Raw genomic sequence first — 57,671 nt, 5'->3', positions numbered from 1 at the left:
CATGGTCGGCTCGGTCATCGCCGCCCAGTCGGGGGTGCACTCCGCCTGGGCCCGCCCGAGGCGGCGGGCCAGCGCGACCAGCTCCCGGCCGGTGGATCCCCGGGCCGCCTGGTAGGCGCCCAGCAGATCCGCCCAGGAGTCGGCCTGCCGCCAGGCGGTCTCGAACGCGGCGGCGTCCTGCAGCGCCTTGGCCGCGCCGCTGGTGTTGTGCGGCCGGACCACCGAGGCGGCGTCACCGGCGAGCAGCAGCCGCTCCCCGACGGTGAGTTCGGTCTCCAGGTCGTAGATCGGCTGCACCGAGGTACGCTCCGGCGGGGTCAGCCCGATCACCCCGGCCCAGTACGGCGGGAGCCAACGCTGCGCCAACTCGGCCAGCCGGTCGGCCAGTTCCCCCGACACCCCGCCCGGCGGGAGGCTGGTCGGGTCATCCAGCCGGGGGCCGGTCGCCGGCGGGGCGCCGTAGAACACCCAGTTCACCATCGGCCCGTCCGGCCCGGGGATGTGGTAGACCACGCAACTGCCGCCCGGGATGCCGAGGGTGATCGCGTCGGTGTCCCGCCAGTCGGTCCCGCCGCCGGCCGGCCCGCCCAAGGCGGCCAGCCGCTCGGCGGGGTAGCTGCCGCGCCAGCAGACGTACCCGGCGTAGCTCGGCCGGGCCCCGGGCGAGACCGCTTCGCGGACCACCGACCGGTAGCCGTCGGCCCCCACCACCAGGTCGAACCGCTCCACCGACCCGTCGGCCAGCCGCACTTCGGCGCCGTCGGCGTACCCCCGCACGCCCTCCACCGCCGCGCCCTGCCGGTACTCCACCGCGGGCGGGGTGGCCGCGCGCAGCCCGCGCCAGAGCAGGCCCCAGTGGTAGGAGTGGAACGGGAAGGGCTGGTCCCACATCACCCGCCCGGTCCGGGAGTCGCCGTCCTGGACCAGCCACTTGCGCCGGGTCAGCCGGTGCGCGGCGATGCCCGGGGCGAGCGCCCCGGTGGCCAGCAGCTCGGCGGCCCGGTCGTCGTGGATCGCCAGACCCACCCCGCGATCGGCCAGTTGGCCACCGGTGCGTTCCAGCACCACCACCTCGGCGGCACCCGCCCGGGCCGCCGCCGAGGCGAACGCACACCCCGCGATGCTCCCACCGACCACCGCGACCCGACCACCGCGCATTGCCGCTCCTCCTTCGGGTGACTTACCGTCAGCCACCCTACCGGCCTTCCCCCGTACGGCACTTGTGCATCGGCCCGGACGGACGCCACCGGGGCGGGCCGGTGCGCGGGGTCAGCGGCCCTGGTTGCGCGGGTGCTGCCGCGCCGTGCGTTCGTTGCCGTGCTTGTAGTGGCCGGTCCACCGGGCCATCACCAGCTGGGGGTCGCCCGCCTCGATCTCGGCCAGGAACTCCGCCGCCCGGGGGCCGCGCAGGGTGCCGGCGGGCTTGCGGTGGTGGATGATCACCACCGTTCCGTCAGGGCGTTGGCTGTACTCGAATCCCGAGGGTGCGGGCATCTGCTGACTGCTCGTTTCGTGGTGTGCTGCGACGGCGGTGCGGACCGGCACAGCGTGCCCTGCGACCCTGGGCCGGGCAAGCGGTTTTCGCTCCCACCAGGGCGGTAGGGTCGAAGCATGGCAACCGACGAGTCGAGCGTACGGGTGGACGCCTGGATCTGGTCCGTCCGGCTCACCAAGACCCGGTCCCTGGCCGCCGCCGAGTGCCGGGCCGGGCACGTGCGGATCAACGACGAGCGGGTGAAGCCCGCCCAGGCCGTCCGCGAGGGTGACGTGGTCCGGCTGTTCCACGCCGGGGTGGAGCGGATCGTCACGGTCCGCAAACTGATCCGCAAGCGGGTCGGCGCCGAGGTCGCGGCCGAGTGCTACCGGGACGACACCCCGCCCCCGCCGCCACGGGCGGAGGCCGAGATGGCGGGCATCCGGGACCGGGGCGCCGGGCGGCCGACCAAGCGCGACCGCCGCGAGCTGGAGCGGCTGCGCGGGCTCTGACCGGCCGGACAGCCTGGCGGGTCCTGGCAGGCCGCAGAATAGGGGCATGTCACGACGCACCAAGCCCTCGCCGCGCCCCACCGCCACCACCGCCTGCCCCTGCGGCCTGCCCGCCGGCTACCGGGAGTGCTGCGGCCGCCTGCACCGGGGCGAGCTCGCCGCCACCACCGCCGAGCAGCTGATGCGCTCGCGGTACAGCGCGTTCGTGGTCGGCGACGAGCCGTACCTGCTGCGCACCTGGGCCGCCGCCACCAGGCCGCCGTCGGTCGACTTCGACCTGGAGCTGCGCTGGCAGCGGCTGGAGGTGCTGGCGAGCACCGAGGGCGGGGCGTTCCACACCGAGGGGACGGTCACCTTCCGGGCGCACTTCGTGCACCAGGGCGAGGAGGGCGTGATGAGCGAGCGCAGCGGCTTCGTCCGGGAGGACGGCGCCTGGGTGTACCGGGACGCACTCGAACTGAGCTGACGCCACCGGGCCTCGGCGGCACCGGCCGGGGGTGGCGGCCGGTGTCCGCCGCGTGAGGTGCGAGGATGGCGGTCCCGCCAGCCGTGGGCGGGCCTCTCAGCCGACCGGCCGGGTGCTCATCCAGCACCGGTATCAGGGGCGATGCGAGCAGGCCCGATCCGCTGCGTACCCCGGCAGCCGGCAGCGGTGACCGAGTCTCCACTTCTTCCCTCCCTCAGGAAGTTGCACCCTCATGCACCTCTGCGCCATGCCCACGCGCGCCCTCGCGGCCGTGGGCTGCCTGACGCTGGCCGCCTGCGGCAGCGTCGGCTCCGCCACCCCGGGCTCGAAGGTCGACCTGCGTTCTCGGCTCCCCCAGTCGGTCCGGGACGCCGGTGTCCTGAAGATCGCCTCCGACCTCAACTACCCGCCCGTCGACTTCAAGGCCGCCGACGGGACCGCCACCGGGCTCGACCCGGACCTGGCCGCCGCCCTCGGCGGCTACCTCGGGCTGCGGGTCCAGTTCGTCGACCTGCCGTTCGCCGAGGTGCTGCCCGCCGTCCAGGACGGCAAGGTCGACCTGGCGATGTCCGCGGTGATCGACACCCGCCGACGGCAACTGGGCACCGACGCGAACGACAAGCCGGTCGACCCCGGGGTCGACTTCGTCGACTACTTCGTCACCGGCACCTCGATCCTGGTCCGGCAGGGCAACCCGCTGGGCATCGGCTCGCTGGACGACCTGTGCGGCCGGACCGTCGCCCTCCAGCGCGGCACCGTGCAGGACGAGATCGCCGAGCTGCAGACCGGTGCCTGCACCAGGACCGGCAAGCCGCTGCGCATCCACCGGCTGGACACCGACGACCAGGCCCTCGCCGAACTCGCCTCCGGCGCGGCGGTGGCCGACCTGAACGACTACCCGGTCGCCGACTACAACACCCGCACCGGCCGGGGCAAGGGCGCCTTCCAGGTGACCGGCGGCCAGTTCCAGACCAGCCCGTTCGGGATCACCGTCCGCAAGGACCGCAGCGCCCTGCGCGACGTGCTGGCCAGGACCCTGGACCAGCTGATCCGCAACGGTGAGTACGACAAGATCCTGGCGAAGTGGAACATCTCCGGCGGCGCGGTCACCAGCGCCGTGGTCAACGGGGGACGCTGACCCGCAGGACGCGGTCGTCCCCGTCCCGGGGGCGGCCGCGCCCGTCGGTGTTGCTGGTGGTCACCAGCAGCGTGCCGGCCGGCTCGGCCAGCACCGTCCGCAACCGCCCGTACTCGTCGACCAGTCGGGCCGTCGGCGCACTGCCGTCCAACGGCACCTGCCACAGCCGGGTGCCGCGCAGGGCCGCCATCCAGATCGCACCGTCGGCGTAGGCGATCCCGGACGGCGACGCCTCGGCGGTGGTCCACTGCGCGAACGGATCGACGTACCCGGACCGCCCCGCCTTCCCCTCCACCACCGGCCAGCCGTAGTTGCCGCCCGGCGCTATCAGGTTGAGCTCGTCCCAGGTGTTCTGCCCGAACTCGGCCGCCCACAGCCGCCCTTGGGGATCCCACGCCAGTCCCTGCACGTTGCGGTGCCCGAGGCTGTAGACCACCGAGCCGGGGAACGGATTGCCGGGCGCGGGCGCCCCGTCCGGGGTCATCCGGAGGATCTTGCCGCCCAGCGAAGCCCGGTCCTGGGCGAGCGCGGTCCGGCCCGCCTCGCCGGTCCCGGCGTACAGCATGCCGTCCGGGCCGAACGCGATCCGGCCGCCGTCGTGGTTGCTGCCCTTCGGTATCCCGGTCAACACCGTTCGCGGATCGGTGAGTTGGTCGTCCTGATAACGCAGCCGGACGATCCGGTTGTCCTCCTCGGCGGTGAAGTACGCATAGACCGCCCGGTCCTCGGCGAACCCCGGCGACAACGCCAGCCCGAGCAATCCACCCTCCCCACCGGGCCGCACCCCGGGCACCGTCCCGACCTCCACCCGCGCACCACCCGTCAGCGACACCCGGGTGACCCGCCCCTGGTCCCGCGACCCGACCAGCAACTCCCCGTCCGGCAACCGGGCCACACCCCAGGGGGTGTCCAGCCCGTCGGCCACCGTGCCTACCGGCGACGGGCTCTCCACGGGTGTGCTCTCTGCCACCGGCCGGGCCGCCTCGCAGCCGGTCAGCAGCAGGGCGGCGAGCAGAACGGCGACGGGTGCGACTCTCACGGCGACCTCCGGTGACGGCTTCCCTCCAGCACACCACGCCGGGGCCCGGCCCCGCTCCCCCTTCGGTCGGGCGCCATTTCCATCACAACCAGAGCGTCGTCGGTCAGTCTCCCCGGCATGGTGAGCTGTTCATCGAGTCCAGCAGGCGCAAGGAGGGGAGTCTCCGCTTGCGCATGAAGGTCCGCTCGCCCGGCTCACGTCGAACTGCGGTGAACGGTGCGCTTCGCCACAGAACAGACGCACGGGCCGAGCTTCACAACGGCTTGAACGGGATTAGCGAGTTACTTTTCAAAGCCGCGCCACCCTTTCCGACCACGCCAGTCCATTCTCGACTTCCACTGCAGTTCATACCTGCAACTGGCGATGTTGGCTTCCGAGGATGACCTCGGAAGCCAACATCACGAGGGTGTTCGATCGACTACAGCATCAAGTCTCCAGCACTTCATGGCCATCACCCGCCCCCATGACGGACGCAATGGGATCGAGAGATTCCCTGACCCTTCAGCCGTGCCCAGATTACGCCAGGCAAATATTATCCAGATCGCCTATGATTCAATCATATGAGAGTAACGCTGGCGAATATAGACCCCTGCACCTTGAATCTCAGAGTCCGCGCTCGCCAACGCGTCAGATGAAACCATAGCCAATGCATCACCAGAGCCAAGTGCGGCCAGGAGGGATGCCAGTTGCAGATAGTCCTCCACATCAGGCTTAGGCAGGTACTCGATTGCATGGCGGGCCACCTTGGAGGCCACCTCCTCGCGGGGGCCGGCCACCAGCACCTCGCGAGCCTCGACTTCCCACTTTCCTCCGACTGCAAAGCGAAAGAGCTGTGGAACAAATTCAGGAACATCTCGAGTGAACAGCCTCAGAAAATTCAAGGCCGCTCCTTGGTCCCATACGGGTGCTTCCACGCTCAACGCAGCCGCCAAAATATCGATCCGCATATTTGAGCCATTTACAGCAGCCCGAAGCTTTGCGATATTTTGCTCTGCGGCAACCAAGGACTCCCACAGAATTACATTATCGGCAGTCATATATTCACGCCCCCTTGCTGAATAATTGTCTTCTCGACGCCATATCAGGCCGCTCGCGGCTGGACCTGACACTAAGGAGTTTTCTTTCCAGTATTGCTCCAACCACCATCGATCAGCAGCTGGTCAAACTCACTCCTCGGCATTACGCGTGTGGGAAATAGGGTCACATGCCCTGGGGCCATCTTCCCTCCGACATCTATACCATCCGCTATTGAACCGACGCCATCAGGGACTCCAGGGAAGGAGCGGATCTGCTGCCCAGGCGAGAGCCCTGCAACCATAATATCTTCAATACTGGAGTAAGCAGACTTGCCATGGACGGCTAGATTGGCCAGCTCTTCCGGCGTGGGGGGATGAACATTGCCGTCAACATCCACAGGAAGGTCATCTGGGCGAGCTTTTGCCGCCCCCGCAAAGAAGCACTTCTCATCGTCATTATGTACCAGCACCGGAGTGCTCCCCGCCAGCACATAGTATGTATGGAGATCGCTGATCGTAAGGTTGTATGCGTTGCGGGGCTGGGTGACGAAGCTGCGGACGCTGGTGATTCCGATCAACGTGCCATCGGGTTGGCGGAGAGTTTCCCCGGGGTGAAGGTCCCGCGCATCGACCCAGCGCTCAGTCGTTGCGTTCCAGTATGGGTGCTGCTGGGTTGAGGTGAGCTTCTGCTCTCCCCCACTGGATGCGATGGTGATCTCAGTGAAGTCCCGGTCGTCGGTTCCGATGACCGTCCCGATGACAGGTTGAGCCTCGGTGATGCCGCTCTCAGGATCGGTTGCGATGACCTGATCAGATGTCGTTATCTGATCGATTTCCTTGGTTGTACCGTCCGCAAGGAGAACCAAGATACCAGCGGGAAAACTGTTCCTCTTGCAGGCGATAAATTGCATTACACGCTCGAATATACTACCCGACCTGGAAGCTGTGGACGCTGCCTTTACTCCTCGACCTCCACCTCCCCCTTCGAACTGCAGGAACAAGAACGCGAGCTGCCCGGATGCCTCTCCCGCTCGACCTTCACTGAACCCCTCGTAGATTTCTGCAACATCTGATGCCACCCCCAGGACCATGTTCGGTCCGACTGGTGAGAGGGCGGGATTGGTCTGCAGTTGAGTCAGCGCGACATTTTTACAGGAATCCCATGATCCACCGACGCAATGGTAAGCATCGGTGGCTGAACTAGCCACAAAATCGGCCCCGCCCTTGACCGCACTTATGCCCTTGTCTGCGAACCCGTGCACTGCGTCTGAGAAGAAGCTCCCGATACTGGAGCCACCCTTCTTTTTCCAGACCCGGAACGTTGGCGTACTGAAGTCCTGACCCCCGGGTGTCTGTCCGCCGAGCTTGTTGTCCGTCGGGCAGCTTGGGGCGAATCCGCTGCCGCAATCGAGTTTCAGGCCGCTGGGGTCGCTGAAGTTGATGGGGTTGTTGTTGCTGTAGGCGTAGCCGTTCCACTGTTGTGGGTCGGTTGTGTCGAGGATGGGGTCAGGGTTGATGAAGCGGCCGGTGGTGGGTTGGTACTGGCGGGCGCCGAGGTTGGTGAGGCCCGTGGTGTTGTCCTTGGTGCCGTTGATGTAGCCCTTGTCTCCGGCCCAGGCGGAGGCGGCGAGGAGGGTGTCACGGGGGTTGCCGAAGGGGTCAGTGGGTCGCCTAGTGGTGGCGAGTGTGGTGAGGTCGATGCTGAGGGTGTTGGTGCCGTGGTGGTCGGCCAGTTGGGCGACGAAGGTGCCTGGGGCGGTGCCGGCTCCGGTGCGGACGATGGTGAGTCCGCCGGGGATCGGGTAGTAGCGAGTGCCGGTGGATGTCTTGGTGGTGGTGTCGTAGACGAGTTCGTCTGCGCCGAGGTTGATGGTGGTCTTGCCGGGGTTGCGGCGGATCAGCTGGTTGCCGTCGGCGTCGTAGACGTAGGTGGTGGTGGCGGTGCCCTGGGTGACGGAGGCGAGCTTGCCTTCGGTGTTCCAGGTGAGGGTGGCGCCGGCTGCGGCGTCGATGGCGTTCCAGCTGCCGCTGGACCACTTGGACTGGTAGCCGGGCGCGTAGATGAGGAACAGGCCGTCGTCCTGGACAGCGGCGAAGTAGCCGCTGCCCGCGCCGACGTAGGTGTTGGACGACCAGAGCGCCACGCGGGCGGTGTCGTAGACGACGAAGTTGCCGTCGTCCTGCATGGTCGCCCAGGCACCGGGGTGGTTCGCAGTGTTGCTGGACCACAGCTTGTTGCCGGTACGCAGGGAGGTGAGGACGAGGTTGCCGTCCGCCTGCATCGCGAGCTGGGTGCTGCTGGTGCGGAGGTTCTCGCCGGACTTGAGAATGTAGCCGGCCCTCAGGGTGCGGCTGGACTTGGGGTTGGCGATCTTGGTGGTGTTCCCGGTCGCGTCGAACTCGTTGGTGGTGGTCTGCGCGCCGGAGTTGTTGCCGGCGACCTTACTGGTGAGCAGGGCGTGCGGTCCGCCGGTGCCGCCGCCGGATGTGAGCGGCTGAGTGGGTGTGTTGAGTGTGCCGGGGGTTCCGAAGGTCTGGGTGGTGGTGGAGTCCTTGGCAGTGTCACCGACGGGATCGTGCTGGGTGAGGGTCTTGCGGTTGCCGGTGAGGTCGTAGGTGTAGTCCTGCCAGTAGGCGTTGGCGCCGCCGACGGTGGTCTTCGCAGGCGCGATCGCTCCGCTGGTGGGGGTGGTGTTGGTGCAGGATCCCTGGTCCTGGGTCTTGTGCTGGAGCGGGTCGGGCGTGCTGAGGGTGCCGGTGTCGGTCCAGGCGGTGGTGAGGCGGCCGAGGGTGTCGTAGGTGAAGCACTGGCGGGAGGTGGCCGCCGGGTTGTTGTCGGGGGTGTCGGTGATGGAGGTGATGGTGCCGGACGGGTTGTAGGTGTATCTGGTCTGCTGGACCGCACCGGTGGTGGAGGTCTGCTTGTCCAGGAACTGTGAGCGCACCCGTCCGGTGGCCTGGTCGTAGTCGGTGGTGGTCACCACCTGCGAAGCCCACGGGTTGACAGTGGACCGGATCGGGCGGCCGAACGCATCGTACGCCGTCTGCGCGTCGTAAGTCGTCGCGCCGCCGTAAGCGAACATCAGCCCGTAGTCGTTGTACGAGTAGCCGATCTCCTCGTACGGCAGGCCACCGAGCGCCGGCGCAGTCACCTCGTTCGCGTTGCCGGTCACCGGGTCGTAACTTGCGCCGGCGGTGTAGCTGTAGGTGGTACCTGCGGCCTGGCCGACCTCGGTGCCAGGGATGGTGGTGGTGCTGCCGGTGGTGCGGTAGCCGTTGTCGTAGCCATTGACCGTGGTGGTGTACGCCTGGCCGGTGCTACCGCCGATGTAGCGGGTGGAGGAGGTGGGCTTGCCCTTGGCGACGGTGTCGAAGGTCCAGGCAGCGAGTTGCTTGGCAGCTGTCACCGTCCCGTCGTACAGGCCCGTCTTACGTCCCATCAGGTCGTAGGTGTAGGCCAGGACCTGCTGCTTGGCGTCAGTGGTGGTGGCCAGGCGTGACGCCGCGTCGTAGGTCTGGGCGGTGGTCCCGGTGTCGGGGTCGGTTGCGGTGATCTGGCGTCCGCGCAGGTCGTAGCCGTAGCTCCAGGCATTGCCCATCGCGTCAACCCGCGTGGCCTGCTGACCGGCCGGCGCGTAGGTGTAGCGGGTCACAGCCGCGTCGGCGGCCAAACCCGTTGCGGTGGAGGTGGTGTACTGCCAGAACTCGCTCGTGCGTCCCCGACTGTCGGTCAGGGTCGTGGTGGGCCATGACCCTTGCGGCGGGATGACGTCGGTGCGGTCCACTCCGGGGTAGGCCGTGACCGTCTGGGTCTGCTGGACTCCCAGTGACCAGAGCGCCGTGGCGACCGGGCGGCTGAGGCCATCGAAGGTGGTACGGGTCTGAGCAGGGATGTCGCTGTCCACAACCGAGAGCAGCGTTCCCGAGGGTGCGGCCTCGCCGTTGTACCAAGGCGCGGTTCCGGAGCGGGCGCGGCCCTGGGAGTCGTAGCGTGTATCGGTGACCATGCGGCCCTGATAGCCGGGGCTGGCCGGTGTGGACTGGGTCTGCCGAGTCCGTCCGAATCCGTCGAACAGCGCCACCTGGCGCATGTACACCGGTGAGGAACCGTCGACCGTGAGGGAGGCGGTGGTGACTGTGGATGGTACACCGGTCTGATTGGAGACGGTGTAGGTAAAGGTCCGGTTCGCGTTGGGCTTCGACGCCGGAGTGCGCCCCGGTGACCAGACCGCCGTCGTACGTCCCAGCGCGTCGTATGTGACGGTGACCGTCTTGCCATTGGGGTCGGTCGTGGTGAGGGGCAGTGACCGGCGGGTGTCGAGAGTGCTGACGGTGTCCCAGGTTGCGGCCGTTGCCGAGCCGGGGATCGGAGCTGCCAGGGTGATGGTGGTGGGCAGTTCACCTGCTGCGGCGGAGGCGAAGGTGGTGGTGGAGGTGGCGCCGTTCGGGTGCTGGGCGTCGGTACTGTTGATGTCTGTCACCGATCGCACTCGGCCGTAGGCATCGAATGCTGTGCTGGCAACGGACACAAACACGGGTACGCCTGTGGCGTCGTAGCGGTCCAGGACCTGCTGTCCGGTCGAGTTGGCCGTTTTCGCGGCCTGACCGTACGGCAGGCTGTCGTAGAGCACCCGGCTGCGGGAGGTGGTGTTGGCCGCTGAGGGCGTTGCGGTGCAGGCTCCGGCTCCGGAGACGGTCACCGTTTCTGCGAGCAGGTCGGTGCGCTGAGCGTCCGGTCCCGTCGCATAGTCGGTCCGGGTGCACTGGTCGGGCTGACCGTCGGCTTGCTCGAGTGCGGTGAGCAGTCGGTTGCCGTGGTCGGGGTCGGTGGTATTGGTCTTGGTGGTGGTGCGCCAGGTGCCGTCGCTCTTGCGGGCGCGGTTGACGGTGGTGCTGGTGGTGGCGTTGTAGCGGGCCACCAGGTTGGGCAGGCCGCTACCTCTAACGTGGGTTGCGGTCGGCTTGTCGACGCTGGACTGGTTGACGGTCTGTGAGACGACAACGGCGCTGGAGACGCTTTCGAAGGTCTCGGTCTTCAGGGCCTGGCCGGTCAGCCAGTCGACGTCGTCGCCGAGTCCGTCTGGGAGAGGTACGGAGCGGGTGCCGCCAGCGATGCGGGCGTCGCCGTGCATGCCCTGGCGGTAGGTGGTGGTGGTTTTGCTCTTGGGGCCGTCGTTGCCGTCGCCGGTGGTGACGGTCACGGTGGCGAAGCCGCGGAAGTCGCCCCACGTGCGGGCCTTGGGGTCGGTGAACTCACTGTCGTCGCGGTGCCAGCCAGCGGGGCCGTACTTGTAGGCGATGATCTTGGCGGGGGATCCGGTGGCGACGTCGTTCTCCGTGAGGGAGGCGACTGTGTAGTGCAGGAACCAGTCGAGTACCGGTTCAGCATCTGGGCGCGAGCCGGGCGGGGACCAGCGCACCGGGAAGCAGGACCTGGTGTTGTCGTCCTCGGCGGTTGGCATCACGTGGTTGATGCGTGAGCAGTCGGGGAGGTTGTAGTCGATGTTGAGAACGCCGCCCATCTCGTTCTTGATCTGCTGGATCCGGGGGCGGTTCATCAGCGGCGGTGCCGGTAGCAAGTCGGTTCCGTCCACCCGGTTGCGCAGCATCACCGGGACAAAGGTGACTGGCGGGGTGGGGATGCTGGGGGTAGCGGTCTTGCCGGTGCGCTGCACGGAGTCCAGCCACAGAGACTTTTGGCTGGGGGCGGGGCTGGGGGGATCCTCGGGGTCGGGGCTGGGGATGTTCTTGGGGTCGGGGAAGGAGTGTGCCAGGGCGTAGCTGTCGACGTCCTGCCAGGCGTTGTTGACCCGGACCTGGGTGGCGATGGCGGTCAGGCGCTTGGTGGTGAAGTAGGTGGGGCCGTACTTGGTGCAGGTTCCGGTGGACTTGCACTCCTGGTCGACGGGTACGTCCGGCCAGTTGTCCTTGTTCGCGACGGTGCGGTTGGCGATGTCGCAAGCCGTGCCGGCGGCCAGGCAGCGTTCGGCGATGGTGAAGTTGACCCGGGCGGCGGGCTGAAGGGTGCCCTTGGCCGTGATCTGGGCGTCGAGGAGCTGGCCGTAGTCGATGCGCTTGAGGGTGGTTGCGCGGGTGTAGGAGCTGAGAGCGCCGTTGCCGTTGTTCTGGCCGCCGCCGCGGGAGTAGAAGTTGGCCTCCGGCTCCCAGGTGTAGGTGGTGAGGTTGCCATGGGCGTCGACCACGTAGTCCAGCGACAGGCGCTGCCACATCTGGCACCACGACGCCTTGCCCTTGGCCGGGTCGTAGCAGCGGTCACCGCTGTTGGGCGCGTAAACGGGCACCGTGGAGGCCGACTTGGTCTCCGGGTCGCTCTTGTCGCCACCGGGAAGGTGGTTGAGACCGAAGTAGTACACCGTGCCGGAGCTGTCGGTCACCTTGGCGTAGGCACCGTTGTCGGTGCCGTTGGCCGCGCCGGTGCCGAACTCGACCTTCGTCCCGTCGTCACCCTGGAGGTGCCAGATACCGGTGGCATCGTCCGAGGCGGCTGAGCCGTCTGTGGCACGAACCAGCGGGCCGGAGTGCGAGCCGAGGGAGAGGGTGGCGTTGAAGCCGCCCCAGCACAGGTCACTTGACCCGGTGATACCGCTCTTGTCGCACGGCTTGTAACTGCGTTCGATGAAGCCGGGATTGAAGTCCCAGCCGTCACCGATCCAGGAAGCCTGCGCGTTGGTGGCCGAGGTCCTGCCGTCCACAGCGGAGGAGTTGTAGCCCAGCGAGACGCCAGGGGCAGACCCACCGAGGGCCGGGGGTACCTGGATGCCGTAGCTGTAGGTCATGTTGCCGGACGAGTTGCCGGCAGCCCAGCCCGACGATGCCGACAGGCTGGTGGCGCTGTAGGTGCCACCGCCACCCGAGGGGCCCGTCTCCGCACTCAGCAGCACCGGCGCGGGCACCAAAGCCGTGGCAGGGGCTGCCAACGACGCCTTCACCACCCCCGAGCCTGCCGCAGCGGTTGGGCCGGTCGGCAACGCAACATCGGCGATCACCCGCTTGGCGGCCGCGTCATAATGCGTGGTAACCGGAGTGCGGACCAGGCAGGAGCCGACCTGAGGGGTGGTCAGGGCGCAGGCCGGAAGGGACACCAGACGGCCGCGTGCAGCGAACTGCCCACTGGTCGCGGCATCCAGCGCGGTGAGGTCCAGGCCTACCTGCACCAGGGCAACCGCGGCGCTGGCGTCCGTACGAGCATCGGGAGCCGCGCTTGCCGAGGCGGACCCACTAGCGGACAGAGACAGCAGAAGGCCGTCGACACCCGCGGCCGTCGCTGCCGACTCGTCGGACTGCACCACCGTGACCGAGGAAGCTGAAGCACCCAGCCCTTCAGCCTTGCCCTGGGCGTGCAGCGGTGGAGGGGTGTTCACCCAGACCGGGAGACTTCCGGCCCTGACCGGGGCTGCACCCAGCTGTGCCGCCGCGCTTTCGCGCTTTGCAGGAGCCTTGTGCACCAACGGGACTGACGCTTTGGGCACTGGATAGTGTGGTGTGCCCTCAACAGGCTTAGCCGCATTGGTCACAGGAACAGAAATCGTACCTGGCAACGGGGTACCGGTCGGTGCCCAGATCCGGGAGAAATCCGGGGTGGTCGCAGCCGCCTGGGTGACCATGGGCCCCAGGAGCGAGGCCAACACTGCCAACCCCAAGGGCCCGGCTATTCGCCTCCGAAATCCGACTTCCTTGCGGAAACTGCTACGAACTGGCACCTACATCTCCAGACCTGGCAAACGATTATGACGCACCGTCACCTTCTTGGGTGACCATGGAGCGGATCCTATGGCAACGGACACTGACCCTGCAGGCAGATATAACTTGACCGTCCACTGCAACCCGGACTACCTGGATACTTAGGGAACTTCCTCCCAATCAAGGCATTTGCCGATTAATGCCGTTGACTCACTGTCAATTCCCTGGAAGCGTACAGAAACCCTCTGCGATGCCAGCGTCAGAGGAACGGAAGGATTGCGAGGATCGCGTGCGCCCTACCAAATTCACTTATTTGACAGACGGTCAGCAAATGTCCGACTTTCACCCCCGTCCGGTGAAGAGGCGGGCGCAGGTGGGCTCCCTCGCAGCCCTACTGTCCTTGTCAGCAGGCGTGCTCGCTCTCAACCCGATGTCAGCCCAGGCAGGCACCGGAGTCGACTTCCAGCACGCAGTCCGCGCCAGCGACGCCGTGCACGCGAGCGAGACCCTGAACCTCCGACCGGCGGATGCAGCCATTGCTGAGGCGAAGCGGACCGGCAAGGACGTGCCGATCCCCACGCTGACCGACGAGTACAGCACCTCAGTTGCCACTCCCACCGGCAAGATCCGCCGGAACCAGAACCTGGAGGCGCAGCGCACGAAGCGGTCTGACGGTTCGTGGGGCCCTTTGGATGACACGCTGGTGCAGGGCGCGGACGGCTCGCTCGCACCGGCAGCTGCGAGCGAGAAGCTCGTGATCTCCAGCGGTGGCAGCGGGCCCCTGGCAACGATGATCACCAGGGACGGCAAGCAGCTCGCGGTGGGCTCACCGTTCCCCGGTGCCCTGCCAACGCCGGTGGTCAGTGGCAACAGCGCGCTCTTCACGGCGGTGGCACCGGATGTCGATCTGAAGGTGACAGCGACCAAGTTCGGCGGCTACACCACCGTGTTGGTGCTGCACACGCCTGCCGCCGCCGCGAACCCGGCCGTACGGGCGCTCAGCTTCCCCACCGTGTCCAAGGGCCTCGACCTGTCCTCGTCCGCAGACGGGGATCTGCGGGCTACCAGCGGTGGCGAGACGGTGTTTACCGCGCCCACGCCGAAGATGTGGTCTGCCGCAGCGCCCACCAGCGAGGGTGCAGCGAAGGCCCTGAAGGGTACTGCCCTCGCTGAGAAGGCCCCAACTTCCACTCCTGGTATGTCTGGAGCAGCACAGTCGACGGAAAATGTTCCAAGCAGCGCCGACGGGCCTGGATCGACGGCAACGGTAACTGCCGTCCCTACGTCGGCTAGCACGGATGCGAAGGGCAACGGGATGATCCGGTTGTACCCGAGCCCGGAACTGCTGGACGGGGCGGACACCAGGTATCCGATCTATGTCGATCCCGTGTGGTCGAACGACGCTCGGAGCAAGAGCCACCATGCCTGGGTACAGCAGGCCATCCCCACCACGGGCAACTTCGACAGCACGGGCTCACAGAACCGTAATCACCCTGGAGTCGGTTATCAGGGCTGGGAGTCACCCTCAGGGATCGAACGGTCTCTGTTCGAGTTCAGCCTCGGCGGCTACCTGAGCACCACCGTCATCAACTCCGCGACCCTGCACGTGCCGCAGTACAGCTCCTCCAACTCGTCCTGCGTCAACGGCTATCCGATGAACCTCTACCGGGCGGCTGCCTTCAGCGACACCGTCAGCTGGAACAACTACACCACCTACGAGTGGGTCGACGGCAAGACCAGTGTGCCGGGCAACGGCAGTTCGGGCTGCCCCGGCGAACTCAGCATCGACTTCAACGTCACCGCCCCCCTGCGCAACGCCCTGACCAACCCTGGGGTCCCGTTGGCCTTCGCCGTGCTCGGCAATGAAGGCACCGGCGACAGGGTGAGCTTCAAGCGCCTCGGCTACAACGCCATCCTGTCCACCGAGTACGACCACGTCCCGCTGACCCCCACCGACCCCGCGGCACTCCCGAGCCCGCGCCGCCTCACTGCCGTGAACACGGACGCCTGCTGGAACGCGCCCCTGTCCGAGTACGGCTGGGTGACCGACACCGGCACCACCCTCACCTCCGTGGTCAGCAGCTACAACCAGTCCCAGCTCACCGAGTACGCGGCCATCTGGGACAACGCCCTGCCCGGCAGCCCCGTCGCCAGCGCCGGCTGGTCGGGCTTCGTCCCGAGCGGCAGCCGCGCTTCCTACACCGTGCCCCGCGGCACCCTCCAGGACGGCCACCACTACGGCTGGCAGGCCCACGGCGACGACGGCATCATCAGCGGCCCCAACACCGCCGCATGCCACTTCGCCGTCGACACCACCCCGCCCGTCGCCGCGTTCGGCGCCTTCACCGACCCCGCCACCCAGTACCCGCCCTCCGGCAACGGCCAGACCACCAACCTGCGCCTGGGCGACACCGGACACATCCCCTTCGCTGCCTCCGACCCCAACCCGTCGGGCCTGCTGACCTCGGGCCTGGCCTGCGTGCGGTGGGGCTACGACCCGCAACTTGCCACCTACGACCAGATCTGCGGCACCGGCGGTGCCCCGCTGAGCGTCACCGACATCACCACCAAGCCCACCCGCTGGGGCACCAACACCCTGTACGCGCAGGTGTACGACTACGCCGGGAACAGCTCCCAGACCCTCTCGTACTCCTTCTACGTCCCCTGGACACCCGGCCCGGTCGCCTTCGGTGACACCACCGGCGACGCCCGACCCGACATCCTCGTCCCCGACGCCGCCGGCAACCTCATCACCCACGGTCGCGCCACCGACCCCGGCAACACAAGCGTCCCGCCCACCGGCACCGCCGCCCCCGCCGTGCAGGCGCCCGAGCTCGACAGCACCTGGAAGGACTTCCACACCACCCACCGCGGCTCCCGCAACCCCGGTGACAACGCCGACGACCTCTTCGTGCACCGCGACGGCGGCGACAAGCTCTACTACTACGCCAACGACAAGAGCAACCTGGGCCGCTTCGCTCCCGACTTCAAAACCTCGCTGCCCCGGCCCAACTGCACTGGGACGTGCACCGGGTACCACCAGGACAGCGACTGGCGGTACACCTCCCAGATCACCCCGATCGGCTCCACCAGCACCACCCGCACCCCCAGCGGCAAGTTCACCGACGCCACCGGAATCCTCACCGTCGAGTCCGGCAACCTCTGGTACTACCCGCCGAAGAACAGCGTCTCACTGCGCGCGCCCGCCCTGGTGGCCACCGGCGGCTGGGACAACCGCGACCTGATGGTCCCCGGAAACACCCTCAACATCGGCACCGACACCGCTCCGTCCCTGTGGGCCAGGGACCGCGCCACCGGCAACATCTACCAGTACGCCCTGACCACCGCGGCCCGCAGCGACGCCCTGGGCAACTACACCGTTGTCACCGCCGTCACCGCCAGCCCGGCCAGCCCCATCGGCACCGGCTTCACCACCGCTTCCTTCCCCACCGCCGCGTACACCACGATCGGCGCCGACGGCGACCAGACCGACGACGGCATCCCCGACCTCTGGGCCCTCGACACCAACGGCAAGCTCCACGTGTGGCCCGGCATCGCCACCAACAAGGTCGTCACGGGCTTCACCCCCGACCACTACCGCGGCGACACCCGCGCCCCCGCCGTCCAGTGGAAGCTCAACGACAACACCGGCAGCACCTCAGCCGCAGCCACCCCCGCCTCCACCACCACCAAACCCAACAACTACAGCGCCACCAACAAGAACGTCACCTACACCGCGGACACCGTCGACGGACGAACCACCAACGTCGCCATGTTCAACGGCACCGACTCGGCCCTGAACTCCGGCGCACCGGGGGTGGACACCAAAAAGAGTTTCACCGTCAGCGCCTGGGCCAAGTCCGGCCCCCAGGGCGGCATCGTCGCCAGCCAGGACCTCACCCGCGCCAGCAGCTTCCTCCTGTGGAGCGAGGGCGAAGGCACCGGAAAAGCCTGGCGCTTCTCCCTCGCCAACGCCGACAACGACGCGTGGCCCTACGACACCACCGGCACGGTGAACGGCTCCGCCCTCGTCAAGGCCGGCAAATGGACGCAGCTGACAGCCAGTTACAACGCCGCCACCGGCCAGACGAGCCTGTACGTCGACGGCACCCTCGCCGGCAGCGGCTACCACGACTCGGCCACCAGCCCGACGCCCAGCGGAAAGTTCGCCATCGGCCGCTACCAGTCCCAAGGCGGCCCCAGCATCAGCTTCAAGGGCAGCATCAGCAACGTCGCCGTCTACGACGGAGCCTCCGCCACCGCCCCCACCACCGCAGCCATTCGCCACGCCGCCAGCGACAACTGCCTCGACGTCCCGTTCAACGACACCACCCAAGGCGTCCAGATCTACCCCTGCAACACCACCCCCGCGCAGCAGTTCACCCTCAACCCCGCCAACGGCACCATCACCGCCAGCGGCAAATGCCTCGACATCACCGCCGACGCGACCGTCAACGGCAGCGCCGTCAGCCTGTGGACCTGCGCCCCCGGTGCCCAGAACCAGATCTGGCTCCCCCGCGCCGACGGCAGCATCTACAACCCCCGCTCCAAGCGCTGCCTCGACCTCCCCGGCAACTCCACCACCCCCGGCACCCGCCCCACCATCTACGACTGCAACACCACCCCCGCCCAGACCTGGAGCATCCCCACCACCAAGACCCCCGCGCTCCCCACCAACCCCTGATCATCGTCGATGACCCCGAGTGGCAGGTCGCTCGGATGAGCAGTGGGCCGGCCCCGCAGCACGGTTTGAAGTGTGCTGCGGAGCCGGCCCACTGCTGTTCACGGTGCGGGAGCGGCGTTTTCCCTCGACCAGGCCGCCGCCGATGGCGCCACGGGCCCGGGCCCGGGCGCGCGCACGTGGTTGCCGGTGCCGACCAGCCCCACGGGTTCTCCATGCGATTCCGAAGCCCGTTCGAACCTTCACACCGTCACATCGGCAGCGAACGCAGCCGCACCGCCCCCTCCGGCCACTCGACACCCTCCCGCAACGGCATCCACAGCGTGCACAACGGCATCACCACCACCCCGCCCGGCTGCCGCACCTCCACCTCCCCCGCCACCGACCGCCAACCGAGCCGCCGATAGAGCGGAACGAGCTGCGGCCGACAGAACAACACCCCGAACGACGGCCCCAACGTCCGGGCATGCTCCAGAGCCGCCCCCACGACGGCACGGGCCAGCCCCCCGGCCCCGCACATCGGGAGCGACGGCGACGCCACCGACGCCCATCACCTCCGTCTCCAACTCCCCGATGGTGACTGGCAGTCGGAGCAGCCCGGTGTGGGCGACCAGGCGGCCGGCCAGGCGGATGCCGAAGTGCTCGTCCTTCGGCAGCCAGGTCAGCCCGAGGGCGGCCACCCCGAAGGGGTCGGTGAGGTCGCCGAGGATCTCGGCCTTGTCGTCGTCCGTGTACCGGGCGATCCGCTCCGGGGCGGGCAGCAGGTGATGATCGGTCATCCCGACATGATCCGGTCCGCCCCGCAGCCCGACAACCAGGTCGCGCCGACACCCCCGATAAGGTGGCCGGATGTCCCTGCTCAGCCTGCACGACAAGGCCGTTCTGGCGGCGCGCTTCGAGCGTGACCCGGCGCTGCATCAGATGGAACTCGGCGACCTCGACGACCTGTTATGGCCGCACACCTCCTGGTACACGGCCGGCGATGACGGCCCGGTGGCGCTGCTGTACAGCGTCGGCGACCCGCCCACCCTGCTCGCGCTCGGCCGCCCCGAGGAGGACGCCGCCTGGCGGGAGCTGCTGCACGCGCTGCTGCCGGTGCTGCCGCGCCGCTTCCTCGGGCACCTCTCGGCAGACGCCCTCGACCTGTTCTCCGGCAGCTACGCGGTGCGGCGCCACGGCACCCTGCGCCGGATGGCCCTCACCGATCCCGCCCTGGCCGACCGGCACCCGGCCGGGCCGTGGAAGCCCCGGCCGCTGAGCCGGGCCGACCTGCCGGAGCTGACCGCCCTGTTCGCGGCGGGCTACCCGGGCAACTGGTTCGACGACCGGATGCTCGACAGCGGCCGGTACGTCGGGGCCAGGGACGACTCCGGCAGCCTGGTCGCCGTCGCCGGGGTGCACGTCCACTCCCCCGCCCACCGGGTGGCCGCCCTCGGCAACGTGACCACCCACCCGGCCGTCCGTGGACGCGGTGCGGCCGCCGCCTGCGTGGCCGAGCTCTGCCGCCTGCTGGCCGACACCGTCGACCACGTCGGCCTCAACGTCCGCGCCGACAACGCCACCGCGGTACGGCTCTACGAGCGCCTCGGCTTCACCCACATCCTGGACTTCGAGGAGGCCACCTTCACCGCCCGCTGACCCGTCGCCGCGCCTGGCCGTCGGCGACCACCGAGCGCCCCGAGGCGGCCGCCCGGCCGAAGCCCTCGCGGGATCCCCGGCCCCGCCGGGGGCTCCTCCTCGGCGAAACCCGTGAGGCGCGTGGGGCCGCTCCCGCCGGGGCAGCCCGGCGCGCGGGCCACGGCCCGGGGCGGCCGCCGGCGACCGCGCACCCTACGACGGTTCGGACCCCTCCACCGGCTCCGGGAACCGCTCGGCCAATCCCTGCAGCAACCGCGCGTATGCTTCGCGCTGGGGCGTCCGGGGCTCGACCCGCCCCTTCTCCCAGGTCCAAATGGTCTCGCGCTTCACCCGCAGGGCGTCCGCGATCTGCTGTTGGGTCAACCGGGCGGCCCTGCGCAGGCGGGCCCGCTCCGTCGGCGGGGGAAGTTCCTCGGTACGGGCCAGCAACGCGTCCACCGCTCGGAACAACGCCCCTGGTTCCGTCATTACGCCACCTCCGCGCAGTACCCTAGCCTCGATGTCACTACGGATCTAACACCCACGCCGGTGCCGCCGGTGTAGTCCATTCGGCCATTGGGCGCAATACCGTGGCCCACGTCACGTAATTCGATCCGTAACGGATCGACCTGCCCCGCGATGAACGGGGAGGTGTTGTCGCGCGGGAACGAGTTCCCGTACCGCGTTGTCCCACTCCCCCTTGTGAGAGGCTCCTCGTGTCGCTCAGCTCGACCAGCAGGGTTTCCGTCGCCGAGAAGAAGCGTCCCGCCAAGCGGGCGGCCAAGGCCGCCGTGGCCGCTCCGCAGCCCGCAGCGTCCACCGAGGACGCCGGCGGCGACTGGGAGGACGACAAGGAGCAGGCCGCCGCCGAGCCGGAGGAGCAGGAGGGCGGGGTCTTCGTGCTGTCCGACCGGGACGACGACGACGCTCCCGCCCAGCAGGTGTCCACGGCCGGTGCCACCGCCGACCCGGTCAAGGACTACCTGAAGCAGATCGGCAAGGTCCCGCTGCTCAACGCCGAGCAGGAGGTCGAGCTCGCCAAGCGGATCGAGGCCGGCCTGTTCGCCGAGGACCGGCTCGACGTCGACGACAGCCTGACCCCGCAGTTCCGCCGCGAGCTGGAGCTGCTGGCCGAGGACGGCCGCCGGGCCAAGAACCACCTGCTGGAGGCCAACCTCCGCCTGGTGGTCTCGCTGGCCAAGCGCTACACCGGCCGCGGCATGCTCTTCCTGGACCTGATCCAGGAGGGCAACGTCGGTCTGATCCGTGCGGTGGAGAAGTTCGACTACACCAAGGGCTTCAAGTTCTCCACGTACGCGACCTGGTGGATCCGGCAGGCGATCACCCGCGCGATGGCCGACCAGGCCCGCACCATCCGCATCCCGGTGCACATGGTCGAGGTCATCAACAAGCTGGCCCGCGTCCAGCGCCAGATGCTCCAGGACCTGGGCCGCGAGCCCACCCCGGAGGAGCTGGGCAGAGAGCTGGACATGACCCCCGAGAAGGTGGTCGAGGTCCAGAAGTACGGCCGCGAGCCGATCTCCCTGCACACCCCGCTCGGCGACGAGGGCGACAGCGAGTTCGGTGACCTGATCGAGGACTCCGAGGCGGTCGTCCCGGCCGACGCGGTCTCCTTCACCCTGCTCCAGGAGCAGCTGCACTCCGTCCTGGACACCCTGGCCGAGCGCGAGGCGGGCGTGGTCTCGATGCGCTTCGGCCTGACGGACGGTCAGCCGAAGACGCTGGACGAGATCGGCAAGGTCTACGGCGTGACCCGTGAGCGGATCCGCCAGATCGAGTCCAAGACCATGTCCAAGCTGCGCCACCCGTCCCGCTCCCAGGTGCTGCGCGACTACCTGGACTGAGCCTCCCCGGCCCGGGCCAGCAGCGCCTCGCTGCGGGTCAGGTCCAGCAGGTGGCCGATCCCGCGTTGGAGTCCGGCGGCCTGTTCGGCGAGTACCACCGCGCCGGCCGGGTCGCCCTGGTGCAGCCGGGCGGTGGCGGTCACCAGCAGGGCCCGGGCCTCCAGCGGGCGGTAGCCGCCGGCCCGGCAGAGCTCGGCCACCTGCCCGGCGAGCCGGGCGGCTTCGGCCGGGCGGTGCTCCAGCAGCTCGACCTCGGCCAGCCCGAGGGTGGCCCGCAGCTCCGGCAGCCGTACGCCGCTGGCCACCGCGAGCCGGCGCGCCCGTCGCAGGTGCAGGGCGGCCAGGTGGGTGTGGCCCGTCGCCAGCCGGTACCCGCCCAGCGCGACCAGCGCGCCGCACTCGGCGAACGGGTCCCCCGTCCGCAGCACCAGCGCGAGCGCCGTACGGGCGTCCCGCAGCGCCTCCTCGGGGCGTCCCGCCGAGAGCGCCACCCCCGACCGTTCGACCAGTGCGGCGGCCTCGCCGTCCAGGTGACCGAGGTCACGGTCGATCAGGTGGGCCGTGGTCAGGTCCCGGTGCGCGGCCTCCAGCGCGCCCCGGCGGTGCCGCAGCACCCCGAGGTTGATCAGCGCCGCGGCCTCGCCGCGCCGGGCCCCGGCGGCCCGGTGGATCTCCAGCGCCTCGGTCAGGTGGGCCTCGGCCTCGGTCAGCCGGCCCGACAGCAGGTAGCCGGCGCCCAGGTTGTTGTGGTTGATCGCGATGCCGGTCCGCCAGCCGAGCCGCTGGTGCACGGCCAGTGCCGCCGACATGTACTCCACCGCCTGGTCGGCCCGGCCGAGGATCGAGCAGGCCACCCCGATCCGCTCCAGCGCCGAGGCCCGGAACCGCTCCAGCTCGGCCGGCCCGTCGGTGGTGCGGTCGGCCACCCGGACGATCCAGCGGTTGTAGCCGACCGCGCGCCGGTAGTCGCCGGTGCAGTGGTGGGCCATCGCCAGGCTGGTGAGCGAGGCGATCACGCCGGCCCGGTCGTCCCGGGCCAGTGCGGCGGCCAGCGCCGTCCGGGCCACCGGGAGCCAGTGCGGGTTGCCCCGCCGGGCGGTGTAGTGCGGGCGCAGCGCGTCGGAGAGCAGCCAGGCCATCTCCGGTGCGCCCTGCGCCACCGCCGCGCCCTGGGCCAGCACCACGGCCCCCTCGTACCGGGCGATCCAGGCGGCGGCCGCCCGGGAGTCGGTGAACGGTTCGCCGGGCAGCCGGAGCGCCTCCGGTATCGGCAGCCGGACGAACTGCGGGAACAGCGTCCGGGCGGCCGCGTCGGCCAGGTGCAGGTACAGCGCGTACAGCCGTCGGGAGGCGGCCAGCCGTTCGGCCTCCGGGTCGCCCTCCAGGCCGAGCAGCTGGGCGTAGCGGCGGAGCAGGTCGTGCACCGTCCAGCGGTCGGCGGCCAGCTGGGTGATCAGGTGCGCGTCCAGCAGCCGGCGCAGCAGCGGGGCGGTCCGCTCGGGGGTGGAGCCGATCAGCGCGGCCGCCCCCTGCGGGCCGAACTCCGGGACGGGCAGCAGGCCGAGGCGGCGGAACAGCAGCTGCTGGTCGGGGGTCAGCGCCTGGTACGAGTAGTCGAAGGCGGTCCGGATCGCGGCCTGCTCGTCCCCCAGCACCTCCAGCTCGGCCAGCGCGCTGGCGCCGGACAGGGCGGCGGCCCGCTCCGCCAGCGTCGGGTAGTCGGTGCCGGCCAGTCCGGCGGTGGCGATCCGGATCGCCAGCGGCAGCTGGCCGCAGGTGCGGGCGATCTCGGCGGCGGCCTCCGGTTCGTCGGCGACCCGGTCGGAGCCGACCAGCCGGGCGATCAGGGTGACCGCCTGATCAGGGGTCAGCAGGCCGAGCCGCAGGTCCCGGGCGCCGTCCCGGGCGACCAGGCCGGTGAGCCGCTCCCGGGAGGTCACCAGCACGCAGCTCTGCGGTCCGGCGGGCAGCAGCGGGCGGACCTGCTGGGCGGTGCGGGCGTTGTCGAGCAGCAGCAGCACCCGGCGCTCGGCCAGCACCGAACGGTAGAGCCCGACCGCCTGCTGCTCGTCGGCGGGGATCTGCTCGGGCCGGACGCCCAGGGCGCCGAGCAGTTGGGCCAGTGCCTCGCCCGGCGTCATCGGCTCGCCGGGGCCGTGGCCGCGCAGGTCGAGGTGCAGTTGACCGTCCGGGAAGTGGCTCCGGGCCTGGTTCGCCCACCAGGTGGTGAGCGCGGTCTTGCCGACGCCCGCCATGCCGGAGACCAGCACCAGCGCGGGCAGGCCGTCCGGGAGCAGCGCGTCCAGCTCGGTTAGCTCGCCCCGGCGGCCGGTCAGTTCCCGTACCACTGGCGGGAGTTGACGTGGGATCAGCAGCGGCGGCGGGCCCGGCCTGGGCGCGGGCCGGCCGCCGGTGGGCCGGTCGCCGGCGAGCAGGCGGCGGTGGGCGTCGGCGAGCGCCGCGCCGGGGTCGGAGCCCAGCTCCTCGCGCAGCCTGGCCCTGGTCCGCTCGTAGAGCTCCAGGGCCTCGGCGGACCGGCCGCCCTGCCGCAGGGCCAGCAGCAGGAGGGCCACCAGCGGTTCGGCCAGCGGGTGTTCGGCCACCAGCGCGGAGAGCTCGGCGGCCACCAGGGCGTGCCGGTCCAGCTCGAGTTCGGTCCGGTAGCGGCTGGTCTGGATCTCCAGGTACTCCCTGGTCAGGGTCTCCCGCATCCGGTCCGCCCAGGCACCGGACACGCCCGCCAGCGGATCGGCCCACAACCGGGCCGCCCTGCCGAGGAGTTCGGCCGAGCCGGGCCGGTCACCGCGCTGCTCGGCCCGCTGGGCGTCGGCGGCCAGCCGGCGCAGCCGGTGCACGTCGATCTGCCCGGGCTCGGCGGTCAGCGTGTAGCCCGCGCCGTCCCGGAGCAGTTCCAGCCCGGGCCAGGGCGCCAGCACCCGGCGCAGCCGGGCCAGGTACGCGTAGAGGGTGCTCCGGGCGGTGGGCGGCGGCTGTTCGTCCCAGACCCGGTCGATCAGGTGGTCCACGCCCACCTGGCGGCCCGGCGTCATCGCGAGCACGGCCAGCACGGCGCTCTGCTTCGCCGTCCCGGCGGGGACGAAACCGTCCGCCGTCTCGACCCCGACCCGACCGAGCAGTCTGACCAGCACGTGCACCCCGTTCTTCGTTCCTGCGGTCCCTCGCGGTGGAGGGCGTCCTGCGTGCGGCCTTCCGCCGGGCCGGTCCCGCCCTCCGGAGTGTCCACCCCATCGGGCCGTCCGGCGGGGTGTGCCGTCGACCCGTGCAAGATTCTTGCAATCGGGCCGGGCGAGACTGTCCCCGACCCCGGAGTTCCGGGGTCCGTCGGCCCGGCGGGGGCCGGTTGGGCGCGCGCGGGGGCGTGCTGCAGCCGGCGAGTCCGGTCGGGGCGACGAGTGGTACGGGCAGGTGGTCCGTTGACATGCGGTGGCTCCGCGTGGACAGGTGCCCGCCCGACGCGGGCTCCATACACCCGCGTCGGTGCCCTGTCGCTGTGCCTCGGAGCTTCCGTGTCCGCGGTTCCCGGTCGTGCTCACCGGTGACCGCGGCACGGACCACCTCACCCCACCGACAGCCGATCGGGCGGCGCTGCACCGCAGACCGATCGGCTGTCCCACAGACACCGCGCGTGCCGGCACCCCCAGCGCCGGCACGCGCGGTCTCCACCCCCACGGGGCGTCGGTACGCCTACCGGGGCGGCGGGTAGCGCGCGACCAGCTCTGCTCCCAGCCTGGCCAGCTCCTGCCGGGCGGCCGGCGGGTCGAGCACCTCCACCCGGGCGCCCAGTCCGGCCAGTTGGGCCGCCACCACCTCCGCCGACGGGCCGTCGAGCTCCACCTCCAGCCCGCCGTCGGCCAGTTGACCGACCGTCCGGAGCCGCCCGTCGAACAGCCGGTGCAGCACCGCCGAGGCGTCCGGCGCCGCCCGCACCCGGACGGTGGCGGCGTGCAGCCGCTCCTCCATCCGGGCGGCCAGCGCGCGCCAGGCCACCGCCAGGTCGAACCCGTCCGGCCGGGCGACCGGATCGCCGGTGGCCACCGCCGAGACGACCCGGCTGAGCCGGAACGATCGCAGGCCCTCGGCCGTCTCCGCGACCAGGTAGCCGACCCCCGCCTTGGTGGCCAGGCCGAGCGGGTGGACGATCCGCTCCCCCGCCGCCCGCCCGGGGGTCGCGTAGCCGAGCCGCACCTGCACCCCCGCCACCACCGCCCGCTGGAGCGCGTCCAGGTGTGGTTCGGCCGCCGTGCTGGTGGCCCGCGACCAGTCGGTGGGATCGGTGAACCCGGCCCGGGCGGCGGCCTCGGCGGCCGGTCGCAGCGGCGCGGGCAGCGCTCGCACCAGCTTGCGCAGGACGGTCCTGGTCTCCGGCGAGGTGGCGGCGGGACCGGCGGTCAGGAAGAGCGAGCGGGTCTCGTCGGCGGTCAGGCCGGTCAGGTTGGTCCGCGCCCCGCCGACCAGTGACCAGCCGCCGTTCCGGCCGCGCTGCGCGTGCACCGGGATGCCGGCCATCGCCAGCGCCTCCAGGTCCCGCCGGGCGGTGCGCTCGGACACCTCCAGCTCGGCGGCGACCTGGGCCACCGTCACCTGCCCGCGCTCCTGGAGGAACAGCAGGGCGGCCACCAGGCGATCGGCTCTCATCGGACCTCCGGTAAATGTGGCCAGAAGGTGGCCACTTTACCGTCCAGAGTGGAGTCATCGCCGCGAACGAGCGCGGTACACCGAACAGTTGGAGCTGACCATGATCGTGGTGACCGGAGCGACCGGGAACGTCGGACGTCCGCTGGTGCAGGCCCTGGCCGGGGCCGGGGCCAAGGTGACCGCCGTCTCCCGGACGGCGGCCGAACTGCCGCCGGGCGTACCGCACCTGACGGCCGACCTGGCCGACCCGGCGAGCCTGCGGGCCGCCCTCACCGGCGCCGACGCGCTGTTCCTGCTGATCGCGGGCTCGGGCCTGGAGCTCGACCCGGAGGCCCTGTTGGGCGCGGCGAAGGCGGCCGGGGTCGGCCGGGTGGTGCTGCAGTCCTCGCAGGTCGTCGGCACCCGGCCCGGCGTCCCCTCGCACGCCGGGCTGCACGCCTTCGAGCAGGCCGTCCAGCGGTCGGGGCTGGACTGGACGGTGCTGCGGCCCGGCGGCTTCGCCTCGAACGCCCTGCTGTGGGCCGAACCGGTCCGGGCGCACCGGACGGTGGCCGCGCCGTTCGGCGACGTCGGGCTGCCGGTGGTCGACCCGGCCGACATCGCCGAGGTGGCGGCGGCCGTACTGCTCGGCGACGGGCACGCCGGGCGGACGTACGAACTCACCGGCCCCGCCTCGGTCTCGCCGCGCGAGCAGGCGGCGGCGATCGGCGCCGCGCTCGGCGAGCCGGTCCGCTTTCTGGCGCAGAGCGCCGCCGAGGCCCGGGCCCAGCTGCTGCGCTTCATGCCCGAGCCGGTGGTGGACGGCACGCTGGACATCCTGGGCCGCCCGACGGCCGCCGAACAGCGGGTCGGCCCGGACGTCGAGCGGGTGCTCGGCCGGGCCGCCCGGCCGTTCGCCGACTGGGCGCAGCGCCATGCGGCGGCCTTCCGCTGAGCCGCCGCGCCCGGTCAGGCGACGGGCTGGGGCACCGCCCCGGCGCTCGCCTCGGCCGGGGCGGCCTGCGCGCCGGGCCGGTCCAGGGCCCAGGAGACGGCGGCGATCAGGAAGCCGATCGCCGCCAGTACCGCCCCGACCAGGGCCGGTGAGACCCAGCCGAGCCCGGCGCTGAGCGCGAGACCGCCGAAGAACGCCCCCTGGGCGTTGGCCAGGTTGAACGCGCCCTGGACGGTGGCCGAGGCCAGCGTCGGGGCGCGTCGGGCCTTCTGCAGCACCAGGGTCTGCACGGTCGGCACCGTCGCGAAGCCGAACAGCCCGATCAGCACCACGGTGATCGCCGCCGACCACTCGGTCCGGGCGGTGACCGAGAACGCCGCCAGCGCCAGTGCCATCAGCAGGAAGGCCGCGCAGATGGCGGGCCGCAGCGCGCGGTCGGCGGCGTACCCGCCGATCACGTTGCCGAGCGTCATGCCGACACCGAACAGCGCGAGCACCACGGTGACCGAGCCCTCCGAGAAGCCGGCCACCTCGGTCAGGATCGGGGTGATGTAGCTGTAGCAGGCGAACAGCCCGGCGCAGCCGAACACCACCGTGCCGAGGGCGAGCCAGAGTTGGCCGCTGCGGAAGGTGGAGAGCTCGCGGCGCAGCCCGGCGCCGGGATGGCTCGGCAGGGTGGGCACCAGCCGGGCGATGGCGAAGGTGCCGAGCCCGCCGATGCCGACCACCACCAGCATCGCGGCCCGCCAGCCGAGCTGCTGGCCGAGCAGGGTGGCCACCGGCACCCCGACGATGTTGGCCACCGTCAGACCGGAGAACATCACCGAGACCGCGCGGGCCCGCAGGTGCGGGGCGACCAGTTCGGCGGCGGCCACCGCGCCGGCGCCGAAGAACGCGCCGTGCGGCAGCCCGGCCACCAGCCGGGCGGCGGCGAGCAGCGCGAAGTTCGGCGCCACCGCGCAGAGCAGGTTGCCGACGGTGAACAGCGCGGCCAGCCCGATCAGTACGCCCTTGCGGGGCAGCCGGGCACAGGCTCCGGTGAGCAGCGGGGCGCCGATCACCACCCCGATCGCGTACGTCGAGATCAGCCAGCCGGCCTGCGGGATGGACACCTCCAGGTCACCGGCGATCTGCGGCAGCAGGCCCATCGCGGCGAACTCGGTGGTGCCGATCGCGAAGGCGGTGACGGCGAGGGCGACGAGCGCCAGCGGCATGAGGGTTCAACTCCAGGACAGGGGTGGGGGCGGTCGCCGCTGACCGCCGTACGAGGGATCGAGGCAGTCTAACGAGCACCGGTGAGCGCCCGGATCCGGTGCAGTTCGTCCACGATGTCGCTCAGCGTGCGGCAGTCCGCCGGGGCGGTGGCCGGGGTGCGGGTGGCCGGGGTCAGGCCGTCGAGGGTGTCGGCCAGGGCGGTCAGTTCGGTGCTGATCAAGGCGGCGGTCGGGACGGTCGGGACCGGGCGGCCGTGGTCGAGGCGGACGGCGCAGGCGGTGGTGGCGTCGACGATCCGTTCGGCCCCGGTGGTGACGGGCAGCCAGTTCCGGTCGGCGTGCAGTTCGGCGGCGCCGGTCTCGGCGGCGGCCCTGGCCTCGGCCAGCGCCCGGTAGGCGGCGCGGCGCAGGGCGGCCCGTTCGGGCCCCTCGGGGGCGCCGGACAGCACGTGGTCCAGGTAGTGCCGGGCGTGCCGCAGGGCGACCGCGAACCGGTGGCCGACGCTGGTACGGGTCGAGGCCAGCCGGGGCAGGTGGCCGATCACCAGGACGATCGCGCAGGCCAGCGCGGTGTCGGCGAGCCTGGTGCCGGCCGCCCTGGTGTCCCCGCCGAGCGAGACGAAGGACAGCGCGGTGACGGTGATCACCGCCGTCTGGGCGGCGAAGTGCCGGGCCGCCAGCGGGATCAGCGCCCCGGCCACCGTGACGGCGACCGGCTCCGCCCCGGCGGTCGGCAGCGTGGCGAACAGCAGCACCCCGAGCGCGGTGCCGGCGAACCGGTTGACCACCCGGGAGAACAGCGGCCCGATGTCGGGCTTGACCAGGAACGCCGCGGTGACCGGCAGCCAGTACCAGTAGTCGGCGCTCAGCAGCAGCGCGGCGGCGGTGCTGGCGCCGACGCAGACCGCGACCCGCAGCCCGTTCTCCCGTCCGGCGGGTCCGAGCGGCCGGGCGCCCGGGCGGCTGCGCGGCGGTACGGCGGCCGGGCCGCCCGGGTCGGCGAACGCGAGGGTGGCGTCCAGGACGGCGCGGTCGAAGGCGCTCCGGGCGGCGGTGTCCGGGACCGGCGCGGCCAGCGCGCCCGGCGCCGTGCCCGCCCGGACGGCGGCGGCCAGCCGACGCGGGCCCTCGGCCACCCGGGGCGACAGCGGGGCGCCCTCCCACAGCAGGGCGACGCTCGCCTCGCAGAGCGCGGCGGCCGCGGCGAACCGTCCGAGCAACCGCCGGTGCTCGGCCTCCCGCCCGGCCGGCACCGCCCACCCCCGCGGCGTGGCGGCCGCCGCCGCAACCTCCCGGAGCCGCCGACCGCCGGGCCCCCATCGCCGCAGCGCCTCGTCGGCCTGGTCGAGCACCCGGGTCAGCCTGCGCCGGGCGGCCTCGGCGCCCGGGGTGCCCACCGCGTCCAGCGCGTCGGCCAGGGCGTCGAAGACGGCGGCCACCGCGTGCCGCTCGCCGTCCCCGCCGACGCCGTCGGACGGGCTGACGGTCAGTCGGAGCAGCAGCGGCCAGAGCGCCCCGGCCAGGAAGCACAGCGCGGTGACCCACGGCGGCGCCGCGAGCGGCATGCCCGCGCCGACCGCCGTCAGCACCAGCAGCTGGACGGCGGCGGCCGCGCAGACCGGTCCCGCCACGCTGACCGCGCCCGAGACCAGCCCGACCAGGGTGAGCAGCGGCAGCGCCCACCAGCCGGGCAGCAGGCCGCCGAAGAAGCCGGCCGCCCCGGCCAGGGCCGGAACGGCGATCCGGACCGTGGCCACCCGGCGGGTGCCAGGGCGGTCGTTGAGGGTGGCGAACATCGCGCCCAGCCCCGCCGCGACCGCCGCCGAGCGGTGCCCGGTGGCCAGGCCGACGGCCAGCGCCGGGCCCATCCCGAGCCCGCCCCGGAGCAGCGCGGGCCAGGGGACGGGGCCCCGCTGCCAGCGGAACGGGTGGGCGAGCCAGGCCGGCGGCTGGGGCACGGTCCTCCTCCTCGTAGGGGGGTCCGACCTGCGCGGCGGACCGGTGAGTGCCGGGCCGGCCGGAACGGTCGGACCGGCCCCGGGTCGATGCCGGCAGCCTACGAGCGCCAGTTGTCGGTCCCGCTGCGTCGCCGTTACGGGAACGTGACCGTTCGCCCGCGCCGGGCCGGGTGCCAGAATGGCCAACCGGCGCGCCGTACCCGATCGCGTGCCGGGAGGAGAACCACCGTGTCGGACGCCCTGCTCGCCGCCCTGGACATCGGCGGGACCAAGATCGCGGCAGCGCTGGTCTCCCCCGACGGCTCGGTGCTGGCCAGGACCCGGCGGCCCACCCCGGCGGACCGGGACGCCGAGGCGGTGCTCGCGGCGGCCGCCGAGGCGCTGGCCGAGCTCGCCGAGTCGGTGCACTGGCCGCAGGTGGCCGCGCTGGGCATCGGCAGCGCGGGCCCGGTGGACATCGCCCGGGGCACCGTCAGCCCGGTCAACATCCCCGGCTGGCGCGGGTTCCCGATCGTCGAACGGGTCGCCGAGCTCCCCGCCGTCAAGGGTCTGCCGGTGACGCTCGCCGGTGACGGCATCGCGATCGCGGCGGCCGAGCACCGCTACGGCGCGGCGCAGCCGTACCGGAACGCGCTCTGCCTGGTGGTCTCCACCGGTGTCGGCGGCGGGCTGGTGCTGAACAACGAGCTGCACACCGGCACCACCGGCAACGCCGGGCACATCGGCCACATCTCGGTGGCCTTCGACGGCGAGTCCTGCCCCTGCGGCGGCCGGGGCTGCCTGGAGCGCTACGCCAGCGGCACCGCGATCGCCCGCCGCGCGCTGGCCACCGGCTGGCGCCCGCCCGCCGACGACGCGTCGGCGGTGGCGGTCGCCGAATCGGCCCGGGCCGGCGACCCGGTCGCGCTGGCCGCCTTCGACCGGGCCGCCCGCGCCCTGGCCGCCGGTATCGCCGCCACCGCCACCCTGGTGGAGCTGGACGCCGTGGTGGTCGGCGGCGGCGTCGCGGAGACCGGCGACCTGCTGTTCGCCCCGCTCCGCACCCACCTCACCACCTACGCCGCCCTCCCGTTCGCCGCCTCCGTCCGGCTCCACCGGGCCCGGCTCGGCACCGACGCCGGCCTGGTCGGCGCGGCGGCGGTGGCTGCGGCGGCACTGACGCGCTGACCGCCCTCCCTGTGATCGACTACGCCTGGCACGGCCCAGCGGGAAGACCGGTGCCAAGCGGGTCAACCGGCTGCGCGGCGCCGAGGTCGACGCCCGCTTCCCCAGCCCGCTGGCCCTGGTGCTGCGCCCTGAGCCCCCCGCCCGACCAGGCCGCCCGCACTCCCCGGCGGGCCCCCGGACCGCGTGGGACGATGGCAGGACCGTAGTCCGACCTCCGGGCGGTGGTGCGATCCATGCGAACCGACGAGCCGGGCCCCGATCCCCTCCCGTCCGACCTCACGGACGGTGAGCCGGACCAGGGCGGCCTGCTGATGGTCCCGATCGCCACGGCGCTGATCGCGGCCGACGGCTGCATCCTGCACTGGAGCGCGGACGCCCAGAGCCTGCTCGGCTACTCGCCGGACGAAGCGGTCGGCGCCAAGGCCGCCCAGCTGCTGGTCACCGAGGCGCAGCGCCCCGAGGTGCAGGCGCTGTTCCGGGGCATCCTGGAGGGCCGGGCCTGGTCCGGCATCTTCCCGGTGCTGCACCGCAACGGCCACCACGTGAACCTGGAGTTCCGCACCCACCCCGTGCTCGGCCCGGAGGGCCGCCCGCTGGTGCTCGCGGTCGCCTCGGACGTGACGGCGGTGCACCGGCTGCGGGCCGACCTGGCGGTTCTGGACGGCTTCTTCACCCAGTCCCCGGTCGGCATGGCGGTGTACGACCCCGAGCTGCGCTTCGTCCGGCTGAACGAGGCGCTGGCCCGCACCAACGGTCTGCCGGTCGACGCCCAGCTTGGCCGCCGGGTCACCGAGGTGCTGCCGGGCATCAACGGCACCGAGATCGAGGCGGTGATGCGGCGGGTGCTGGAGACCGGCGAGGCGGTGATCGACGCCCGCTCGCACGGCCGCACGCCCGGCGACCCGGGCCAGGACCGCGCCTGGTCCGCCTCCTACTTCCGGCTGGAACGTCCCGGCGGCGGGGTGCTCGGGGTGAGCTCCACCATCGTGGACGTCACCGCGCGCTACCGGGCCGAGTCCGAGGCGGCCCGGTACCAGCAGCGGCTGGCGCTGCTCAACGAGGCCAGCACCCGGATCGGCACCACCCTCGACCTGGCCCGCACCGCGCAGGAGTTGGCCGAGGTGGCGGCCCCCGGCCTGGCCGACACGGTGGTGGTGGAGGTGCTGGATTCGCTGGCCCGCGGCGAGTCGGCCGCGCCGCCCAGCCCGGCGGACCGCTCGGCGGTGCTGCGCCGGATGGCCTTCCACACCGTGCCGGGCTCGGCGATGACCCCGCTCGCCGCCGTCGACAGCGTGCACCGCTACCCGCCGTCGGCGCCGTACGCCTGGGCGCTGGCGCACCGGCGCCCGGTGCTGCTGCCGGCCGTCGAGGGTTCGGCGATGCACTGGTTCAGCGACACCCCGCAGCTGACCGAGCGGATGCGCGCCGAGGGAGTCCGCTCCCTGATGGTGGTGCCGCTGATCGCGCGCGGGGCCGCCGTCGGGGTGGCCGCTTTCTACCGGAACCTGACGGAGCGTCGTTACGACGCGGAGGACCTCGCGCTGGCCGGCGAGCTGGCCGCCCGGGCCGCGGTCGCGGTCGACAACGCGCTGCTCTACACCCGCGAGCGGGACGCGGCCCGGCAGCGGCAGCAGGCACTGGAGGAGGCGCACGCCGCCCAGCAGCGGCTGCTGTTGCTGAACGAGGCCAGCACCCGGATCGGCACCACCCTCGATCTGCACCGCACCGCCCGGGAGTTGGTGGAGGTGGTGCTCCCCCGGTTCGCCGACTTCGTCACCGTCGACCTGCTGGAGTCGGTGCTGGAGGGTGAGGAGCCGGCCCCGCCGCCGGACGACGGGCCCGCGATGCTGCGCGCGGTCGCGGTGGGCGAGGTGCAGGGGTCGGTGGTGATGGCCGGGGCGGCCGACCCGGTCGGCGAGGCGAGCAAGTCCGCGCAGCTGTACGCGGAGAGCCTGCGCACCCGGCGCTCGATCCTGGTGACCCAGGTGGACGAGGCCGCGCTGCACCGGATCGTCGCCGCGCCCGACCGGGTCGCCCCGAGCCTGGCGGCCGGCGTGCACTCGTACCTGATGGTGCCGCTGCTGGCCCGCGGGGTGGTGCTGGGCGGTGCGGAGTTCATCCGGACCGGCACCACCCCGGAGCCGTTCACCGAGGACGACGTGGCGCTGGCCGAGGAGTTGGCGGCCCGGGCGGCGGTCTGCATGGACAACGCCCGGCTGTACCGGCGCGAGCGGGAGACCGCGCTCACCCTGCAGCGCAGCCTGCTGCCGCAGGAGGTGCACCGCACGCTCGGGCTCGAACTGGCCCACCGCTACCTGCCGAGCAGCGCGATCAGCGAGGTCGGCGGCGACTGGTTCGACGTGGTGCCGCTCTCCGGCGGCCGGGTCGCCCTGATCGTCGGCGACGTGATGGGCCACGGCATCCGGGCGGCCGCCACGATGGGCCAACTCCGCACCGTGGCACGGACCCTGGCCACCCTGGAGCTGGAGCCCTCCCGGGTGCTGCGGCGCCTGGACGAGGCCGCCGCGGCCCTCGGCGAGGGCCAGTTCGCCACCTGCGTCTGTGTCCTCTACGACCCGCTGGACCGCTCCTGCAGCGCCGCGTCGGCCGGCCACCTGCCACCGGTGATCGCCACCCCGGACGGCACGGCCGAACTCCTCGAACTCCCCTCCGGCGCACCGCTGGGCGTCGGCGGCGTGCCGTTCGAGAGCCGGTCCTTCACGCTCCCCGAGGACGGCATCCTGGTGCTCTACACCGACGGCCTGGTGGAGCGGCGCGGACGCGACCTGGACGCCGGCCTGGACCTGCTGCGGCGGACGGTGGCCGACCGGCGGCCCACCCTGGAGGAGACCTGCGACGCCGTGCTGACCGCACTGGACGCCCCCGCCGGACAGGACGACGTGGCCGTGCTGATGGCCCAGGTCCGCCCGCTCGGCGCGGACCGGTTCGCCGTGCTGCCGCTGGCCGAGGACCACGCGATGGTCGGCCACGCCCGCCGGTTCGTCCGCCGCACCCTCACCGACTGGGGCCTGCCCGCCCTGGTCGACCCGGCCGAACTGCTGACCAGCGAGCTGATCACCAACGCCCTGGTGCACGCCGGCTCACCGGTCGAGCTGCGCATCCTCCGCGACCACCTGCTCACCATCGAGGTGGCCGACGTGGACAGCCGCCCGCCCCGGCTCCGGCACGCCCGCGAGGCGGACGAGGGCGGCCGGGGCATGTACCTGGTCAACGAGCTGGCCCACCGCTGGGGCAGCCGGGCCACCGACGAAGGCAAGGTCGTCTGGTACGAGCTGGAGCCGCCACCCGGCTGACGACCCGTCCGATCCCGATCCGGAGGACCCCATGTCCATCCGCAGACTGACCGCCCTGCCGTGCGGACGGCGCGGCAAGTGGGTCGTGCTGGTGATCCTGGCCGGGCTGCTGCGGGCGGTGACCGCCCCGCTGGTGCTGATCGCCACCGTGGTGCTCAGCTACGCGGCGGCGCTCGGACTGAGCGCGCTGGCCTTCGAGCACCTCTTCCGCTTCGAGGGCTCGGACCAGTCGTTCCCACTGTTCGTCTTCGTCTTCCTGGTCGCGCTGGGCATCGACTACAACATCTTCCTGACGACCCGGGTCCGCGAGGAGGCCCTGCACCGGGGCAGCAAGGCGGGCGCGGCGGCCGGCCTGGCCGCGACCGGCGGGGTGATCACCTCCGCCGGCCTGATCCTGGCCGCCACCTTCGCCGTCCTCGGCACCCTCCCGGTCGTCGGGCCGGCGGAGATCGGCTTCGCGGTCGCCCTGGGCGTCCTGCTGGACGCCCAGGTGGTCCGCTCCGTCCTGGTCACGGCCCTGACCATGGACCTCCGCCACCGGATGTGGTGGCCGTCGAGACTGCCCGACCGACCTACTCCGGGGTGACGTACGCCCCCGAGATGCCGCCGTCCACCAGGAAGGTGTTCGCCGTCATGAACGACGAGTCGTCACTGGCCAGGAAGGCGACCGCGGCGGCGATCTCGGACGGCTCCGCGAACCGCCCCAGCGGGATGTGCACCAGCCGGCGGGCCGCCCGCTCCGGGTCCTTGGCGAACAGCTCCTGGAGCAGCGGCGTGTTCACCGGCCCCGGGCAGAGCGCGTTGATCCGGATGCCCTCCCGGGCGAACTGCACGCCCAGCTCGCGGGACATCGCCAGCACCCCGCCCTTGGAGGCGGAGTAGGAGATCTGCGAGGTGGCCGCACCCATCACCGCGACGAACGAGGCGGTGTTGATGATCGAGCCCTTGCCCTGCCGCTGCATGTGCGGGATGGCGTACTTGCAGCACAGGTACACGCTGGTCAGGTTGACCTCCTGGACCCGCTTCCAGGCGTCCAGACCGGTGGTCAGGATCGAGTCGTCCTCCGGCGGCGAGATGCCCGCGTTGTTGAAGGCGATGTCCAGGCTGCCGTAGCGGTCCACGGCCTGCTGGTACATCGCGATCACCGCCGCCTCGTCGGTCACGTCGGCCTGGACGAACAGGCCGCCGACCTCGTTGGCGGCCTTCTCGCCGCTCTCCGGGTCGAGGTCGACGCAGACCACCTTCGCCCCCTCGGCGGCGAACCGCTTCGCGGTGGCCAGGCCGATCCCGCTGCCTGCTCCGGTGATAACGGCCACCCGGCCGTCCAGACGCTTGGTCATGGCTACAGCTCCTCCGTTGCGATGAAGACGTTCTTGGTCTCGGTGAAGGCGTTGAGGGCGTCGGGGCCCAGCTCCCGGCCGAGGCCGGACTGCTTGAAGCCGCCGAACGGGGTCGAATAGCGCACCGAGGAGTGCGAGTTGACCGAGAGGTTGCCCGCCTCGACGCCGCGCGCGACCCGCAGCGCGCGGCCGATGTCCCTGGTCCAGATCGATCCTGACAGGCCGTACTCGGTGGCGTTGGCGATCCGCAGCGCGTCCGCCTCGTCCCGGAACGGGACCACGCTGACCACCGGGCCGAAGATCTCCTCGGTGAACGCCCGGTCGTCCGTCCGACCCGGCGTCAGCACGGTCGGCGGGAACCAGAAGCCCGGCCCGTCCGGGCAACTGCCGGTGAACGCGGGCTCGTTGACGTACGAGGCGACCCGGGCCCGGTGGGCGGCCGAGATCAGCGGGCCCATCTCGGTCTTCTCGTCCGTCGGGTCACCGACCCGGACCGCCCGGACGGCGGTCTCGAAGGCGGCCAGGAACTCGTCCAGCACGCTCGCCTGGACCAGGATCCGGGAGCGGGCGCAGCAGTCCTGCCCGGCGTTGTCGAAGACCGCACCCGGGGCGGAGGCCGCCGCCTTGGCCAGGTCCGCGTCGGCGAACACGATGTTGGCGCTCTTGCCGCCGAGTTCGAGGGTGACCTGCTTGACCTGGTCGGCGCAGCCGGCCGCCACCGCCTTGCCGACGGCGGTGGAGCCGGTGAAGACCACCTTGCGGACGGCCGGGTGGGTGACGAACCGCAGCCCCACCACCGGTCCGCGCCCGGGCAGCACCTGGAACACGTCCTCCGGGATGCCCGCCCGCCGGGCGAGTTCGGCCAGCCGCAGGGCGGTCAGCGGGGTGAGCTCGGCGGGCTTGAGCACCACCGTGTTCCCGGCCGCCAGCGCGGGGGCGAAGCCCCAGGCGGCGATCGGCATCGGGAAGTTCCACGGCACGATGATGCCGACCACGCCGAGCGGCTCCTGGAAGGTCAGGTCCACGCCGCCGGCCACCGGGATCTGCCGGCCGAACAGCCGCTCGGGGGCGGCGGCGTAGTACTCGATCACGTCCCGGGCGTTGCCCGCCTCCCAGCGGGCGTTGCCCACGGTGTGGCCCGCGTTGGCGATCTCGAGCTGTGCCAGGTGCTCGCGGTCGGCGTCCACGGCGGCGGCGAAGGCCCGCAGCAGCCGGGCCCGGTCGGCCGGGGCGACCCGGCGCCAGCCCTCGAACGCGGCCGCGGCCCGGGCGATGGCGGCGTCGGTCTCGGCGAGCGAGGTCATCGGGACGGTGGCGATCACCTCCTCGGTGGCCGGGTTGACCACCTCGAAGACGTCGGGCTCGGCACTGCTCACTGGGTGCTCTCCTTGATCAGGGCCTGGAACAGGCGCGGGTCGGAAGGGTCGGTCTCGGGATGCCACTGGACGCCCAGCACGAAGCGCTCACCGGGCAGTTCGACCGCCTCGACCGTGTCGTCGGCGGCCCGGCCGGTGACCACCAGGCCCTCGCCCGGGCGGCCGACGGCCTGGTGGTGGTAGCAGCGCACCTTGGCCTGGCCGCCCAGGATCGCGGCCAGCCGGCTGCCGGGGGCGGTCCGCACCTCCTGCCAGCGGAAGGTGGCCGGGGCGACCTGGTGGTCCGGCGGGTCGAGGTGCTGGACCAGATCGCCGCCGAGCGCCACGTTCAGCAGCTGCATGCCCCGGCACACGCCGAGCAGCGGCAGCCCGCTGTCCAGCGCGGCCCTCGCCAGCGCGAACTCCCAGCCGTCCCGCGCGGGTTGCGGCTCGCCGGTCCGCGGGTGCGGCGCGGCGCCGTACGAGGCCGGGTCGAGGTCGGGGCCGCCGGCCAGCACCAGCCCGTCCAGCCGGGCCAGCACCCGGGCGGCGCCCGCCGGGTCCTGCGGCGGCAGCAGGACGGGCAGGCCGCCGGCCCGTTCGACGGCCTCGACGTAGCTCTGCGGGATCAGCGCGGCGGGCTGCCGCCAGACCCCCCAGGCGGCCTCGTCCCGGTAGCTGCTGACGCCGATCAGCGGACGCCCCGTCACAGCCGCTCGAATCCGCGGCGCCGCTCCCAGTCGGTCACCGCCGCGTCGTAGGCGGCGAGTTCGACCCGGCCGGCGTGTGCGTAGTGCCGGACCACGTCCTTGCCGAAGGCCAGCCCGGCGGCCTCACTGGCCTCGAAGGCGGCCACCGCGTCGCGCAGCGTGCTGGGCACCCGGGGCGCGTCCGAGGCGTACGCGTTGCCGGTGAACTCGGGCTCCAGGGCGAGCTGGTGCTCGACCCCGTGCAGCCCGGCGGCGATCAGCGCGGCCAGCGCCAGGTACGGGTTGACGTCCCCGCCGGGCACCCGGTTCTCGAACCGCAGCGAGGCGCCGTGGCCGACCACCCGCAGCGCACAGGTCCGGTTGTCCCGGCCCCAGGCGATCGCGGTGGGCGCGAAACTGCCCGGCACGTACCGCTTGTAGGAGTTCACGGTCGGCGCCAGCAGCAGCGCGAACTCGGCCAGACAGGCCAGCTGCCCGGCCAGGAAGTGCTCCATGGTGCGGGAGAAGCCGCCAGGACCGTCAGCGGCGAACACCGCCCGGCCCTGCTCGTCGCGCAGGCTCAGGTGGACGTGGCAGGAGTTGCCCTCGCGCTCGTTGTACTTCGCCATGAAGGTCAGGCTGCAGCCCTCCTGGTCGGCGATCTCCTTGGCGCCGGTCTTGTAGACCGCGTGGTCGTCGCAGGTGGCCAGCGCGGGGCCGTACTTGAAGGCGATCTCGTGCTGCCCGAGGTTGCACTCGCCCTTCGCGGACTCGACGGTCAGCCCGGCGCCGGTCATCTCGTTGCGCAGCCGGCGCAGCAGCGGTTCGATCCTCGAAGTGCCCAGGATCGAGTAGTCCACGTTGTACTGGTTGACCGGGGTGAGGCCGAAGTAGTCCTTCTGCCAAGCCTGTTCGTAGCTGTCCTTGAAGACGATGAACTCCAGCTCGGTGCCCGCGTACGCCTGCCAGCCGTGCCCGGCCAGCCGCTCCAGCTGACGCCGCAGCACCTGCCGGGGCGAGACCGCGACCGGGGTGCCGTCGTGCTGGAGCACGTCGCACTGGACCATCGCGGTGGCCGGGTGCCAGGGCACCATCCGCAGCGTGTCGAAGTCGGGCTTCAGCACGAAGTCGCCGTAGCCGGTCTCCCAGGAGGAGACCTCGTAGCCGTCCACGGTGTTCATGTCGATGTCCACGGCCAGCAGGTAACCGCAGCCCTCGGCGGCGTTCTCCACCACCTCGTCCAGGAAGTGCCCGGCCGCGATCCGCTTGCCCTGGAGCCGGCCCTGCATGTCGGTGAGGGCGAGCACCACGGTGTCCACGGCGCCGGTGCCGATCAGCTCGCGCAACCGGTCGAGGGTGAGGCGGGGGCTGCTCATCGCTTCTCCAATACGGTGATCGGCTCGTCCTCGGCGGTGACCTTCGGCCCGGTGAACCAGTGCCGGGCGGACGCCAGCCACCAGACTCCGGCGAAGCCGAGCACGGCCGCCACCGCGACGGGGGTGTAGTTGAAGCTGACGGCGGTCACCGGACTGACCGTGGGCAGCATGAACAGCACCGTGATCAGCGCCGTCCAGCCGACCGCCACGCTACCGACCAGCTTGCTCCAACGGCCCAGATGCCACGGGCCGCGCTCGAAGGCGTCACCCTGACGGAGTCTCAGGTACACCGGGACGACGTACGCGATGTACAGCCCGATCACCGAGACCGAGGTGACGGCGGCGTACGCGGTGGCGTTCCACAGGTACTGCGCGCCGAGCAGGAACGCCCCGCCGGTGGCCAGCCAGACGGCGGCGGTCGGGGTCTGGGTGCGCGGGTTGATCCGGTGCCAGATCCGCGAGCCCGGCAGTGCGCCGTCCCGCGAGAAGGCGTAGATCATCCGGGAGTTGGCGGTGACCGAGGCCATCCCGCAGAAGAACTGGGCGCCGATCACGATCAGCAGCAGCAGCTTGGCGCCGCCCACCCCGATCGCGTCGATGAAGATCTGCGCGGGCGGCACGCCGGTCGAACTGCCGAGCGCCCCGTCGTAGTCGGTGATCGCGAAGGTCAGCCCGAGCAGCAGCACCCAGCCGGCCACCAGCGAGACCAGCACCGAGTTGACGATGCCCTTCGGCCCGGAGCGGGCCGCGTCCCTGGTCTCCTCGGTCATGTGTGCCGAGGCGTCGTAACCGGTCAGCGTGTACTGGGCGAGCAGCAGGCCGAGCATGGCGACGTAGAAGCTGCTGTGGAAGCCGGTGTTGTTCACGAACTTCGTGAACACGAAGGAGGCGGAGGCGTGTTCGGCGGGCAGCAGGACCAGCGCGCCGACGATCACCGCGACCCCGATCAGGTGCCACCAGACGCTGACCGTGTTGAACAGCGCGACCAGCCGGACGCCCCGGGTGTTCAGCAGCCCGTGCAGCGCCAGGATCACCGCGAAGAGCAGCACGGTGTGCGCGGGGGTGGCGGTGTAGCCCCACTGGAGTTCCAGGAAGGCGTTGGTGAAGAAGGCGGCGCCGAAGTCGACGCCGGCGGTGACCGCGACCTGGCCCATGAAGTTGAAGTACCCGGTGAACCAGCTGACCGCCGGACCGTTGCGTCGGGCCAGCTTGGCGGCCCAGTAGTAGAGCCCGCCGGCGGTCGGGTAGCTGGAACAGATCTCGGCCATCGCGAGGGCGACGCACAGGGTCATCAGGCCGACCAGTGGCCAGCCCCAGGTGATCATGGCCGGGCCGCCGGTGTTCAGGCCGAAGCCGTAGAGGGTGAGGCAGCCGGAGAGGATGGAGACGATCGAGAACGAGACCGCGAAGTTGGCGAAGCCCGACATCGAACGGGCGAGCTCCTGGGTGTAGCCGAGTTCGCGGAGCCGGTGTTCGTCGTCACCGACGGTGTCGCTGAGAGTGTGCTCGGAAGGCATGCGCACCCCTTGGGGGTTCGGTGGGGGAGGTCCGAAACGTGCGCCCACGGCGTTGTGGAGATCAATGGACTGGAACCAGACCATTGATGTGGTGAGCATGTTTCACCCGACCACGCCGCGCCGTCAAGGGGCCCGGGCATGGGTACGATTCCGGCGTGGACTCCGGGGCCGACGAGGCGGGCGGGCAGGGCTCGCTGATGGACTGGCAGGGCGGGGCGATCTTCCGCCCGGTCCGGACCGGCAACGCCTTCGAGGAGACCGTCGAACGCATCCTGGAGGCGCTCAAGCTCGGGGTCTTCGGCTACGGCGACCGGCTGCCCGCCGAACGCGACCTGGCCGCCCGGCTGCACGTCAGCCGGGAGACCCTGCGCGAGGCGATCCGCTCGCTCCAGCTGGCCGGCTGCGTGGAGTCCAGACGCGGCCGCTACGGCGGCACCTTCGTCACCTACCGGCTGCCGCCGCCCGACCCTGATCTTGGCCAACTCCGGCGCGCGGTCCAGGACATGGGGGCCGAGCTGGAGGACGCGCTGACCTTCCGGATGGTGCTGGAGACCGGCGCCTCCGAGCAGGCCGCCCGGCGCGCGCTCAGCGCCGAGCAGTCCGCCTACCTGACCCGGTGCCTGGACGAACTGGAGCGGTCCGGGCCGGCGGAGTACCGGCAGCTCGACTCCCGCTTCCACCTGGCCATCGCGGAGCTGACCGGCTCCCGGTCACTGGCCGCCGGGGTGGCCGAGAGCCGGATGCGGCTGAACGACCTGCTGAACGCGATCCCGGTGCTCGGGCGGAACATCGACCACGCCTCGGAGCAGCACCACGCCATGGTCCGGGCCATCCTGGACGGCGACGTCGAGGCCGCCCGCCGGGTCACCGAGGAGCACCTGGAAGCGACCGCGGCCCTGCTCCGGGGCTTCCTCGGCTGACCCCCGTCCCCGCCCCCGCCTCAGTGCTGGTGCTCGTGGTCCGTACCGTGCCGGTGCGCACCCCGCACCACCAGGTGCTCCAGCAACTCCCGGGTCGCCGCCGTCACGGCGGCCACCGCCAGGTCGAACGCCTCCTGGTTGTGCGCCGCCGGCGCCCGGAAACCGGAGACCTTCCGGACGTACTGCAGCGCGGCCGCGTGGATGTCGTCCTCGGTCACTTCGGGGGTCACCGGGGCGCGCAGGGTCTTGATGCTTCGGCACATGCCTCCAGTCTGCCCCCTCACGCTCCCCTCACAGGTGACAGGGGGTGATGGTCCGCGTCCCGGGGTACCGTGGCGGGTAACTCTTGACGCATGATCACGCACGGCCGCGAGGCCGGAGAGCAGCGGGGAGGCACAGTGGAGACCTGGGCGACGTGGACCACACAGGGCATCCGGGCCGGGCACGGCGGTGTCCTGACCGAGGAGCTCGGAGCCATCACCGGAGACCTCACCCTGCACACCACGTGGGTGGACGGCGAGGCCCGGATCACCATCCAGTACACCGGGGCGCAGGACTGGTTCACCGTGGTCGGCAGCCCCGTTCCGGTGGCCGACGAGACGGCGGCGCGCAATCTGCACCAGGCGATGGTCGAGGCCACCAAGGCCGGTGGCGGGGCGCGCGTGCCGTCCTGACCGGGGCTGCTCCGGGCAGCTCTCGGTGATCACCCGGCTGCTAGTCTGTGTACGCCAAACGGGGGGCTCCGGGCCGTTCCGCGCCGGTTCTCCGGGCGCGGTGGGTTTGTCGTGCGCCTCGTCGTACCCGACTGCCCAGGAGCACCCTTGCTGCCCGCGCGCACCCACCGCCGCCGTGTCCTCCCCTTCGCCGCCGTCGCCATCGCCGCCTCGCTGCTGGCGGGCGTCGCGCAGGCCGACACCTCCACCCCGGCCGACCCGAAGCTGATCGCCGACCTGGACGCGATCCTGGCCGACCCCCGGCTGGCCACCGCCCAGGCGGGCGTGCAGGTGGTGGACACCAGCACCGGTCAGGTGGTCTACCAGCACCAGGCGGACGCGCTGCTCACCCCGGCCTCCACCCTGAAGACCATCACCTCCGCCGCCGCCCTGGATCTGCTCGGCGAGAACCACGTCTTCACCACCGAGGTCCGCACCACCGGCAGCCGCTACAGCTCGGTCCTCAACGGCGACCTGATCCTGCGCGGCGGCGGCGACCCGAGCCTGCAGCCCAAGGACCTGGACGACCTGGCCGCCCAGGTGGCCGCGGCCGGCATCACCACCGTCACCGGCCGGGTGCTCGCCGACGGCAGCCGGTACGACTCAGTCCCGCTCGGCCCCGGCTGGGCCTGGGACGACGAGGCGTACTCCTACAGCCCGCAGATCTCCGGGCTCACCGTCGCCCCCGACGCCGAGTACTCGATGGACACCGTCAAGGTGACCGTCACCCCGGCCGCCACCGCGGGCCAGCCGGCCACGGTGACCCTGTTCCCGGCCGAGGCGCCGGTGAAGTTCGCCGGGCAGATCACCACCGGTGCGGCCGGCAGCGGAAGCACCAGCGGCGTCGAGCGCCGACGGGGCGTCAACGAGCTGACGCTGACCGGCAGTCTGGCCGTCGGCTCCGCGCCGGTCACCTCCTTCGCCACCGTGGAGGACCCGACCACCTACACCGGCGAGGTGTTCGCCGGCGCGCTGGCCAAGCACGGCGTCCGGGTGCTGCGTCCGGCCAAGGCCGCCACCGGCACCGAGACCTCGCAGACCCTGGTGAACCACGCCTCCCGGCCGCTCGGCGAGCTGCTGGTGCCGATGCTCAAGCTCAGCAACAACGGCATCGCCGAGCACCTGCTCAAGGAGATCGGCAAGGTCAAGGGCAACCAGGGCAGCTGGAGCGCCGGCGTCGCCCAGGTGAACGGCTTCCTCAAGACCAACGGCCTGGAGCAGCCGACCGGCCGTCAGGTGGACGGCTCCGGCCTGTCCCGGTACGACCTGGTCAGCGCCTCCAAGCTGACCGCCCTGCTGAAGCTCGCCCCGAACAAGCCGTGGTTCAAGACCTGGTACGACGCCCTCCCGGTGGCGGGCAACCCCGCGCCGCTGGTCGGCGGCACCCTGGCCGCCCGGATGCGCGGCACCGCCGCCGAGAACAACGTGCACGCCAAGAGCGGCTCGATGGGCGGCGTCGACAACCTGGTCGGCTACGCCACCGCGCCCGACGGCCGCCGGCTCGCCTTCTCGGTCCTGGTCAACAACTTCCCGGGGGCCCGCCCGCGCAGCGTCCTGGACGCGATCGCGGTCCGGCTGGCCACCGGCCCGGCGGTCACGCCGTCGGCGCCCGCCGCGCCGGCCGCTCCCGGCCTGAAGTCGTTCAACGCCCCGGCGCTGCACGACGCCCCGGCCGAGGTCCCGGCCACCCGCTGGGAGGAGTGCGAGACGTTCGGCCGCTGCTGAGTCTCCGACGACGGCGCCGCACCCCCGGAGCGGGGGTGCGGCGCCGTCGTCGTGCCGGTGACCTGACCGGCCGCCAGTTCACCGGAGGTGCACCGCGCGCTCCCTGGGGCCGCCGCGCTGCTGGGCGACGACCCCGAGCACCCCGCGACGGCTGCGTTCGAACCGGAGCCCGAGGACAGTCCGTTTGCGTAGCAACCTGCCTCGGGGACAAGGCAGCTCACCAGCCGTCAGCTCGGCTGGTACCGATGACACATCGGATCTTGTGACGGATAGTGGAATTTCGCCGTGGTGCCCGCGCAGAGCCTTTCTGGCCGCAGACGGGTGTGGGACCGGCCGCCGGGACGAAACGAGTCATTCACGTGCCGAGCACGCGTGCCGGGGGACTGGTCCGGCCCTGGTTGGGGAGCACGGACTCCGAGGCGGTCGGCGCCGACCGGGATGCCCGTCGGCTCCAGGGCGCGCCGGTCCGTCCCCGAAACCCGGTCCCGGTCTGGTTCACCCGGACGTGTTGGCCGGGCGGCGAGCGGTGAACCTGCGCCGGGCGCCCCGGCGTACGGGCCCCGGCGTGCCGGGGCACGGGACGGGTCCATCCGGGTGAGCGGGGCGGCATCGACCGGGGAACCTCCGCAGCTCAGAACTACGCTGACGGCGGTTCAGCACCCGCGTCGGCCGGACTCGGCCCGCTCGTCGTTTGGAGACCACATGTCCGGAGCCAGGGCCATGCTGCAGACCGCCCGGAGCCATCTCGGCTACCGCGAGGGCGCCGACAACCAGAACCGCTTCTCGGCCGCGATGGGCCGCCCCGCCGAGAGCTGGTGCGCCGACTTCGTCGCCGCCGTCGCGGTGGAGAGCGGCAACGCTGGCCGCTACCCGGACACCGCCTCCTGCTCGGTCGCCCGGGGCTGGTTCGAGCGGCGCGGCCGGCTCTCGGTCTATCCCGCGATCGGCGCCCAGGTGCTGTTCGGCACTCCCGAGGGCCCGTACGGCCCGGGCGGCGAGCACACCGGGCTGGTGCTGGGGTACACCGCCACCACCATCACGGTGGTGGCGGGCAACACCAACGACGACGGCTCGGCCAACGGCGACGGCGTCTACCGCCGGGTCTACCAGCGCCGCTCCCGCTACGTCGACTCCTACGGCTACCCCGACTTCCCCGAGGGCCTGGTCACCGCCGACCCCGCCTGGCGCGACCGGCCCGGCGTCCGGTACTTCGGCCAGCAGGCGGACGAGTCGGACCTGCCCGCCCCGCTGATCCCCCGTCAGGTGGTGATCGACGGCCGCCCGTACGGCCCCGGCGCGGTCGGCGACCACATCACCACCCTCGGCCGGCTGCTGGTCGCGGCCGGCTGCTCGCACTACGCCGAGGGCCCGGGCCCGGTCTGGGGCCCGGCCGACACCGAGAGCTTCCGCCAGTACCAGCTCAGCATCGGCGACTCCGGCGCCGATGCCGACGGCATCCCGGGGCCCCGGCAGCTCCACCGGCTGGAGGCCGACTACGGCGACCGGATCTGACGGCTGCGCGCCGGTGCCGTGCCCGGCGGGGCTTGCCCCGCCGCGCCGCCCGGCCCTACCGTGCCCGCAGCGCCGGGACCTCCGGCGCGGGCACCGTGGTGGACACGGCGGCCGGTTGGGCGGCCCAGCGGCGGATGGCCGCGACCTCGATGCCGAACGGCGGGGCGGCCTCGAACGGGGCCAGCCCCTCCGCCGCCCGGGCCAGCAATGCCGCCGCGCCGGTCGGGTTGCCCCGGGCGGCGTGGGTGAGGCCGACCGCGTACTGGGCGAGGGCGCGCCACAGCGGCCGCTCCGGTTCCGGGGCGGCCTTCCAGCGGTCCTCCAGCACCTCGTGGGCGTGGAACGGCATTCCGGCGTCCAGCAGTTGCTGGGCCTCGGTGAGCGTCCGCCCCGCCGAGCGCCGCACGCCCTCGGGCTGGCGCGGGGCGCCCTGGGCCCCGTACGGGAGCGGTCGGCCCAGGCCGTCGCGCGGCCGCCCGTTCCGGGCCCGGCCCGCCGGGTCGCGGTCCCGCCCGGGGCGCCGCCCCGGGGCGGGGGCGGCCGGCGGGGCCGCTCCCCCGCAGGCGCAGGCCGGGCCCCCGCGGAGCCGCCCGCACTCCGGGCAGACCTGCTCCAGCCGGCCCGCCGCGTCCCCGCCGCCGTTCTCCGTGTCTCCCATACCGCGATTGTCCCGCGCCGCCGGGGCGGCGGGCACCGGTCAGCGCAGCGGGTCGTCGGCGGGCTCGTCCTCCCGGTCGCCCTCGGCCTGCGACTCCTGCCAGGCGTGGGCGACCTGGTAGGAGGTGACGCCCTCCTCCGGATCGGCTGACCGGACGTCGTCCCGGTCGGTGGCGGCCTTGTCGCCGAAGCGCTCCTGGAGGTCCGACATGGCGGCACTCCCTCCTGGTCGGGTACCTCCAGCCTGCGCCCGTCAGTCCGCCGGGGCCAGCTCCGCCAGCAGCGCGGGGTTGACCACGGACAGCACCGCCCGGATGTCCGCCACCGCCGCGGCGGGCCAGAGCACCGCGCGGGCCGAGCGGTAGCGCTCGGCCAGCCGCTCCCGGTCGGCCGGGGCCAGCGCGGCGGCCCGGGCCGGGTGGGAGTTGTGCGCGTTGTCGGAGATCTTCAGCAGGGTGGCCGCGTGGTCGGTGACCACCTGCCGGAGCATCTCCGGGTAGCCCACTCCGGGCAGCCTGGTCACCCGCCGCACGGTCGCCACCACGCTGAACGGCACCCCGGCGCGCAGCAGGTCGTCGGCGGTCAGCGGGGTGTCCTCCAGGACGTCGTGCAGCAGTCCGGCCATCTGCAGCCCGATCCCGAACGGGGCGACGCCCGCCGCCACCGCCCGGACGTGCCCGATGTACGGCGCGCCGACCTTGTCGAACTGTCCGGCGTGCGCCTCGGCCGCCAGGGCGTCGACGTCGGCAAGGCTCAGCATGGGCACAGCGCTTTTCCTCCAGCGGAGATGACGGTCCGTCAGCCGATCGGCCGCCGGTCTGGCGCGACGATAGCACCGGCCCGAACGGCCCCTCCGCAGCAGCCCGGGGCATACTTCGACGGACCCACCGACCAGAGGCAGGAGACCGATCCCGTGCGGGTGCACCCCATCTCCCCGGAGCGGCTGGCGGAACTGCTCGCCGACCGGATCGCCGGCCTGTCCGCCGACGGCCGCCGGACCAGGGTGGCGCTGGACGGCGCCCCCGCCGCCGGGCCCGGCGCGCTGGCGGACGCCCTGGTCGAACCGCTGCGGCTGCGCGGACGCCCCGTCCTGCGGGTCTCGGCGACCGACTTCCTCCGCCCCGCCTCGGTACGGCTGGAGTACGGCCACCAGGACGCCGACGCGTACCACGACAGCTGGCTGGACGACGGCGCGCTGCTGCGCGAGGTGCTCGACCCGCTGGAGCCCGGCGGCACCGGCCGCGTCCTGCCCACCTTCTGGGACCCGGCCACCGACCGCGCCACCCGGGCCGGGTACGTGGAACTTCCGCCCGGCGGCGTCCTGCTGCTGGACGGCCCGCTGCTGCTCGGCCGCTGGCTGCCGTTCGAGCTCACCGTGCACCTTGCCCTGAGCCCCGCCGCGCTGGCCCGCCGCACGGCCGCCGAGGAGCGCTGGACGCTGCCCGCCTTCGCCCGCTACCAGGCCGAGACCGATCCGAGCGCGCTCGCCGACCTCACCGTGCGCTGCGACGACCCCCGGCACCCGGCCCTGATCGAGCCCTGACCGGCCGAAGCGGGGCCCGCCGGGCCCAGTTCCTCATCGAGGAGCAGGCCCGCGCTGGCAGCGCGGGCACCAGTACGCGGGGCGCTCCCGGTCGTGCCGGGCGGTGCGGACGGGTGTGCCGCAGCGCAGGCAGGGGCGGCTGGCCCGGCCGTAGACCCAGTGCTGCCGGCCCGGGCGGGGGTCGGGGGTGGTCGGATGGCCCGGCCGCTCCCGGTTGGCGTCGAGCAGCTGGTGGGCGCGGGCGGCCAGCCGGTCCAGTACGGGACGGGCGTCGGCGACCGGGGCCCAGGGCGTGAGCGCGGCCAGGAAGCACAGCTCGTTGGCGTAGATGTTGCCGATCCCGGCCAGGTTGCGCTGGTCCAACAGGGCTGCGCCGAGGGCCCGTTCGGGGTCGGCGGCCAGTCGGCGGACCGCCTCGGCCGGGTCCCAGTCCGGGCCCAGCAGGTCGGGCCCGAGGTGGCCGACCACGGAGTCCTCCTCGACGGTGCGGAGCAGCTGGACCACCGGCAGCCGGTATCCGACGGCCGTCCGCCCCTCGACCCCGAGCACCGCGCGGATCTGGTGCCCGGGGCCGCCGGTCCAGCGTTGCCCCGGCCCGTACAGCGCCCACCGGCCGTCCATCCGCAGGTGGGTGTGCAGGGTCAGCCCGCCGTCGAACCTGGTCAGCAGGTGCTTGCCGCGCGGGACGGTGCCGAGCACCCGGCGCCCCGTCAGATCGGCGGTGGCGTGGGCGGGCACCCGCAGGTCGGCGGTGAGCAGCGGCAGACCGGTGAGCGCGCGGTCCAGCTGCCCGGCGACGCGGTGGACGGAGTCTCCTTCTGGCACCCGTCCATCATCGGGCAGCGGGGCGGGCGGCGGGCGGTCCGTCCTCGGGGAGCCGAGGCCAAACCGGCGCTTTACCCTTCGATCAACAGGTGTACATCTGAACGTGCCGGAAATTACAAGGCGTTGGTCTCGATCTGGTGTAGAATCGTAAGCACAGAGGGTGGCCCGAGGGGCTGACATCACGGTGATGTCGTCGGACCACCCGTCGACAGGGGGACCATCATGACCTTCCAACTCGAAGCAGCGCGCGCGACCATCGACACCCGGCTGCGCGAGGCCGAGGACCACCGCATCCGGCGCGCGCTCCGGCTCAGGGACCGCGCGGACCGTGCCGACCGGCGCGCCCGTCAGGCGCTCACCGTCCTCGCCGGGTGACCGCCCGTCCCGTCTGACCGGCCGCCATCGCACCAGCGGTGACGGCCGGTCAGACGCCCGGCAGGCCGGTCGCCAGACCGTCCAGGGCGTGCGAGCACAGACAGTCGCGGGTCGCGGGCAGGCTCTCCAGCGCCTTGAACAGCACCGTGCGCAGCCGGTCCACGTTCCGGCCGAACACCTCAAGCACCTCCGCGTGGGTGACGCCCTCGCCGCTCTCCACCCCGGCGTCCAGGTCCGTGACCAGGGCCAACGAGGTGTAGCAGAGCCCGAGTTCGCGGGCCAGCACGGCCTCCGGATGACCCGTCATCCCGACCACCGACCAGCCGTTGGCGGCGAACCAGCGCGACTCCGCCCGGGTGGAGAACCTCGGGCCGCCGATCACCACCAGCGTGCCGCCGTCCACCGGTTCCCAGGCACAGTCCCGCGCGGCGGCCAGCGCCACCCGCCGCCCGTCGGGGCAGTACGGGTCGGCCATCGACACGTGCACCACCTCGGGCCGGCCGCCTCCGGGCAGCGGCAGACCGTCGTAGTAGGTCTGCTGCCGGCCGTCGGTCCGGTCCACGAACTGGTCCGGCAGCACCAGCGTGCCGGGCCCGTACTCCTCCCGCAGCCCGCCCACCGCGCACGGGCCGAGCACCTGCCGCACCCCCAGCGAGTGCAGCGCCCACAGGTTGGCCCGGTAGTTGATCCGGTGCGGCGGCAGCCCGTGGTCCCGGCCGTGCCGGGGCAGGAACGCCACCGACCGCCCGGCCACCTCCCCGACGAACACCGCGTCGCTCGGCGCCCCGTACGGGGTCTCCACCGTCACCTGGGTGACGTCGTCCAGCAGCGCGTACAGGCCCGAGCCCCCGATCACCCCGATCTCGGCACGGACGGTACGGGCGGTGCTCTCGCTCATGGTGACGGCCTCTCAGTCGGCGGCTCCGGCATCCACCACTGTACGAACCGCACCGCGCCGGCGGGCGGTCCGACCGCTGCCTCCGGGGCACCGTGTTTCGGGCGTACAGTGGCCGTCCCTTGGTGGGTGGTCAGAGTTGGAGTCGGTGGAGATGAACAGAGTGCGGGTCGCCGGGCACCGGGCCCTGGCGTGGCGCGGGGCGACCGAGGGTGCCGTGGCGGCGGTGCTGGTGCTGCACGGCGGCCAGGTCACCAGCGAGCGCCGGCCCGGGCCGGTGAACCTGCCGGGCCTGCGGATGCAGGGCTTCGCCCGCGCGGTGGCCAGGGAGACGGCGGGCAGCGTGGTCGCGGTCGGCTCGGTGCGCTACCGCTACCGGGGCTGGAACGGCGACCGGGCGGACGCCGCCCGGGACGCCGCGGCGGCGCTCTGCGACCTGGCCGAGGAGCTCGGTCCGGTACCGACCGTGCTGGTCGGGCACTCGATGGGCGGCCGGGCCGCCCTCCAGGCCGCCGGCCACCAGTGCGTGACCGGCGTGGTCGCGCTGGCCCCGTGGTGCCCGGTGGGCGACCCGGTGGCCCAGCTCAGGGACCGCAACGTGCTGACCCTGCACGGCGACCACGACCGGGTCACCGACCCGGAGCTCACCCGCCTGTTCGCCGCCCGGGCCCGCGCGGCGGGCGCCCGGGTGGCCGGCTACACCGTGCACGGCTCCGGCCACGCGCTGCTCCGCCGCTCGGCCGACTGGCACCGCGCGGCGGCCGAACTGACGGCGGGTCTGCTCGGCCTGCGCCCGCTCCCGGTCGAGGTCCGCGACGCCCTGGCGCTGGGCCCCACCGACCCCGGCGGGCTGGGGCTGGCCCTCCCGCTCTGAGCGGCGGCGTCCGCGCCGGCTGTCGGCGGCGCTGGCTAGGGTTTCGCTCCTAGGACCTGTCCTCGAACTCCCGCCTGCCCCACGACGCCTGGCACGCACGCTCACCGCACCGGACGAAAGCCCACGTACGACCCAGTACGAGGGCTCCCGCCCGGCACACCGAGAGCACGCACCAGACGCCACAGGGCCGCCCTCCGGGCGACGACGGGAGTCCGACGACAGGCCCACGCGGTCTCCGACATCCGGTGACCGCTCGGCACCGAGGAGCGACTGTGCGGCACGAGGGCAAGCAGGTGGCGGGACACCACGTCGAGGCCGGGGCCGGCGGGCCGGACGAGGACACCTTCGTGCTGCCCGCCGCCTGGGTGCGGCTGGTCGAGCCCCGGCGCGGCGGGGCGGCGCGGGCCGCGCCCGCCCCCGCGCCGGGGGTGGTGGACCGGGCCGAGCAGCGCATCGCGGCCGGCCGGGACTGGATCGAGAGCGTCCTCACCTCCCCGCGCACCGACCCGGCCCTGGCCCGCGCCGCGCGCGCCTACCTGGCCGGCGAGCCGGACCCGGTCGGCGCCGCCGCCGTCGCGGGCATGCTGCCGAGCAGCTGGCAGGACGAGGGCTACGAGATCTCGACCTTCGCCGACGCCTGGGCGGTGCAACACGGCCTGGCCTTCGCCGCCCGCGCAGTGCTGGAGATCTTCGACGTCGAGGTGACCTGGCATCAGCGGGGGTCGGTCCGGAGCGAGCAGGCGCTGCGGTTCCGGGGCCCGACCGCCCCGCTCCACGCGCACGCCGTCCGCCCGCCGGCCAACCGGGTCCGGGCGCTGCTCGCCACCGCGGAGGAGAACGCGTACCGGGAGGCCGTCGCCGCGCTGGCGGACTGCCGGACCACACCGCGCCGCCGCGTGGTCGCGGCCTTCCTCGCGCCGGGCACACCGGGCTGGGCCGACGCCTGCGTGGCGGAGGAGCCGGGCCACGGCGACGGTCGTCCGCAGCTGTGGTGGATGCTGCTCGCCGCGCTCGACTGTCCCGAGCAGCTGGACCGCCTCGGCCCGCTCACCCGGCTCCACTGGATCAGCTGGTCGGTGGACTCGGTCGCCACCCTCGCCGACGGCATCGGCGCGGCCTGCGCGCCGCTGCTCGGTCCGGTACTCGACCTGACCTCCGGGTCCGACCAGCTGCGCGACCTCGCCACGGCGGTGGTGCAGTTCCCCACCGACGACGCGTTCCGCCTGCTGCTGGCCCGGCGGGAGCGGAAGCCCGTCCGGCTCGCCCTGCAGGAGGCGATGCAGCGCTACCCGGTCCGGGCCGTCCGACTGCTCGCGGCCGCCGCACTCGAGGACGACCCGGGCGCCACCACCGCACGGCAGCTCCTGCGCACCCACCTGGCCCTCAATCCCGCCGCCCTGCTTGAGGTACTGCCGCAACTCGACGAACGGAGCGCCGAGTTGGTCCACTCGCTGGACGGTTCCCGGGGGCGGGTGGCCGAGGCCGCGCCGGAGGCCCTGCCGCCGCTGCTGCTCTCGCCGCCCTGGACCCGACCGCGGACACCCCGCCGGGCCCGGGTGCTCGACGGCCTGCAGCCGGACGGGACGGCCCAGCTGGTCTGGCTCCCCGGCGAGCAGCAGAGCTGGGCGGGCACCGAGGCCCCGGCCTGGGAGTACCCGGCGGCGACGGACTGGGCCGCCGAGGCGGCCGAAGCGTTCCGGAACCGCGACAGCCTCTGGCGGGCCGGCCGGCTGCTGATGCAGGGCCCGGTCGAGGTGCTCACCCCCTGGCTCACCGGCTGGCGGCCCACCGAGCTGCGGCGCGGCCTGGAGCAGCTCCGCCCCGTCGTCGCCCGGTACGGCCTGGCGGCGCTGCCGATGGCGGCGGCCGTCGCCGCCGCCCAGCCCGGCACCCTCGCGCCGCTGCTGCTGCCGTTCCTCGACGTCGCCGCGGCGCGGGTGATGGCGGACTGCCTGGTCCGGCTCAAGTCGATGCAGCAGACCGCCCGTTCGTGGTTCGAGCGGCACGGCGTCCCGGCGGCCCTGCTGCTGATACCCGACGCGGTCGGCCCGGCCGGGCAGGCCCGGGACGCGGCCGAGCAGGCGCTCCGGCTGGTCGCGGGCAGCGCCGGCCGGGAGGCCGTACTGACCGCCGTGGTCGAGCGGTACGGCGAGCAGCCGGCGGAGATCGCCGCCGAGGCGCTGGCCACCGACCCGCTGGAGAGCGCGCTGCCCGCCCGGATGCCCGTCCTGCCCGGCTGGGCGCACCCCGCCGTGCTGCCCCAACTCCTGCTCCACTCGGGCGAAGCACTGCCGGACGAGGCCGTCGGGCACGTGCTGACCGTGCTAGCCCTGTCCAAGCAGCGCGACCCGTACCCCGGGCTGGCCGTCGTGCTGGAGAGCTGCCGGGCCGACTCGCTGGCCGCCTTCGGCTGGGCACTGTTCGAGGAGTGGCGGCAGGCGGGCATGCCGGGCGGGGAGAGCTGGGCCCTGCACGCGCTCGGGCCGCTCGGCGACGACGACACCGCCCGTCGGCTCACCCCGGTCCTGCGGGACTGGCCGGGCCAGGGCGCGCACCACCGCGCGGTCGAGGGCCTGACGGTGCTGGCCGAGATCGGCAGCGACAGCGCCCTGCTGCACCTGCACACCATCGCCCAGCGGGTCCGGTTCAAGGCCCTGAAGCTGCGGGCCCAGGAGCGGATCGCCGAGGTGGCGGAGGGCCTGGGCCTCACCGGCGAGCAGCTCTTCGACCGGCTGGTCCCCGACCTCGGGCTCGACCCGGACGGGACCACGGAGGTCGACTACGGTCCGCGCCGGTTCACCGTCGGCTTCGACGAGCAGCTGCGTCCCTTCGTCCTGGACACCGACGGCCGGCGGCTCAAGGACCTGCCCGCCCCGAACGCCGGCGACGACCCGGTGCTGGCCCCCGCCGAACGCAAGCGCTTCGTCGCGCTGAAGAAGGAGGTCCGCGCGGTCGGCGCCGACCAGGTCCGCCGGCTGGAGGCGGCCATGGTCACCCGACGCGGCGTCACCGCGGCCGAGTTCCGCGAGCTGTTCGTCGGGCACCCGCTGGTCGGGCCGCTGGTGCGGCGACTGGTCTGGCACGCGGCCGGCACCGACTTCCGGGTCACCGGTGACCACCGCCTCACCGGCCTCGGCGGCGCGGAGTTCGCCCTGCCCGAGGACGCGACGGTCCTGCTCCCCCATCCGCTGGAGCTCGGCGAGCTGGCCGTGGCCGCCTGGTCCCGGCTGTTCGCCGACGTCCCGCAGCCGTTCCCCCAACTCGACCGGCCGGTGCACCGTCTGACGCCGGAGGAGTCGGCCGCCGACCGGCTGGACCGGTTCGAGGGGAGCACCGTCCCGGTCGGCCGCGTGCTCGGGCTGACCAAGCGGGGCTGGCAGCGCGGGGAGCCGCAGGACAACGGGGTGGAGTGCTGGATCTCCAAGCCGCTCGGCGAGGGCTGCCACCTGGTCATCGACCTGGACGAGGGCATCGCGGTCGGCAACCTCGACGTCTACCCGGACCAGACCTTCCGGACGGTCTGGCTCGGCCCCACCCCGGGCTATCACTGGTCCGACCGGCACCACTCGCTCCGTTTCGGCGACCTCGACCCGGTCGCGGCCTCCGAGCTGCTCTCCGACCTGGAGGCGGTGACGGCCGGCTGACCGGGCGGCCCGACGGGTCGTCAGCCCTGGAGCAGCGAGGCGCCCAGCGGGGTAGCGGCGTGCAGGACGTGGTTGCGTTGGCGGGTCGAGGTGATCAGGCCCGCCTCGCGCAGCACGGCGGTGTGCTGGCTGACCGAGGCGTTGGAGACCGCCAGCAGCCGCGCGAGCTCGGTGGTCGCCCGGGCGCGCTCGCCGACCGAGCAGAGGATGGCGGCCCGGGTGCGCCCGAGCAGCGGCTCCAGCCGCTTCCCGTGGTCCGCGACACCGGGGTAGGGCCGCCGCAGTGCCGGGTAGGTCAGGATCGGCGGCAGGGTCGGATCCAGCAGCGAGACCGGCGTGTGGCTGCGGAACATCGTCGGCACCAGCAACAGCCCCCGGCCGTCCAGGTGCAGGTCCTGGGAGACCGAGTAGGCGACTTCGAGCACCGGCGACACCCAGCGCATGCTGGGGCTCAGACCGGACAGCATGGCCGCCGTTCCCGACTCGTCGACGATGCGCATCCGCCTGGTGCGTTCGGCCCGCACCTGGGCCTGCATGGCCTGGTCGACCGGTGCCACCACTCCTTGGTAGTAGCGTCGCAGGGTGTCACAGAGCCGCCGCAGGGCGCCCGGCCGGCCTGCGGCCAACTCGCGTGCCCAGGACGGGAGTTTCGCCTCGGAGCCGAGAATCGCCAGATCGCCGGCCAGCCGTGGTTTCGCCGTGTGCAGCAGGGCGTCCAGGCCCTCCTCCAGCCCCAACGCCCCGTCAGGTGGCGTGAGGAAGTCGGGGAAGTAGCCCATCGGCCGCACCAGCGGGAGGAGCGCGGGGAGGTCGGCGGCATGCCTGGTCACGACCTCCCGCCGCCGCGCCTCGGAGTCGGGCCAGTTCGCGGGACGCTGCAGAGCTCGCAGGCTCAGGACCGTCTCCCAGAGCGGATCGGGACGATCCGCCACCCTGGTGCGGGCCAGGTCGGCCCCGGTGAAGTGAATGCGCAACATGTCGGACCCCCCTGGAGCGGAACTACGCACGTCCGGGAGAAGGTGCCCCGCCTCGGTGACAGCCGTCGGCGTCCCGCCGGGCGCCCGGACGTGGCTCCACGCACCTCACCGCCGGCACCCGCCAGGCCGTCCCCACGCGCCGCATGGTCACCATGCGGCTTCCCCCGTGTCGTACGGGCTCCAGCATAGTGGGCATGGCCGGCTCAATTCCTGGAACGCCCGACCGGCTCCGGGCCTACCGGAGGCCGCTGTCCACCGTCGCGGCGGTGGCCCTGGCCAGGGCCGTGGTCCGGATCTCGGACGGTCCGCAGGCCCAGACCATGATCCGGCCACCGGCCCGGGCCAGTGGCCGGTCCCAGCCGGCCCGGACGAACCCCGGGCGGCGCACCGCGAGTTCGGCCCTGGCCCAGCCGGGCAGCAGGTCGATCGAGGCGTTCGTCAGCAGCCGGACGGCCAGCCGCTCGCGGCGGCTGCGGCCGAACCCGCGCAGCAGCCGGACCACCTCCAGCGCGGGCGGGGTGACCCGGAGCTCGGGGCCGATCCGGTCCAGGTAGTCCGCCACCTCGGCCCGCGAACGGGGTATGCCGGTGGCGCCCAGCAGTTCGGCGACCCGCGCCGACTCGGCGTAGTAGCGGTCGCACTCGGCGGCGCTCAGCGCAGTGGCGGCGAAGTACTGGTAACCCGTCAGGAAGCAGTGCACCTCGGCGACGTGCACCCAGGTGAGCAGCTCGGGATCGTCGGCCCGGTAGGGCCGGCCGTCCGGCGCGGTGCCCCGGATCCGCAGGTGGATCCGGCGCACCGCCGCGATCGCCTGCTCGGCGGCGGCCGTCGAGCCGAGCGTGGTGGTGGTGACGAACCGCGCCGTCCGGTGCAGCCGCCCGGTCGGGTCGGCCGGAAGTCGGAGTTGGCGTCGACGGCGGCCATCGCCAGCGGGTGCAGCGACTGCAGCAGCAGCGCCGCGAAGCCCCCCACCAGCATCCCGGCCGGATGCCCGTTCACCCGCCACACCACGCTGTCCGGCCCGAACAGCCCCGGGTCGCCGGCCGGGCGGTCGTACCGCTCCAGGTGCAGGTCGTCCCCGTGCACGGTGGCGTTGATCTCGGCCAGCAGCCGCCTCCGCACCACCTCAACCGGCCTGCGCCACCCGGCCGTTCCGCTCCCTGACCGCACCCGCCCCCACCCCTTCCAGCAGGATCCTCACGGTACCCGGCCCGCCCCCGGTCAGCCACGGTCGGTCCCGAGCCGCCGGGGTCATGGCTCACCGCCCGGCGGGTGGCCCCGCGCACGCCGAAGGCCCGGCTCCGGTGGTGGGGCACCGGAGCCGGGCCGGCCGGGTGGCCTACCAGCAGTTCCTGAGCGAGTTGATGGGGTGCAGGTTGATCCCGGCCCGCGTGCCGATCGGCGCGCTGACGTTCCCGTTGGTGCCGTAGAAGACCGCAGTGGCGTTGGGACCGGTCTGGTTGTTGATGTAGTAGCCGCCGCCCTCCCAGTTGTACACCGAGTAGGTCCGGCACGGGTCGAAGTCGAAGACCCTCCACTTCTGCGCGCCCGGGTCGTCCACGGCGACGCAGAGGCTCCCGCTCGGGCAGTAGATCGCGAGCATGTTGGTGTCGTAACTGAAGGTCCGGGGCGTGACCGACGGCGAGACCGACGGCGAGCCGGCCGCGATCTGCACGGCGGCCGCCTGGGCCACCGGGGCTGCCTGGGCCGCGCCTGCCCCGGCGAGGAGAACCGGTGCCAGTGCCACGGCGCCGAGCAGAGCGGCGGCTGAACGCTTGAGATTCATGGTGGTGTCCCCCTGGGGTCGGTGAAGTGACCCCAGAATGGTCCGCGCGCCCGGGCGGCGGTACCTCGGAGCTCAGAGGATGGCCGAGCGGCCCGAGTGCGCTAGGCAGTGTCCTGGCGATCATGAGCGGAGCCAGATGACGAGCGCGGCTGCGGTGACGGTACCGAGGTAGACGTAGCCGCGTTTGTCGAACCTG

40 protein-coding genes and 3 pseudogenes (1 of these 43 running past the window's edge) are annotated in these 57,671 nt (G+C 72.5%); 18 read left to right on the top strand and 25 right to left on the bottom strand.

All coding sequences use genetic code 11. From position 1 onward, the window contains the following. Both ACIRPK_RS29985 and ACIRPK_RS29980 read right to left on the bottom strand, forming a co-directional pair. On the bottom strand, window positions 1-1,158 hold the 5' portion of the coding sequence (locus ACIRPK_RS29985; protein WP_403044115.1) for a monooxygenase. The gene continues 96 nt to the left of window position 1, outside the view; only the first 1,158 of its 1,254 coding nucleotides appear in the window; its start codon is at window positions 1,156-1,158; the stop codon falls past the left edge of the window. Between the two features lie 111 nt (window positions 1,159-1,269). Next, complete coding sequence (locus ACIRPK_RS29980) at window positions 1,270-1,494, bottom strand: hypothetical protein (RefSeq protein ID WP_403044112.1); 225 nt, start codon at window positions 1,492-1,494, stop codon at window positions 1,270-1,272. A 117-nt stretch (window positions 1,495-1,611) separates the two neighbouring features. Here ACIRPK_RS29980 and ACIRPK_RS29975 point away from each other — a divergent pair, with 117 nt between their 5' ends. From ACIRPK_RS29975 to ACIRPK_RS29965, 3 genes are all read left to right on the top strand, one after another. Next, window positions 1,612-1,986: an RNA-binding S4 domain-containing protein gene (locus tag ACIRPK_RS29975; protein ID WP_403044110.1), complete on the top strand. Its 375-nt coding sequence runs from the start codon at window positions 1,612-1,614 to the stop codon at window positions 1,984-1,986. A gap of 46 nt (window positions 1,987-2,032) precedes the next feature. Continuing rightward, entirely contained in the window at window positions 2,033-2,452 is a 420-nt protein-coding gene (locus tag ACIRPK_RS29970; protein WP_403044107.1) for a YchJ family protein, read from the top strand. A 247-nt stretch (window positions 2,453-2,699) separates the two neighbouring features. Beyond that, on the top strand, window positions 2,700-3,590 hold the full coding sequence (locus tag ACIRPK_RS29965; protein ID WP_403044105.1) for an ABC transporter substrate-binding protein: 891 nt from the start codon (window positions 2,700-2,702) through the stop codon (window positions 3,588-3,590). Here the strand turns inward: ACIRPK_RS29965 and ACIRPK_RS29960 are convergent. The 3 genes from ACIRPK_RS29960 to ACIRPK_RS29950 form a co-directional block, all read right to left on the bottom strand. Further along, window positions 3,574-4,629: a PQQ-dependent sugar dehydrogenase gene (locus ACIRPK_RS29960; RefSeq protein WP_403044102.1), complete on the bottom strand. Its 1,056-nt coding sequence runs from the start codon at window positions 4,627-4,629 to the stop codon at window positions 3,574-3,576. The genes ACIRPK_RS29965 and ACIRPK_RS29960 overlap by 17 nt on opposite strands. Window positions 4,630-5,174: 545 nt before the next feature. Then, window positions 5,175-5,666: a hypothetical protein gene (locus ACIRPK_RS29955; RefSeq protein ID WP_403044099.1), complete on the bottom strand. Its 492-nt coding sequence runs from the start codon at window positions 5,664-5,666 to the stop codon at window positions 5,175-5,177. Window positions 5,667-5,737: 71 nt separating this feature from the next. Continuing rightward, entirely contained in the window at window positions 5,738-13,027 is a 7,290-nt protein-coding gene (locus ACIRPK_RS29950; RefSeq protein WP_403044096.1) for a polymorphic toxin-type HINT domain-containing protein, read from the bottom strand. 1,634 nt (window positions 13,028-14,661) lie between these two features. On the opposite strand from ACIRPK_RS29950, the gene ACIRPK_RS29945 reads away from it, so the two are divergent. Further along, the gene (locus ACIRPK_RS29945; protein WP_403044093.1) at window positions 14,662-18,030 is read left to right on the top strand and encodes a ricin-type beta-trefoil lectin domain protein; all 3,369 of its coding nucleotides are present in this window, start codon (window positions 14,662-14,664) and stop codon (window positions 18,028-18,030) included. A gap of 247 nt (window positions 18,031-18,277) precedes the next feature. Here ACIRPK_RS29945 and ACIRPK_RS29940 read toward each other — a convergent pair. Then, a pseudogene (locus tag ACIRPK_RS29940) lies at window positions 18,278-18,806 on the bottom strand (GNAT family N-acetyltransferase). 70 nt (window positions 18,807-18,876) lie between these two features. Between ACIRPK_RS29940 and ACIRPK_RS29935 the strand changes: the two are divergent. After that, complete coding sequence (locus ACIRPK_RS29935) at window positions 18,877-19,665, top strand: GNAT family N-acetyltransferase (RefSeq protein WP_403044090.1); 789 nt, start codon at window positions 18,877-18,879, stop codon at window positions 19,663-19,665. 192 nt (window positions 19,666-19,857) lie between these two features. On the opposite strand, the gene ACIRPK_RS29930 is transcribed toward ACIRPK_RS29935, so the two are convergent. Beyond that, window positions 19,858-20,133 carry a helix-turn-helix domain-containing protein gene (locus ACIRPK_RS29930; protein ID WP_403044087.1) on the bottom strand — a complete coding sequence of 92 codons (276 nt, stop codon included), beginning with the start codon at window positions 20,131-20,133 and terminating at the stop codon, window positions 19,858-19,860. Window positions 20,134-20,390: 257 nt separating this feature from the next. Between ACIRPK_RS29930 and ACIRPK_RS29925 the strand changes: the two are divergent. Then, window positions 20,391-21,509 (top strand): annotated as a pseudogene (locus tag ACIRPK_RS29925) (RNA polymerase sigma factor); the annotation flags it as partial. Here the strand turns inward: ACIRPK_RS29925 and ACIRPK_RS29920 are convergent. Together ACIRPK_RS29920 and ACIRPK_RS29915 are read right to left on the bottom strand one after the other, a co-directional pair. Continuing rightward, complete coding sequence (locus ACIRPK_RS29920) at window positions 21,497-24,658, bottom strand: BTAD domain-containing putative transcriptional regulator (RefSeq protein ID WP_403044085.1); 3,162 nt, start codon at window positions 24,656-24,658, stop codon at window positions 21,497-21,499. The pseudogene ACIRPK_RS29925 and the gene ACIRPK_RS29920 sit on opposite strands and share 13 nt — an antisense overlap. Before the next feature lie 556 nt (window positions 24,659-25,214). Continuing rightward, window positions 25,215-26,165 (bottom strand): helix-turn-helix transcriptional regulator, encoded by a 951-nt coding sequence (locus ACIRPK_RS29915; protein WP_403044082.1) that lies wholly within the window; start codon window positions 26,163-26,165, stop codon window positions 25,215-25,217. A gap of 100 nt (window positions 26,166-26,265) precedes the next feature. Between ACIRPK_RS29915 and ACIRPK_RS29910 the strand changes: the two genes are divergently transcribed. Next, on the top strand, window positions 26,266-27,099 hold the full coding sequence (locus tag ACIRPK_RS29910; protein ID WP_403044180.1) for an SDR family oxidoreductase: 834 nt from the start codon (window positions 26,266-26,268) through the stop codon (window positions 27,097-27,099). Window positions 27,100-27,113: 14 nt separating this feature from the next. On the opposite strand, the gene ACIRPK_RS29905 is transcribed toward ACIRPK_RS29910, so the two are convergent. Beyond that, entirely contained in the window at window positions 27,114-28,313 is a 1,200-nt protein-coding gene (locus tag ACIRPK_RS29905) for an MFS transporter (protein ID WP_403044079.1), read from the bottom strand. 68 nt (window positions 28,314-28,381) lie between these two features. Then, complete coding sequence (locus tag ACIRPK_RS29900) at window positions 28,382-30,271, bottom strand: FUSC family protein (RefSeq protein ID WP_403044077.1); 1,890 nt, start codon at window positions 30,269-30,271, stop codon at window positions 28,382-28,384. 228 nt (window positions 30,272-30,499) lie between these two features. On the opposite strand from ACIRPK_RS29900, the gene ACIRPK_RS29895 reads away from it, so the two are divergent. The 3 genes and pseudogenes from ACIRPK_RS29895 to ACIRPK_RS29885 all read left to right on the top strand — a co-directional run. Further along, window positions 30,500-31,438: an ROK family protein gene (locus ACIRPK_RS29895; protein ID WP_403044074.1), complete on the top strand. Its 939-nt coding sequence runs from the start codon at window positions 30,500-30,502 to the stop codon at window positions 31,436-31,438. A 233-nt stretch (window positions 31,439-31,671) separates the two neighbouring features. Beyond that, entirely contained in the window at window positions 31,672-34,752 is a 3,081-nt protein-coding gene (locus ACIRPK_RS29890) for a SpoIIE family protein phosphatase (protein ID WP_403044071.1), read from the top strand. Window positions 34,753-34,834: 82 nt separating this feature from the next. Beyond that, window positions 34,835-35,338 (top strand): annotated as a pseudogene (locus ACIRPK_RS29885) (MMPL family transporter); the annotation flags it as partial. On the opposite strand, the gene ACIRPK_RS29880 reads toward ACIRPK_RS29885, so the two are convergent. Genes ACIRPK_RS29880 through ACIRPK_RS29860 form a run of 5 tightly spaced genes read right to left on the bottom strand, consistent with a single transcriptional unit; the run spans window position 35,325 to window position 41,029 of the window. Further along, the gene (locus tag ACIRPK_RS29880) at window positions 35,325-36,092 is read right to left on the bottom strand and encodes a 3-oxoacyl-ACP reductase (RefSeq protein WP_403044068.1); all 768 of its coding nucleotides are present in this window, start codon (window positions 36,090-36,092) and stop codon (window positions 35,325-35,327) included. The pseudogene ACIRPK_RS29885 and the gene ACIRPK_RS29880 sit on opposite strands and share 14 nt — an antisense overlap. 2 nt (window positions 36,093-36,094) lie before the next feature. Further along, window positions 36,095-37,468: an aldehyde dehydrogenase family protein gene (locus ACIRPK_RS29875; RefSeq protein ID WP_403044065.1), complete on the bottom strand. Its 1,374-nt coding sequence runs from the start codon at window positions 37,466-37,468 to the stop codon at window positions 36,095-36,097. Then, window positions 37,465-38,157: a gamma-glutamyl-gamma-aminobutyrate hydrolase family protein gene (locus tag ACIRPK_RS29870; protein WP_403044063.1), complete on the bottom strand. Its 693-nt coding sequence runs from the start codon at window positions 38,155-38,157 to the stop codon at window positions 37,465-37,467. The genes ACIRPK_RS29875 and ACIRPK_RS29870 overlap by 4 nt, the downstream gene beginning before the upstream one ends. Next, window positions 38,154-39,512 carry a glutamine synthetase family protein gene (locus ACIRPK_RS29865; RefSeq protein WP_403044060.1) on the bottom strand — a complete coding sequence of 453 codons (1,359 nt, stop codon included), beginning with the start codon at window positions 39,510-39,512 and terminating at the stop codon, window positions 38,154-38,156. The genes ACIRPK_RS29870 and ACIRPK_RS29865 overlap by 4 nt, the downstream gene beginning before the upstream one ends. After that, window positions 39,509-41,029: an amino acid permease gene (locus ACIRPK_RS29860; RefSeq protein ID WP_403044058.1), complete on the bottom strand. Its 1,521-nt coding sequence runs from the start codon at window positions 41,027-41,029 to the stop codon at window positions 39,509-39,511. The genes ACIRPK_RS29865 and ACIRPK_RS29860 overlap by 4 nt, the downstream gene beginning before the upstream one ends. Window positions 41,030-41,184: 155 nt before the next feature. On the opposite strand from ACIRPK_RS29860, the gene ACIRPK_RS29855 reads away from it, so the two are divergent. Then, window positions 41,185-41,949: a FadR/GntR family transcriptional regulator gene (locus tag ACIRPK_RS29855; RefSeq protein ID WP_403044055.1), complete on the top strand. Its 765-nt coding sequence runs from the start codon at window positions 41,185-41,187 to the stop codon at window positions 41,947-41,949. A 20-nt stretch (window positions 41,950-41,969) separates the two neighbouring features. Here ACIRPK_RS29855 and ACIRPK_RS29850 read toward each other — a convergent pair whose 3' ends face one another. Beyond that, a complete protein-coding gene (locus ACIRPK_RS29850) occupies window positions 41,970-42,212 on the bottom strand; it encodes a DUF2277 domain-containing protein (RefSeq protein WP_403044053.1) in 243 nt (80 codons plus the stop codon). A gap of 90 nt (window positions 42,213-42,302) precedes the next feature. Between ACIRPK_RS29850 and ACIRPK_RS29845 the strand changes: the two genes are divergently transcribed. The 3 genes from ACIRPK_RS29845 to ACIRPK_RS29835 all read left to right on the top strand — a co-directional run bounded on the left by ACIRPK_RS29845 (window position 42,303) and on the right by ACIRPK_RS29835 (window position 45,899). Next, on the top strand, window positions 42,303-42,623 hold the full coding sequence (locus tag ACIRPK_RS29845; protein ID WP_403044051.1) for a hypothetical protein: 321 nt from the start codon (window positions 42,303-42,305) through the stop codon (window positions 42,621-42,623). Window positions 42,624-42,770: 147 nt separating this feature from the next. Next, window positions 42,771-44,387, top strand: a complete 1,617-nt coding sequence (dacB, locus tag ACIRPK_RS29840) for a D-alanyl-D-alanine carboxypeptidase/D-alanyl-D-alanine-endopeptidase (RefSeq protein ID WP_403044049.1) — start codon at window positions 42,771-42,773, stop codon at window positions 44,385-44,387. Between the two features lie 702 nt (window positions 44,388-45,089). Next, window positions 45,090-45,899, top strand: a complete 810-nt coding sequence (locus tag ACIRPK_RS29835) for a peptidoglycan-binding protein (RefSeq protein WP_403044046.1) — start codon at window positions 45,090-45,092, stop codon at window positions 45,897-45,899. A gap of 55 nt (window positions 45,900-45,954) precedes the next feature. On the opposite strand, the gene ACIRPK_RS29830 is transcribed toward ACIRPK_RS29835, so the two are convergent. Genes ACIRPK_RS29830 through ACIRPK_RS29820 form a run of 3 tightly spaced genes read right to left on the bottom strand, consistent with a single transcriptional unit; the run spans window position 45,955 to window position 47,316 of the window. Beyond that, window positions 45,955-46,557 (bottom strand): DUF309 domain-containing protein, encoded by a 603-nt coding sequence (locus tag ACIRPK_RS29830; protein ID WP_403044043.1) that lies wholly within the window; start codon window positions 46,555-46,557, stop codon window positions 45,955-45,957. A gap of 39 nt (window positions 46,558-46,596) precedes the next feature. Beyond that, window positions 46,597-46,767, bottom strand: a complete 171-nt coding sequence (locus ACIRPK_RS29825; RefSeq protein ID WP_403044041.1) for a hypothetical protein — start codon at window positions 46,765-46,767, stop codon at window positions 46,597-46,599. Window positions 46,768-46,809: 42 nt separating this feature from the next. Further along, entirely contained in the window at window positions 46,810-47,316 is a 507-nt protein-coding gene (locus tag ACIRPK_RS29820; protein ID WP_403044178.1) for a phosphohydrolase, read from the bottom strand. A gap of 153 nt (window positions 47,317-47,469) precedes the next feature. Here ACIRPK_RS29820 and ACIRPK_RS29815 point away from each other — a divergent pair, with 153 nt between their 5' ends. Further along, window positions 47,470-48,099 carry a uridine kinase gene (locus ACIRPK_RS29815; RefSeq protein WP_403044039.1) on the top strand — a complete coding sequence of 210 codons (630 nt, stop codon included), beginning with the start codon at window positions 47,470-47,472 and terminating at the stop codon, window positions 48,097-48,099. 33 nt (window positions 48,100-48,132) lie between these two features. Here the strand turns inward: ACIRPK_RS29815 and ACIRPK_RS29810 are convergent, their stop codons facing one another. Next, window positions 48,133-48,924 carry a DNA-formamidopyrimidine glycosylase family protein gene (locus tag ACIRPK_RS29810; RefSeq protein ID WP_403044036.1) on the bottom strand — a complete coding sequence of 264 codons (792 nt, stop codon included), beginning with the start codon at window positions 48,922-48,924 and terminating at the stop codon, window positions 48,133-48,135. A 222-nt stretch (window positions 48,925-49,146) separates the two neighbouring features. Between ACIRPK_RS29810 and ACIRPK_RS29805 the strand changes: the two genes are divergently transcribed. Further along, complete coding sequence (locus tag ACIRPK_RS29805; RefSeq protein WP_403044033.1) at window positions 49,147-49,299, top strand: hypothetical protein; 153 nt, start codon at window positions 49,147-49,149, stop codon at window positions 49,297-49,299. 49 nt (window positions 49,300-49,348) lie between these two features. On the opposite strand, the gene ACIRPK_RS29800 is transcribed toward ACIRPK_RS29805, so the two are convergent. Beyond that, entirely contained in the window at window positions 49,349-50,197 is an 849-nt protein-coding gene (locus ACIRPK_RS29800) for an S-methyl-5'-thioadenosine phosphorylase (RefSeq protein WP_403044030.1), read from the bottom strand. Between the two features lie 151 nt (window positions 50,198-50,348). Between ACIRPK_RS29800 and ACIRPK_RS29795 the strand changes: the two genes are divergently transcribed. Next, on the top strand, window positions 50,349-51,068 hold the full coding sequence (locus tag ACIRPK_RS29795; RefSeq protein ID WP_403044028.1) for an alpha/beta fold hydrolase: 720 nt from the start codon (window positions 50,349-50,351) through the stop codon (window positions 51,066-51,068). A gap of 272 nt (window positions 51,069-51,340) precedes the next feature. Continuing rightward, the gene (locus tag ACIRPK_RS29790; protein ID WP_403044025.1) at window positions 51,341-54,712 is read left to right on the top strand and encodes a DUF4132 domain-containing protein; all 3,372 of its coding nucleotides are present in this window, start codon (window positions 51,341-51,343) and stop codon (window positions 54,710-54,712) included. A 20-nt stretch (window positions 54,713-54,732) separates the two neighbouring features. Here the strand turns inward: ACIRPK_RS29790 and ACIRPK_RS29785 are convergent, their stop codons facing one another. The 3 genes from ACIRPK_RS29785 to ACIRPK_RS29775 all read right to left on the bottom strand — a co-directional run bounded on the left by ACIRPK_RS29785 (window position 54,733) and on the right by ACIRPK_RS29775 (window position 57,475). After that, entirely contained in the window at window positions 54,733-55,689 is a 957-nt protein-coding gene (locus ACIRPK_RS29785; RefSeq protein ID WP_403044023.1) for an ArsR family transcriptional regulator, read from the bottom strand. Window positions 55,690-55,924: 235 nt separating this feature from the next. After that, complete coding sequence (locus tag ACIRPK_RS29780) at window positions 55,925-56,695, bottom strand: oxygenase MpaB family protein (RefSeq protein ID WP_403044020.1); 771 nt, start codon at window positions 56,693-56,695, stop codon at window positions 55,925-55,927. Between the two features lie 333 nt (window positions 56,696-57,028). Then, a complete protein-coding gene (locus ACIRPK_RS29775; protein ID WP_403044017.1) occupies window positions 57,029-57,475 on the bottom strand; it encodes a hypothetical protein in 447 nt (148 codons plus the stop codon). Window positions 57,476-57,671: the final 196 nt, after the last annotated feature.

Source organism: Kitasatospora sp. NPDC101801 (assembly GCF_044766665.1).
GTDB lineage: Bacteria > Actinomycetota > Actinomycetes > Streptomycetales > Streptomycetaceae > Kitasatospora.
The sequence above is the reverse complement of the archived record's forward strand: the minus strand, read 5'-3'. Positions and strand labels throughout refer to the sequence as shown.

Bases quoted from the DNA above. Each gene is read 5' to 3' on its own strand.
- ACIRPK_RS29980 (WP_403044112.1), bottom strand. From the start codon at position 1,494: ATGCCCGCACCCTCGGGATTCGAGTACAGCCAACGCCCTGACGGAACG.
- ACIRPK_RS29975 (WP_403044110.1), top strand. From the start codon at position 1,612: ATGGCAACCGACGAGTCGAGCGTACGGGTGGACGCCTGGATCTGGTCC.
- ACIRPK_RS29970 (WP_403044107.1), top strand. From the start codon at position 2,033: ATGTCACGACGCACCAAGCCCTCGCCGCGCCCCACCGCCACCACCGCC.
- ACIRPK_RS29965 (WP_403044105.1), top strand. From the start codon at position 2,700: ATGCCCACGCGCGCCCTCGCGGCCGTGGGCTGCCTGACGCTGGCCGCC.
- ACIRPK_RS29955 (WP_403044099.1), bottom strand. From the start codon at position 5,666: ATGACTGCCGATAATGTAATTCTGTGGGAGTCCTTGGTTGCCGCAGAG.
- ACIRPK_RS29945 (WP_403044093.1), top strand. From the start codon at position 14,662: ATGATCCGGTTGTACCCGAGCCCGGAACTGCTGGACGGGGCGGACACC.
- ACIRPK_RS29935 (WP_403044090.1), top strand. From the start codon at position 18,877: ATGTCCCTGCTCAGCCTGCACGACAAGGCCGTTCTGGCGGCGCGCTTC.
- ACIRPK_RS29930 (WP_403044087.1), bottom strand. From the start codon at position 20,133: ATGACGGAACCAGGGGCGTTGTTCCGAGCGGTGGACGCGTTGCTGGCC.
- ACIRPK_RS29915 (WP_403044082.1), bottom strand. From the start codon at position 26,165: ATGAGAGCCGATCGCCTGGTGGCCGCCCTGCTGTTCCTCCAGGAGCGC.
- ACIRPK_RS29910 (WP_403044180.1), top strand. From the start codon at position 26,266: ATGATCGTGGTGACCGGAGCGACCGGGAACGTCGGACGTCCGCTGGTG.
- ACIRPK_RS29905 (WP_403044079.1), bottom strand. From the start codon at position 28,313: ATGCCGCTGGCGCTCGTCGCCCTCGCCGTCACCGCCTTCGCGATCGGC.
- ACIRPK_RS29890 (WP_403044071.1), top strand. From the start codon at position 31,672: ATGCGAACCGACGAGCCGGGCCCCGATCCCCTCCCGTCCGACCTCACG.
- ACIRPK_RS29880 (WP_403044068.1), bottom strand. From the start codon at position 36,092: ATGACCAAGCGTCTGGACGGCCGGGTGGCCGTTATCACCGGAGCAGGC.
- ACIRPK_RS29865 (WP_403044060.1), bottom strand. From the start codon at position 39,512: ATGAGCAGCCCCCGCCTCACCCTCGACCGGTTGCGCGAGCTGATCGGC.
- ACIRPK_RS29860 (WP_403044058.1), bottom strand. From the start codon at position 41,029: ATGCCTTCCGAGCACACTCTCAGCGACACCGTCGGTGACGACGAACAC.
- ACIRPK_RS29850 (WP_403044053.1), bottom strand. From the start codon at position 42,212: ATGTGCCGAAGCATCAAGACCCTGCGCGCCCCGGTGACCCCCGAAGTG.
- ACIRPK_RS29845 (WP_403044051.1), top strand. From the start codon at position 42,303: ATGATCACGCACGGCCGCGAGGCCGGAGAGCAGCGGGGAGGCACAGTG.
- ACIRPK_RS29835 (WP_403044046.1), top strand. From the start codon at position 45,090: ATGTCCGGAGCCAGGGCCATGCTGCAGACCGCCCGGAGCCATCTCGGC.
- ACIRPK_RS29830 (WP_403044043.1), bottom strand. From the start codon at position 46,557: ATGGGAGACACGGAGAACGGCGGCGGGGACGCGGCGGGCCGGCTGGAG.
- ACIRPK_RS29825 (WP_403044041.1), bottom strand. From the start codon at position 46,767: ATGTCGGACCTCCAGGAGCGCTTCGGCGACAAGGCCGCCACCGACCGG.
- ACIRPK_RS29820 (WP_403044178.1), bottom strand. From the start codon at position 47,316: ATGCTGAGCCTTGCCGACGTCGACGCCCTGGCGGCCGAGGCGCACGCC.
- ACIRPK_RS29805 (WP_403044033.1), top strand. From the start codon at position 49,147: ATGACCTTCCAACTCGAAGCAGCGCGCGCGACCATCGACACCCGGCTG.
- ACIRPK_RS29800 (WP_403044030.1), bottom strand. From the start codon at position 50,197: ATGAGCGAGAGCACCGCCCGTACCGTCCGTGCCGAGATCGGGGTGATC.
- ACIRPK_RS29795 (WP_403044028.1), top strand. From the start codon at position 50,349: ATGAACAGAGTGCGGGTCGCCGGGCACCGGGCCCTGGCGTGGCGCGGG.
- ACIRPK_RS29785 (WP_403044023.1), bottom strand. From the start codon at position 55,689: ATGTTGCGCATTCACTTCACCGGGGCCGACCTGGCCCGCACCAGGGTG.
- ACIRPK_RS29775 (WP_403044017.1), bottom strand. From the start codon at position 57,475: ATGAATCTCAAGCGTTCAGCCGCCGCTCTGCTCGGCGCCGTGGCACTG.